This window comes from Dorea sp. AF24-7LB (assembly GCF_003478575.1).
Lineage (GTDB): Bacteria > Bacillota > Clostridia > Lachnospirales > Lachnospiraceae > Dorea_D > Dorea_D hominis.
In genome coordinates, this window is sequence record NZ_QUFR01000005.1 from 1 (window position 1) to 57,671 (window position 57,671).

Consider the following 57,671-nt stretch of genomic DNA (forward strand, 5'->3'; position numbering starts at 1 on the left):
CAACCTCCTGCTGCATTATCCTCAGCGCAATGGCGGACGGAATCAGCGAACTATTATAAGATGCCAGGAGCACAAGTCTGAAACCACGGTGTGCTTGCATGTGAGAGGTTTTATGACTTAGTGCTCCGCCCCGAATATGGGCATAAAAGTGGATTGTAAGCTTCACGATATGCGAATGTAGGGCAGAATTGTGGGAGTACAAAGTACGAAACAATTTGTATGGCATTTTTAGAACTAAACAGCATAAGGAACTATCATACATCGGAAAGACAGTTCTGAGATAGCTTAAAAGAAGCCGGGAGATAGAGAGCAAGACTCATCTTCCGGCTTCTTTTAGAATTGTGAAAAAAGTGTCATGAAAAGCTTGAAAAATGGCGTATTTAAGGCAAAAAAGTGCCATCTTATATGTCCGAGAACTATTGACAAAAGCACAAAAAATGCTATACTAAATACAAATGTAATATAAAATTACAAATGTAACCAAGGAGAGATATATGAGAGAAGATGTATATATAAAGATTGCATATTGGTATTACACCCTGGGAATGACACAAGATGAGATTGCAAAACGTCTTTCCTTCACAAGACAGAAAGTGAATCAGATCATCAATTCGCTGATGGATCTTGGAATTGTAAATATCAGTATCCAAGGCTACGAAAGAGATAATATTGAGCTGGAGTGTAAGCTGGAAGAAGCCTATACTTTAAAACAGGTGATTGTAGCCAGTGATTATGGCGAGAGAGATACAGCAATATATAAAGTAGCAAACGTAGCGGCCCAGTATATGGAGGATAAGATTCAGCAGGGAGACACAGTAGGAGTTTCCTGGGGACACACACTGGCAGAGGTTGTAGATCAGATGGTTTATCACAAGAGAAGCGAATGCCGGGTTGTACAGCTTATGGGAGCGCAGAACATAGAACAGAAGGTTGAAAAGTCTGACGAGATCGCACGAAATCTTGCGAACAAGCTGGACTGTGCAAGTTATATGTTATATGCGCCGGTGGTTGTAGAACATGAAGAAACAAAGAAGATGCTGATGCAAGAGAGAAGTATCAAAGCTTCTTTTGAATTAATGAAGAAGTGCAATATAGCGGTACTTGGAGTTGGTGAATTAACAGAGCAGTCTACGATGTGCACAAGAGGACATATTACAAAGGAAGATATACAGATGCTCCGTGCAGAGGGATTTATTGGAGATATTGCAATGAATCCAATCAGAGAAGACGGATCCTGGGATAATTGTCCATTGTCAGATCGTTTGCTGAGTGCCAATGTAGAATGCCTGAAGGGAATTCCAAATGTAATTCTTGTAGCATGTGGTGCCAAGAAAGTGCAGGCAATCAAAGCAGCTCTTCGTACGAATTGTATAGATACACTGATTACAGATGAAACGACGGCAAGAGAGATTCTTGAGATCGTAAAAGAAGAGGAGTGATAAAGCATGGATTATATTATGGGAATTGATGTCGGAACGTCAAATGTCAAGGCAGTCTTGTTCGATGAGAAAGGTACAGAGATACAGGTTGCAAGCCGTGTGAGCGAAACGATCAACGACGGTGGGAACAATGAAGAACAGGATATGACAATCGTATGGGAAAAAGTCAAAGCCTGCATTACAGAACTGATGGATTCAAAAGTAGTTGCAGCAGAAGATATCAAAGGTATCGGAGTTACCGGACAGGGAGAAGGATGCTGGCTGATCGACAAAGAAGGAAAGCCATTGCAGAATGCAATTCTCTGGTGTGACGGACGTGCAGTTGCAGAAGTACATAAGATCACGGAAGAATATCCTGAGATCGGTAAACTTTATCACCGGACAACCGGAACCCCGCCGCTTCTTGGCAATCAGATGATGCTTCTGCGGTGGATGAAGTCTCATCGCAAAGATGTGCTGGATAAGGGGGATAAGATATTATTCTGTAAAGACTGGATCCGTTATAATCTGACCGGCAAGATCGGAACAGAGATCACCGACAGTTTCACTTCCCTGATTGATGCACAGACCGGTAAGATTGCAGAAGATCTGATGAAAGAATTAGATATTTATGAATATCGTGATTACCTTCCGGATCCGGTGGATTCAGATGAAGTAGTCGGAACAATTCTTAACAGCGTGGCAGAAGAGACCGGACTTGCCAAAGGTACACCGGTCGTTGCCGGAGCACTGGATACATCAGCAACAGCAATCGGACTTGGCGCGATCCATGAGAAAGATGCCTGCGTCATCCTCGGCACAACATGTGCCAGTGAGATGGTTATGCGCAAGGAAGACTGCGATTTTGGAGCAGAGAATTCCAGATACGAAAAACATCCGATCAAAGAATTGTATGTAGAATTACAGCCGACACTGAACGGCACACCAAACATTGACTGGATGCTTCAGAATATTTCAAATACAAAAGATTTCACTGAGATTGATAAAATGGTAGAAAGCGTGCCGGTAGGCTGCGGCGGAGTCGTTTATCATCCGTACATCAGCGTGGCGGGAGAGAGAGCTCCGTTTTATCATCCATATGCAAGAGCAAGCTTCTTCGGAATCAGCCAGGTTACAACGAGAGAACAACTGATCCGGGCAGTATACGAAGGCTTAAGTCTTTCTATCCGCGACTGTCTGCAGAATGTAGATAAACATGCGACTTTATATCTTGCCGGTGGCGGAGCAAAGAGCCCGGTATGGGCACAGATGATTGCAGATGTAATGGGAATGAAAGTTATGATACCTGCAGGAAAAGAACTTGGTGCAAAAGGTGTTGCGCTGATCGCAGGTGTGAAACTTGGAATATACAGGTCTTATGAGGAGGCGGTAGAGAAAGCTTGTGTATTTAAACAGACATACGAACCGAATCTGAAACGTACAGAAAAATACGATCTGTTATATGAACTTTTCAGACAGGTACGAATTCACAATCAACAGATCTGGGACTACAGACACCAGATGAATAAGAAAATTCAGGCAATCAAGGAGGATTAGAGAAATGAAAATATTTTTTACCGCAGAGTACAATGAAGAAGAATTAAAGCCATTATACGAGATGGGTGATGTCGTGCTGGACGGATGGGCACTCGGACTTCCGAAGATGGAAGAGGATGAGCTTGTAAAGAAGACAAAAGATGCAGACATTATCATCACAAGCTATGATGATATTACAAGAAGAGTTATCGAAGGTGCGCCGAATCTGAAACTGATCGCATGCACAAGAGCAACGCCGGTAAATGTTGATATGGCAGCTGCAAAAGAAAGAGGAATCCCGGTTCTGTATACACCTGGAAGAAACTCAGATTCCACAGCAGAGATGACAATCGGTCTGATGCTTTCTATCGCAAGAAAGATTCCGATGGCATACAAAGCATTAAAAGAAGGAAAATATACTGGCAACCCGGATGCACATAAGACAACAAAAGAAGGACTGAAAGCAGACGTTATCTGGGATATGAAGATGGATGCACCTTACATGGTATTTAAAGGTACACAGTTAAAAGGTAAATCTCTTGGTATCCTCGGATACGGAAGTATCGGAAGACGTGTAGGACATATCGCAAGAGCATTTGGCATGCAGCTTCTGATCTACGATCCATATCAGGGAGAAGTTGACATTGAGGAAATCGGTATCCGCAAAGTCAATACAGTAGAAGAACTGATGAAAGAGTCTGATTTCATTACATGCCATATGAAAGTTACACCGGAGACAACCGGAATCATTAGTAAAGAAAGAATCGCACTGATGAAACCAACTGCATATTTCATCAACGCTTCCAGAGGAGCGATCTTGGATGAAGAAGCACTCATCGAAGCACTTCGTGAGAAGAGAATCGCGGGAGCAGCATTTGACGTATATGCAAGTGAGCCGATCGCAAGCAACCATCCATATGTAACAGAGCTGGACAACGTTGTAATTACACCGCATATTGCAGGAGCAACAAATGACGTACTTGTAAATCATACAAAACAGATTGTATCTGACGTTCGAAGATTCCTGAACGGCGAACATTTATTATATCAGTACAGATACTAAGAAGAACTTTAAGGTGCCTGCATGGGCAGGCATCTTAAAAATAAAATGAAAAAGAAGGATCTTAAAGGGTTAAGGAGGAAATGAAAATGAACAGAGACAAAGTGACAGTAGCACAGATTGAAGTATGTGAAACAGCTAAGAAAATGTACCACAGCGGACTGGTAGCAGGAACATGGGGAAATATTTCTGCTCGTGTAGATGATGAATATATGGTAATCACACCTTCAGGAATGGATTATGATCGCTTATGTCCGGAAGATATGGTTCTTGTAAATATGAATACTCTGGAATATGAAGGAAGATTAAAACCATCTGTAGAAACACCGATCCACGCAGCTATTTTCAAAGACAGACCGGAAATGAACGGTATCGTACATACACACTCTAATTACGCACTGGTAATGGCTACAGCAAGAAAACCAATTCCTCCGATCTGCGATGACCAGGTACAGATTCTTGGTGGAGATGTTCGTGTTGCAGACTACACAATGCCAGGATCACAGGAGATGGCTAAGACAGTTGTAGAAGCTTTAAAAGATCGTACAGGAGCTCTTATCGCTAACCATGGAGAGATTACAATCGGAAGAAATCTTTCCGAAGCATTAACAGGATCACAGGTTCTGGAAAAAGCAGCTATGGTATATATCAATGTACAGTCTATCGGTGGACCGGTACAGATCTCCGATGAAGATATTGCATTCTTCCATGATTTCTTCCTTCACAAATACGGACAGAAATAAGCCGTTTACAGGCATGATAACCGGGGGCTTTAAAGCTCCCGGCGCTATTTAAGCAGAGATGGATGTAAAAAAGGAGATATGCCAATGAAAACATTAATTACAGCAAGATTTGACAAAAACTACACAGATATGTTGGAAACAATCACTACAGATTATGAGTTCGCAGGATATGGTGTAACCGGAATTAAGATGCCGGTACCGGAGATGAAAGAGAAAATTAAAGACGTGGAACTTCTGATCTCCGAATTTGAAGATATTACAAAAGAAGTTATTGATGCAGCAGAAAAATTAAAGATTATCGTATGCTGCCGTAACGAAGCATTTGCAAGTATTGATATCGAAGCTGCTACAGCAAAAGGAATTCCGGTATTAAGAGCCGGTGGAAGAAATGCGATTGCTGTTGCTGAGCACACGATCGCACTGCTGATGTGTGTATCCAAGAACATGAGTTTAACAGATCATCTGTTAAAATATACAGACCAGCTTACAAATGTACAGTATCACGACAACGGTGGAAAGCGTGCTGAGACAATGTCTGAGTGGTCCATGGATCCGGATGCACCTTTCGCATTATATGGCGGCGGACCGGAGATGTATGGCAAGACATTTGGACAGATCGGTTTTGGTATGATCGGTCGAGAAGTTGCAAAGAGAGCACATGCACTTGGCATGAACCTGATCATTTATGATCCGTATGTATCACAGGAGCAGATGGATTATCTGGATGCCAAGAAAGTAGATTTGGATACTGTTATGAAAGAAGCTGATTTCATCAGTGTAAACTGCAATGTTGTTCCGGAGACAGTCGGACTGATCAGCAGAGAGAAGATCGCACTTATGAAACCTACAGCCTATTTTGTAAATACAGCACGTGCGAAAGTTCTGGATTATGACGCATTATACGATGCATTAAAAGATAAAAAGATTGCCGGAGCAGGTCTGGATGTATATCCGGTTGAACCTATTCCGGCAGGAGATAAGATCCTATCTCTGAGAAATGTTGTTCTGACACCGCATCTTGCAGGATCAGCAAGAGATATTGTTGGACATCAGACAGAAATCGTGCTTACGGATGTTAAGAAAATTCTGGCACATGAGCAGCCGAAATTCATCTGCAATCCGGAGGTATTGAAGTAGAGGGGAGGCGTTCAAGGTGAAATATTCCATTGGAATTGATATAGGAACGACTACGGTAAAATGTATTCTCTTTGGCGAGGGTGTACAGGTCGTAGCAGAAGCTGGAAGAGAGTACAAGACACTGCTTCCGAAGGCATCATGGGCACAACAGAATCCGGAAGACTGGTGGAAGGGCGTCGCAGAGTCCATAAGGTCTATTCTCACCGAGAGCAGGGTTGCCCCAGAAGATATTAAAGTAATCTCTGTCAGCAGTCAGGCGCCGGCAGTTCTTCCTATGACAAAAGAAGGCGAGCCGCTGCACGATGCGTTGATCTGGATGGATCGGAGAAGCACCAAAGAATTAGAAATATTAGAAGAGAAGATCGGTACGAAGAAGGTGTATGAGATCACCGGCAACCGTCTGGACACGTATTTTACGCTGACAGAGCTTATGTGGTTTTTACGTAACCATCCGGATATGATGAAGAAATGTCATAAGATTCTTCAGGTGAATGGTTATATCAATTATAAACTGACAGAAGTATTTTCCATTGATGCGACACATGCATCATTGACACAGCTTTACGATGTGCATAACAACTGCTGGAGCGAAGAATTATTTGAAGCGATTGGCGGAGATACGAAGATTATGCCGGACATTTATGACTGTATGGATGTCATTGGACATGTATCAAAGAAAGCAGCAGAAGAGACCGGACTTTCTACGAAGACGGTTGTTTTAGGTGGTGCAGTAGATGCATCGGCAGCAGCCCTGGAAGTAGGCGTTTACGGAGATGGAAGCATTGCAGAGATGACAGGAACAAGTTCGGTTGTCATGTTTGGATTTGACGGACTTGTGACATGTAATGAGCTTTCTTATCTTCGTGGTGTGAAAGAGAACACAACTATTTTATTCGGTGCTATGAATACAGCCGGCGGTTCACTGAAGTGGTTTCGTGATGCGCTGTACGGCGGCGAGACACCGCAAAATGACGCTTATCCGAGAATAAATAAAGAAATCGAAGCCGGTGCAAAAAATCCGACAGGACTTATTTTCCTCCCTTATATGGCAGGAGAGCGTGCACCAATCTGGGATCCGAATGCAAGAGGAACTTTTATGGGGCTGAATATGAATACAACCCGTGCGGAAATGTTACGTGCGGTTATGGAAGGCACCAGTTTTGCACTGCAGGATAATCTGGATCAGGCGATCAAGACAGGAATCCCAATTCGCGATTTCATCTGCTGCGGCGGTTGCAGCAAGAGTGATATCTGGCTGAAGATCAAGGCATCTGTCATCGGCCAGGAGATCAAGATACCGTCAGTAAATCTTGGAGCACCGGGTGGACTCGGCTACATGAATGCAGCATTTATGGGCGAGTACAAGACACCGGAAGACGCATCAAGGGCGGCATTACAGATTAAGAAAATTGTAGAGCCGGTGGAAGAATGGATACCGATATATAAAGAGTTATATCAGATCTATCTGGATTCTTATCAAAGTTTGAAATCGCAGTTTGCGGCACTTGCACAGATCAAATAAAAAATGTAAAATAATAAGCGACACAGTTCTGAAAAATGTGCAGGAAACAATGATAATAAGAAGGATGGAGACTGAGGATAGAATTATGGGGAAACAAGATGCAAGATTAATCATTTTTGATATGGATGGAGTAATCTTAGACAGCGAGCCACTGCATGAGAATGCAAGGCAGATGATGTTTAAAAAATATGGGATCGTTCCGGATGAGAAGATGCCGGAAGCTGTGGGTAAATCATCCAGCGGATTCTGGCGGAAAGTAATTGAGATCTATCATATTGAGGGAGAACCTTACGCACTGGAAAAAGAGCAGTATCACCTCGTGGCAAAGCAGATTGAAGAAAATAATGTGAAACCATCAGAAGGGCTGGAAGAGTTGATCATGAGTGCGAAGGCAAAAGGAATGGGAATTGCACTTGCTTCCTCGTCTACCCGTATTCTGGTAGATGATTCGCTCAGACTTCTGGGGATTGCGGAGCAGTTTGATGTGACAGTCTCCGGGGATGAGATACCGAAGAAGAAGCCGGCACCGGATGTATATCTGAAAGTGCTTGAGCTTACCGGAGTACAGGCAGAGGATGCCGTAGCGGTAGAAGATTCCCGTGCAGGTATTGAAGCTGCCAGGGCAGCAGGTATTTTCTGCTACGGATATGACAATCCGACTTCAGGAGTACAGGATATCTCAAAGGCAGATCAGCAGATCAAGAGTATACGGGAGATAAAAGTTTAATAAAAAGAAGATGATACAAAAAATCGTCTGACAAATTTGACTTTTGTTATGGAAAAGCATATAATGTAATCAAAATTAAATCGGTAGTGTTTCACTGCCGATTTAAAATGTCTATAAATAAATAGAAAGGCTGGGACAGACAATGGATCAGGGAAAAGTAACAAGAGTATTAAAATCAATGGAGGAGCATGATGTACCACAGATGATCGTATCCGATCCGGTTGCGATTTTTTATCTGACAGGTAAATGGATCTTCCCAGGAGAGAGACTTTTAGCACTGTATCTGAATGTGAATGGAAATCATAAGTTTGTAATCAACAAACTGTTTCCACAGGAAGGAGATCTCGGAGTAGATATCATTTATTATGATGATATTGAGGACGGAGTAGAGATTTTAAGTAAATATGTAGAGAAAGACAAGACCATGGGTATCGACAAAACATGGCCATCTAAATTCTTAATCCGCCTGCAGGAACTTGGCGGAGGAAGCAAATTCGTCAACGGTTCTCCGATCATCGACTACATCCGTATGATCAAAGATGAGAAAGAACAGGATTTAATGAGAAAATCTTCTAAGATCAACGATGTTGCTATGGAGAAGATCATTCCTTGGGTAGCAAAAGGACTGACAGAGAAAGAACTGAACGCTAAGATGCGTGAGATCTACAAAGAATTAGGATGTGAAGATGTATCCTTCGATCCGATCACAGCTTATGGACACGGAGCAGCTGATCCACATCACGTAACAGATGATTCCAAAGGAAAACGTGGAGACTGCGTAATCCTTGATATCGGTGGATTCAAAGATAACTATGCATCTGATATGACAAGAACAGTCTTCATCGGAGAAGTTTCTGATCGTGCAAAAGAGATTTATGATATCGTAGTAGAAGCTAACAGACGTGGTATCGAAGCTGCAAAACCGGGCGCAAGAATGTGCGACGTTGACCTTGCTGCAAGAAATTACATCGAGGAGAAAGGTTTCGGAGAGTATTTCACACACAGAACAGGTCATTCTATCGGACTGGAAGACCACGAGTTCGGTGATGTATCTTCTGTAAATACAGATATCATCCAGGTTGGACAGTGCTTCTCAGTTGAACCGGGAATCTATCTTCCGGATGAGAACATCGGTGTCCGTATCGAAGACCTTGTAATCATCACAGAAGACGGATGCGAAGTTCTGAATGACTTCACAAAAGATCTGATCATTGTTCCGGAAGAGTAAGAAGAACTCTTAGGACAAGTTATTGAGAACGGTATAATTTATACATAAGAAAGAGCATCGTTCCATAGCTGATTTGTGTCGGTTATGGGGCGGTGCTTTTTGGTTGTAAAGTAGTCTTTATAATTCAGCAAGCACTTTCTTCAGTACTTCCTGCACGGAATCTGTCATGTGGTTCGCATAAGCTTCAACGCCCGGCGCGCATCCGGAAAGCGCATAACTGTCGCCTGCCATCTGAAGCATTTCGATATCGTTAAACTGATCGCCGAAAGCAATTCCTTCAGACATATCAAATCCAAGATAATGTACCAGCTTTTCAAGAGCAGTTCCTTTATTAATATCCGGTGCGACAAAATCAATCCACTCATTTCCGGAAGTGACGATTTTAATCTCATCACCAAATTCTTTGCGGAAGAAAGGCTCAATTGCGGAAGTTCCTTTGCCGGAGAAATCACACATGGCAAGCTTTAAAAACGGTTCTTTTATGTCAGCTAAATTATCCACAACCGCCATATCGTACTGGACAACGTCAGTCATATGTTTTATGTAAAATGGATCTTTGGAATCGGTATAACAGCAGCTTTCGCAGGAAAGCTGGCAGTTGCATGCCGGATATCCTTTGGCATATTTGGTGATGCGAAGGACAAGATCACGGTCAAGAGAGCCTTTGGTGACGGCTTTGTGCTGATCCATGACGAGGGCACCATTTTCCGAAACATAAGAAATCATATCCTGCACAGGACCAAACATACGGTACATATTGATATACTGTCTGCCGCTGGCGGCAATGAAATGAATTCCGGCTTCGGTGAGCCGGCGGATAAGTTCTAAAGTTTCATTATCCGGTTTCTGCGCCCCATTTTGAAGTAATGTTCCATCCAGATCGCTGGCGATGTATTTTATCATAAAGTGTATTCTCCTTTTCGTATCTTGCTAATTAAATCCGTAACTATTATAATATAAAAAGAAATTAAATGAAAGAAGAGGATAGATACTATGAAAATTGGAATTGGTAACGATCATGCAGCATTAGAGATGAAGAATCAGGTAATGGAGTATCTGGAAGAGAAAGGATATGAAGTTATCAATTATGGGACCAACACACCGGAGAGCTGTAACTATCCGGAATTTGGTGAGAAAGTCGGACGTGCAGTTGTATCCGGCGAAGTAGACTGCGGAATTCTGATCTGCGGAACAGGAGTTGGAATCTCGCTGGCTGCCAACAAAGTAAAAGGCGTAAGAGCAGTTGTATGCTCAGAACCGTATTCTGCAAAACTGTCCAAACAGCACAACAATACAAATATTTTAGCGTTTGGTGCACGTGTTGTGGGCATTGAGCTTGCGAAGATGATCATTGATGAATGGCTTGGCGCTGAGTTTGAAGGTGGAAGACACCAGACTCGTGTCGATATGATCATGGCGATTGAGAATAAAGATAACTAAGAAATGGTCTGTTAAAGATGCCTGTAAGGGCATCTTTTAACTTTAAATCTATAATGACGTGACAATCATAATAGAGGCAACAGCCAGAAGAGAGCTGCAGCGGCAGATATTTAGATATAAATAATGACAGAAGAGGTGACAGCAGGATGCGGAAGATTATAAACAATGCGGAACACGTTGTAGACGAGATGATGGAAGGCTATATCAGCGCTTACAGTAGATATTATGTTAAACATCCGGATGTGAACGGTGTGATTTTAAAACAGAGAAGAAAAGACAAAGTGGCACTGGTGATCGGCGGAGGAAGCGGACATGAACCGATGTTTTCCGGCTTTGTCGGAAAAGGACTTGCAGATGCAGCGGCGTGCGGCAATATATTTGCATCCCCCGATCCGAACACGATTTACCAGACAGCGAAGGCAGTCGAGCAGGGAAAAGGTGTTCTTTTTGTGTATGGCTGCTATGCGGGAGATAATCTGAATTTTGATATGGGCGAAGAGTTCTTAAATGACGATGGAATCCAGACAGCACATGTGCGCGTGTGGGATGATGTAGCATCCGCGCCGCAGGAGCGTATCGAGGACCGACGCGGAATCGCAGGAGATGTATTTGTTGTGAAAATCGCAGGTGCGGCATGTGATGCAGGACTGGAATTAGAAGAAGTTGTCAGAGTTACGGAGAAGGCAAGAGATAATACAAGAACGATTGGTGTTGCAACTGCACCTGCACAGCTTCCGGGAGTGGAACAGCCGATATTTACGTTGGGCGAAGGCGAGATTGAATACGGCATGGGACTGCACGGCGAGCGCGGTGTACTGCGCACTACGTGGGAAGATGCAGATGTTCTTACCGAGAAGATGTATAAGCAGATTCTGGACGATTCGGATTTGAAAACGGGCGATGAAGTGTGTGTACTTGTAAACGGTCTCGGTTCTACAACGATCACAGAACTTGCAATTGTTTTCCGCAAAGTGAAAAAGCTTCTGGATGCAGATGGAATCAAAGTTTACGATACAGATCTGAACAATTATTGTACCAGTCAGGAAATGGGTGGATTTTCCATTACTTTATTTAAACTGGATGAAGAACTGAAGAAATACTACGATATGCCATGTTACTGTCCGTATTACGCGAAGGGAGAGCTTACGGGAAATACCGGTGAAGCAGCTGGCGGCCAGACGGAAGATGTACAGATTAAGTCAGAACCGGAATTTGATGTAAATGACGTGGAAGCGGCAGAGATTGTAAGAAGCAAAGCCGGAATTCTGGAAGAACTGAATGCGGCTGATACAAGAAATATGCTTTTATATATTGCTGATAAGATCATTGCAAAGAAACCATATCTGACAGAAGTAGACAGTGCCATTGGTGATGGAGACCATGGAATCGGTATGGCGGGCGGCATGCAGAAAGTTAAGAAAAAACTCTCCCATATGGAGAATGAAGAGAATGTCTATGCACTCTTCGAGGCGGCGGGAAAGGCAATGCTCCTGTCAATGGGCGGCGCATCCGGTGTTATTTTCGGAAGCCTGTATCTTGCCGGTGCCAAAGGCATGGAAGCGAAGAAGGCTATCGGTGCAGAAGAACTGGCGCATATGGAAAAGAAAAGCCTTGCAGCAATCCAGGAGAGAGGCAAAGCGAAAGTCGGTGATAAGACGATGGTGGATGCACTTGCTCCGGCAGTAGAGGCAATGGAAGCAAATAGTGAAAAGAGCCTGGCCGAGATGCTGCGCGCAGCGGAGGCAGCCGCAAAAGCAGGTGTCGAGAACACGAAGAAATATCAGGCAGCATTTGGACGCGCCAAATCACTGATGGAACGTGCCATCGGATACCAGGATGCAGGAGCAACGTCTGTGTGGCTGATCATTCAGGGAATGCGTGAATTTGTAGAGGATATCTGTGAAGAGAAGTAAAAAGCAGTGTGGATAAATTACAAAATTCAAAGTCTGTATTGTGGATAAAAACTAATAGGGAAATAACAGCAGAAGCCCCGTTTCACACATACCGGTGAAACGGGGCTTCTTTTGGAATTGATAAATAATATAAGTAAGCAAACAGCAAAAGGACTTATGCCTGTGCTGCTTCGTAAGTAGCTTTTGCATCACGGATCAGCTTGTCAAACTTGTCTGCCTGCCATGCAGCACGTCCGGTAAATAATCCGTCAATAGATGGCTGAACAATGAGTTCATTGGCATTGCCGGGATTGACACTTCCACCGTACAGAACCGGAATGTCCTTAGAAGCATCACCGAAGATCTCCTGCAGACACTCTTTGATAACTTTGTGCATCTCTTCCGCGTAATCTGCGGAAGCAGGTGTTCCATTTACACCGATGGACCATACCGGCTCATAAGCAACCCAGATATTCGGAACCTGTGAAACCGGAACATCGTGGAAGCCGACCTTTAACTGTGTGCGGAGCACTTCTGCGCTGATACCGAAATTCTTCTCTTCAGCAGTCTCACCAATGCAGAGCAGAGTTGTGAAGTCATGATTCAGAGCGGCTTTTACTTTCTTATTCTCTTCAACGTCTGTCTCTCCGAATACATGACGTCTCTCGGAATGTCCGATCATTACAAGATCCAGCCCGAGTTCTTTTAACATAACCGGTGAAATCTCTCCGGTAAACTGACCTTCGTCTTCCCAACACATATTCTGTGCACCGATTTTTATATAATTGCGGTCTACTTTATTCACTGCACTTTCCAGTGTTGTATAGGAAGGAATGATGAACAGTTCAATCTCGTCACGGCTGATGTCCTTTGTATGTTCAACCAGTGACTGGAGATATTCTACAGTCTCCTTGATAGGCTTGTACATTTTCAGGTTACTTCCAAAGTATAACTTTTTCTTCATGTCATCCTCCTCGATTCTATATGAAAAATTGTTGGTTTCATTATACATCCGAAACGAAAAAAATGCAACAAAATCCATGACAAAAAAATAACAAAACGAAAAAACGAAAAAAAACGAAAGAATAGGCGCAAATAATAGTAAATATTCACAAAAACTGTAATGCGAATGTGTTTGAATCTACTGAAATGATAAAAAGCTATTGAAAAACGAAAGCAAAAGTAATAAAATAAAATCAACAAATGAAAACAAAACAAAAATACAAAACATAAAACGAAAGTATTCGAAAACGAAAGGAAGAGAAAAATGAGCGAGAAATTCAGACCAGTTACAGCAATTACAATGGGAGATCCGGCAGGTATCGGACCAGAGATTGTAGTAGGAACTATGCTTTCAGAAGAGATTCATGAATGCTGTAAACCATTTGTGATTGGAAGTCAGGCAATCATGGAAAGAGCTGCAAAGGTTCTTGGAAAAGAATTAAAATACAACAAGATCACAGATCCTTCCGAAGCAAAATATGAATTTGGAACAATCGATATTCTGGAAACAGGAGATTACGATACAGACTCTATCGAGTGGGGAAAAGAGCAGAAGCTTGCAGGACAGATGGCAATCGACTGGGTTATGAAATCTATCGAACTTGGAATGGCTAAGAAAGTAGATGCAGTTTCTACATCTCCGATCCACAAAGGAGCTATCAAATTAGTCGGAGTAAAAGAGCCTGGACATACAGAGATTTATCAGCATCAGACAAATTCTCCATATGCGCTGACAATGTTCTCCTGCCATAAATTAAGAGTATTCTTTGTAAGCCGTCACATGTCATTAGTAGACGCTTGCCACTATGCAACAAAAGACGTAATCTTAGAGAACGTTATCAACATTGATAAAGAGCTTCGTAAAGTCGGAATCGAGAATCCACTGATTGCAGTTGCAGGATTAAATCCACACAACGGAGACAACGGATTATTCGGAACAGAAGAGCTTACAGATATCGGACCGGCCGTTGAAGCTGCAAAAGCAAAAGGAATCAATGCAATCGGACCTTGCCCGGCTGACTCTGTATTTAACATTGGTAAATCCGGTAAATTCGATGCAATCCTTTCTCTGTATCACGATCAGGGACACATTGCTTGTAAGACACTTGATTTCGAAAAATCTGTAACACTGACATTCGGACTTCCGTTTATCAGAAGTTCTGTAGATCACGGAACAGCATTTGATATCGCGGGAAAAGGAATCGCAGGATGTGTAAGTCTGATCGAATCTACGAAGGTTGTAGCTGAGTATGCTGCAAAACAGCACGAAAGAGAGGGTAAATAAATGCCATTAATCGGAGCAGTGGCAGATGATCTGACAGGAGCAACAACAACAGGTGTGCTCCTTGCAAGATCCAAAGCCAGAACAGCGGTATTTTTTAACGAAGAAGCAGCAGAGAAGACAGAAGGAATTGATGAACTGGATGCAATCCTGATCAGCAGTAACAGCCGTCCGCTTCCTGCAAATGAAGCTTATGATAAAGTAAAATCAGCAACGATCGCTCTGAAGAAAATGGGCGTTGAATATTTTTCAAAACGTATTGATACTACACTTCGCGGTGGTGTTGGTGTAGAAATCGATGCAATGCTGGATCAGATGAAAGAAGGTACAGTTGCAGTAGTAGTACCTGCTATGCCACAGTCCAGAAGAATCTTGGTTGGTGGATATTCCGTTATCGATGGTGTGGCTCTGATCAATACGCCGGTTGCACAGGATGTGCGTACTCCGGTAAAAGAAAATTATATTCCAAGATTACTGGAAGGCCAGACAAGAAGAAAAGTCGGTCTGGTTACATTAGATAAAGTTCTTGCAGGAGAAGAAGTCATTGAAGAAGCTCTTGTAGAACAGAAAAAAGCAGGATGTGAAGTGATTGTCGTAGACGGAATCACACTGGAAGATGTAGAAAACATTGCAAAGGCATGTATCAGCTTAAGATGGGATGTTGTTGCAGTAGATCCGGGACCGTTTACTTCAAAACTTGCATTTTATAGAGAACTGATCAGTGCCGAGGAACCGAATATTCCTCCGCAGGCTGATGAGGCAGGAAAGACAGTTCTGATCGCAGCAGGAAGCGCAACTCCGGTTACAAAGAAACAGATGGAAATCTTGTGTCAGGATCCTCGTCATGTGAGAGTTAGTGTAGAACCGCTTCCACTTATTGAGGGCGGTGATGTTGCCCTGGATGAAGTATTCAAAGCTGTAAACAAAGCGGCAGAACTTCTGGAATCTGACAATCAGCCAAGAGCGATCCTTTTTGAGACAGCTCTTCATGGAGAACTTCTGAATCTGGATGAAGAAGACAACAAGAGACACTACGCAGGTGGCATGAGCGCGAACAGAATCAATGCAGGTCTGGGTATGATTATTTCCCAGCTTCTGGAAAAAGTCGGAAAAGAGAAAGTCGCAGGACTTTACACAACCGGCGGGGACACTATGGTAAATGTATGCTACCAGCTTGGAGTAGAGTGTATCGAAGTTATGGACTATGTCATCCCACAGACAGATGTCGGACGCCTCGTAGGCAGTAAGTACAGCGGACTTCCGGTTGTCGGTAAAGGGGGACTTACCGGAAATGACAATACCGCATGTGATATTGTAAGCAGACTGTTCAGAGAATCTGCACGATAAGAGATAAGGAGAGAGAAAATGAGCAACGAAAAGACAAACGTTCAAAGTGAACGCAAAGATTACCCAATTCTTGAAAAAATGAAAAACCTTCCGGGTGGACTTGTAATCATCCCGCTGGTTATCGCAGTTGTAATTGCAACATTTATTCCACAGTTCTTCCAGATCGGTGGATATGTAACAGCATTGTTTTATGAAGGAAATGCCTGCATGATGGGATTTTTCCTGATTGTATGTGGATCTATGATTGACGTAAAACAGGTTGGTCTGCCTTTATATAAAGGTGTTGTTATGACTGGTGTTAAATTTTTACTTGGAGTTATCGTAGGAGTTGTAGTTGGTAAGCTTTGCGGACCACAGGGATTCTTAGGAATCGCACCATTCGTATTTATTGCAGCGATTACAAACTCTAACAGTTCTCTGTATATTTCATTATCTTCTCAGTTTGGTAATGCAACAGATACAGGAGCTGTATCCATCCTGGCATTAAATGACGGCCCGTTCTTCACATTGATCGCACTTGGAGCAACAGGACTTGCCAATATCCCGATCAACTCTCTGATCGCAGTTATCATTCCTCTGTTGATTGGATTTGTATGGGGTAACTTAGATAAAGGCTTCCGTAATGCTTGTAAAGCAGCACAGCCGATCGTAACTTTCTTTATGACAATCTCTATCGGAGCTAAGACAGATGTAAAGACAATCTTAAAAGCAGGAGCATCAGGAATTGTACTTGGACTGATTTCAGCAGCAACTGCAGTACTGTTCTTCTTCATTATCAACTTACTGCTTCCGAAGAAAGAGAGAAATGCTATGGGTGCTGCAATCGGTACAACAGCTCTGAACTCAGCTATGACACCGGCAGCTGTTGCAGAGGCAGATCCGACTCTGGCAGATTCTGTAAGTCTGGCAACAGCACAGTGTGCAACAGCATCTATTATTACACTGTTCCTGTGTCCGTTCATCACTGCTGCATTTGATAAATATATGCAGAAGAGACAGAAAGGTATCTACAGTCCGGAAGGATGGGCATACGAGAAAATGGCTCACTAAGAATTATTTACTGAAAAAAAGTCCTTTTGTATGGTATAATATAAAAGGGCTTTTTTGCTTTATACGCATTAAAAGAAAATATTTGCAGGAGGTTTTTGGTATCATGAATAAAATTACCGTTCGCATGACAAAAGAATATCTTTATGATTTCCTTTTGTTTCATGCTTATTCAAAATTCAGCGGATTTCTGATCAACATTCTTGGACTGGCAGTTGCCTTTATGGGAGTCATTATGTATACGACGAATCATACAGGAGTGACAGGTCTTGTTTTTTACCTGATCGCAGCAGCGATTTTCCTTGGAGGTACACCGTTGCAGCTTAAGATGCGTGCAGCAAAGCAAGTGGAAGTGAACCAGGAATATTGCAATCCTGTGGATTATACATTTTCAGATGAAGGTATTGTTGCAGAAAATGATGGAAATACAAAGAATTATAAATGGGATGAGATCGAGCGTGCAGTGGTAACACCGAAGACGATAGGTATTTATTATGGAAAAGATAATGCAATGATCATTCCAAAAGTTGATTTTGGTGATCAGTTTGTACCGATTTTTACGATCATTGCAACGCAGCTTGGGCAGAGCAAAGTGCGTATGCACTAATGGCAATGCAGTCGTTGTTGTTATAGATTCTGCCGGAGAAAACTGCCAGTGGCAGAGTCTTAAGATGATATGAAATATAAGAGGAAAAGTATAAGAAGAGAGCAAATGTTCTCGGTAATAAATTACAAGGTGATAGAAATGGAAGAACGCAGACAGGCAATATTACGAAAACTGGAAGAAAAGGGAAGTGTCAGAGTAGCAGAACTCAGTAAAGAACTGGGATGTTCAGAAGTGACGATCCGAAACGATATTAAAAATATGGATCAGGAAGGGCTTCTGAAACGTACCCATGGCGGGGCATTGCAAATTGACAGCAAGACGGTAAGAAAATATTCGGCAGAGAGTATTTACCGCAATGTAGAGCGTAAAAAACAGATCGCAGCCTGTGCCTACGCATTTATTGAGGACAGAGATACGATTATTATAGATGATGCATCAAGCAGTTTTTACCTGGCTGCTTATATCAAAGAACATCCGGAGAAGAGACTTGCCGTTGTAACAAATTCCCTGCTTGCGGGCAATGAGCTGGCTGGGGTAGATCATGTAGAACTTTATATGATTGGTGGACATGTAGGCGGACATCTGTCCGCAACAATGGGAGAAGCAGCACTTCAGAATATGGAACAGTTCCATGTAGATAAAGCATTTATTGGTGTGCACAGTATTAATTTTGATGTGGGACTGACGTCGATTGCGACACCGCAGATGCAGGTGAAACGTACGATACTGAAAGTTGCGGAACAGGTTTATGTACTTGCTGACAGCAGTAAATTCGGAGGCGGATACGTCTCTGTGATCTGCCCGATCCAGGATGTATATAAGATTATCACGGACAGTGATGTGAGCAGAGAGAACATTAAAAAAGCGCAGGAATCCGATATCTCTCTTGTGATTGCATAGAGGATATGTACAGGATTATATGGAGAAGAATGTAAGACCGGAAGGTGAAAAGTATGGCACGCGAAGAGAAGGCATATGCCAGAGTTATAGAAAAAGTAAAGAAAATGATTTTGTCCGGTGAATTAAAACCGGGTGAAAAGCTGCCACCGGAAAGGGAATTTGCAGAGAAACTGGAAGTCAGCCGTAATTCTGTGCGGGAAGCGATAAGGATTATGGATATGATGGGAATCGTCAGCTCACAGCAAGGCTCCGGCAATTATGTTACCTGTGAATTTCAGAAGAGCATCACCGAGACGATGGCGATGATGTTTGCCATGGATCAGGTCAATGATAAACAGATCTCACAGGTACGATACTCTCTGGAAGTGCTTGCATTTACACTGGCTCTGGATCGTGTGAGGGAGGAGGATCTTGCAAAGATGGAAGAGTGCGTAGAGAAGCTGGATAAGAACGGTGACAGCAAAAACAATGCAACGCTTGATAAGATCATTCACTACACGCTTGCAAGAGCGTCCGGGAATCAGCTTCTGATTGATATTCTGGAAGCGTGCTCCGGTGTGTTTGATATCTTTATTGAAGATATGCGATATGGGATTTTGAAAAACGAAAATCGAAAAACAGAATTAAACGAGTGTCACAGACATCTTGTGGATGCACTCAGAGAAGGTGACAGAGAGAAAGGACTTCAGGCACTTAAGTGGCATTTCGAGATGATCGATGAAGTACTTGGTTAAGAAAAGCTCTGTAGATATTTGAAAGAGTTCTTTTAAGTAGACATGGTAAATAACCCAAATCTACTTAAGGGGACTCTTTTTATGTTATAACGATATGAAAATTTCGTCATACAAAAAAGCCGGAGGATCTGGCAAATTTACAGAAACTGGCAGATCTTCTTGGCGGACAGCTTGCCTGTACAAGACCGGTGGCAGAGGCAGGATGGCTTCCGGCAAAATGCCAGATCGGCTTAAGCGGACGTACAGTACGCCCGAAGCTCATTATCACATGTGGCGTATCAGGAAGCAATCAAAGGATCTACCACCTATATGGATGAAGTGGATATGGTTGTTCCGAGAAATCGTGTCAATGAGATGGTAACTTATTTGCATGATCTGCAGAAAACAGTCGATATCCGGATTAAGAGCTTCGGCCATGCAGGAGATGGAAACCTGCATGCATATATTTTGAAAGATGAGCTGAGTGACGAAGAATGGGAAAAGCGAATGAAAAACGCAATGGAACTGATTTATCGAAAGGCGCATGAGTTAAGAGGACAGGTGTCCGGGGAGCATGGTATCGGATTTGCGAAAAAGCCATATCTTATGGAGTCGCTTCCGGAAGAAAATATTCGCCTGATGAACGGAATCAAGCAGGTATTTGATCCAAAGAATATTCTGAATCCGCACAAGGTTGCGCAGATATAAAAATTTAGACCGTAGTTTAGACTAAAGTACTGGTTTGCGTGAACTAATTGTGATATGATAAAGAAAACGAAATTATACATTAGGAGGTATTTCGAAATGAACGAAAGAATTGACCGCGTATTGAAAAAAATGGAAGATAAAGGACTGTCTCAGTTATTAGTATCTGATCCGCTGAGTATCCGTTTCCTGACAGGAATCATGGTTAATCCGGGAGAGAGATTATACGCACTGCTTCTGAGAGCAAACGGAAAACATACTTTATTCTTAAACTACCTGTATTATGTATCAAACACAGGATTTGAAGAAGTATGGTTCAGTGATATGGACGACCAGATCGGTGTTCTGATGGAACACATCGATACAGAGAGCACACTTGGAATCGACAAGACATGGCCGGCTCGTTTCTTGATTCCGCTTCAGGAGCGCTGCCCGAAGATGAAAACAATCTGGGGATCTGATTGTGTAGATGATGTTCGTGCCTGCAAGAACGCAGAAGAGATCCAGATCATGAAAGAAGCTTCCATCATCAATGATAAAGTTATGGAGAGAGCTGCTGAGTATATCAAAGAAGGCATGACAGAGAAACAGGTTGCTGATTTCATTGATGCTGAGTATTTAAAAGAGGGGGCAAGCGGAGTAAGCTTTGATACAATCGTATGCTTCGGACCAAATGCGGCTGACCAGCATCACACACCAAGTGAGACACGTACATTAAAAGCCGGTGAATGTGTATTGATTGATATGGGATGTATCTGGAAAGGATACTGCTCAGATATGACAAGAACATTCTACTGCAAGAGTGTAGATGACGAGCAGGCTGCTATTCATGATCTTGTTCGTACAACAGTTGAGAAAGCAGAAGCAGTAATCAAACCGGGTATGCGTTTCTGCGATATTGATGCACAGGCAAGAGATCTGATCGATGAGGCCGGATACAGCGAGTACTGGAGAATCCGTCTTGGACACTTCATCGGACAGGAAGATCACGAGTACGGTGATGTAAGCCCGATCAACAAGAATGTTGCTGAGCCGGGAATGATCTTCTCTATCGAGCCGGGAATCTACATCGAAGGCAAATACGGTGTCCGTGTAGAAGACCTTGTTCTTGTAACGGAAGACGGACATGAACTTCTGAACGCAGTAGATAAGAAATATCGTATTGTTGGATAATCAGGTTTCTGTCTGAATTGTTTTAAATATGTAAGGTTCATCACGTTTATGGGATGATTGATTTAGAAAATGCTGGGACTGTTCAAGTTTCAGCATTTTCTTTACAGAAGCGCTGATGGGAGCAGATCTGATACTGATTCCGACGGTGAATACGAAAGCAGAGCCATCCGAGATACTTCTGGTGCTTTTCTTGATTAAGCTAAATATGGGATCAAAAAATGAATAACATTCGTACACATAAGCTGCCTTTTCGCATATTCTAAATAAGAAAAAATATGCAGGAGGCAGCTTATGCCATATTCAATTATGCTGGATGCGGGACACGGAGGAACCGATCCGGGTGCTGTTTATAATGGAAGAAGAGAAAAAGATGATACTCTGCGGCTTGTACTTGCAATCGGACAGATTTTGCAGAACCGCGGAGTAGATGTAGAATATACACGGACGACAGATATTTATGAGACACCGTTTCAGAAAGCAATGGAGGCAAATGAAGCAGGTGTCGATTATTTTGTTTCTATTCATCGCAACTCTTTTGAACAGGATAATATTGTATCCGGTGTAGAAAGCCTGGTTTACGATCTTTCCGGAATCAAATACAGGATGGCGGAAAATATCAATGCGAATCTCGAAACGGTAGGCTTTGTAAATCTGGGTGTGAAAGCAAGACCAAATCTTGTTGTTCTGAAACGGACAAAAATGCCGGCAGTTCTCGTTGAAGTCGGATTCCTTAATTCAAATACAGACAATCAGTTATTTGACGAGAATTTTGATGATATCGCACTTGCAATTGCAGATGGGATACTGGAAACGCTGGAAGAAGTGGCGAGAGAAAGTGCTGTGAACCAGACGGAAACCGGGCAGGAAATGTTGTCATCTGAGAGCGGTGAAAGCAGACAGAACGGAGCATATTTTGAGAATAGTGAAAATAAACAAAACGAGACATATTTTGAAGATAGAAATAAAGCGTATGTGGAATATTCTGAAGATAATGTTTCAGATAAAATCGCTGGTGCTGCAGAAAATCCAGGAGTTTTACAGGATATGAGACAGGATCAAAGCGTAGAGTTATCCGGGAATACTGCAACATTGAACAATAATATAGAAACAACCAGAAACATTACAACGAACAACAGTGCAGAACCATCCGGAAATACAATTTCGGGCAACGTCATCTCAGACAACAGATTATCTGAGAAAGCCCGCCTGCCACGGCCGGGTGCTTACCGTGTACAGGTCGGTCTGTACCGCAATTGGGTGTATGCACAGCGCCTGTTAGATGAACTTCTGGCGGCAGGCTATCCGGCATATCTGGATGAATCCGGTCCGTATATCCGCGTGCAGGTTGGTCCATTCATGACGCTTATGGAAGCTGTCCGTATGGAGAGAAAACTCCGCAGAGACGGGTACGATACACTTGTCATCCGGGGAAAATAAAATACCGATGCTCATAAAATTTCAGGCAGAGTTTTACAAGAGTTTAACATAAGATACTCCTTAGATTTTACGCTCTATACTTATAATGATACCAGAACCAGAGAACGAAAGCCACATGAGCGTCGCTCATAAGTGGCTGTAAGTTCCAAGGATTCACAAAGATATAAGCATAATAGAGGTTTTGTTCCGGATGAGGAGGGAAAAGTTATGAACTTTATATGGGAAACGGTAAATAAATATGTCCCTGAAAATATGGCAGACGGTGTGTTCCTGACAACGTTGATCGTAGGCTGGTGCGTGCTGGTATTTGGTGTTGGAATGTTATTTTGCGTAGTGGCAGCAGGTTCTGCATCTGCAGGATGCATTGTAAATGTAATGTGCATGGCACTTTATGCGGCAATCATCTTTGGATTGTTCGGAGGAATTTTCTATCTGTTCCGCCATCACAGACCGGGAGCCGGAAGCGCAAGATAGATTTTCTACGGAAGTTATAAAAAGAAGTTGAAAAGATGCTTTGATAGTGCTAAACTCCTATAAAAGCATCTTTTTCTTTTGCGCTTTTGAAGCGTGTCTATTTATATCTAAAGTATCTGTAAGGAATTCATGCTTTTAAATTTCACGAAAAACAGCAGGAGTCCTGAAGGTACTAAAAAGACCGCACAAATTTCTTGTGAAGGACTCACAAAAAAGAAGGGAGAAATTCATGAGAAAAAACAGAGAGTACAAAAGTGATGTGTTTTCCATGTTAATGGAAAGCAAGGAAAATGCACTGGAAATTTACAATGCATTAAACGATTCAGGGTACACCAACCCGGAAGACGTGGAGATTGTTCAATTGGAGAGGGGCGTATCGCTCTCCATTCGGAATGATGCTTCATTCATTATTGACATGAATATCAATTTCTACGAGCATCAGTCTACATACAATCCGAATATGCCGCTTCGGAGTTTGATTTATTTTGTAAATGCATTGGAAGACTGGCTGAAAGATAATGACAAGGATCTGTTCAGCAGGAAACAAATACAGATACCGACACCGCATTTTGTTATATTTTATAATGGGATGCAAAAGAGACCGGAATACGAAGAAATGAGATTGTCGAACGCTTTTTATCACAAAGTCGACGAACCGCAGATAGAGCTCATCTGCAAGGTTTATAATATCAATCCAGAGAATAATCAGATTTTGAAAAAGAAATCAACAGTACTGGAAGGATATACTTACTTTGTAGAGAAAGTAAGAGAGAATCAAAGGCAGGGAATGAATCTGGAAGAGGCAGTGGACAGCGCGATAAAAGACTGCATAGATAATCATATATTGGAAGATTTTTTTAGGAGAAGAAAGGACGACGTAAAGAAAATGACACATCTGGATTATACATGGGAAAAACGGGAAAGGTTAATACGCATGGAAGAATATGCAGATGGCGAAGCGGCTGGAATACAGAAAGGTAAGATAGATTCTCTGCTGGAAATCTTACAGGAACTCGGCGATATCCCGGAAGCACTTCAGAACAGAATCAGATCTGAAAAAGATCTACAGGCTTTAACAAGCTGGCTGAAAGCAGCGGCGAGAGCAGATTCCGTGGAAGAGTTTCAGAAGAAAGCAGGACTGCTATAATTACTATATTTTGACGCGCCACCGGCTTTTATGTTATTATTGATACGATTGATACACATATCAGGAAATAATATAAAAGCGGAGGCATATATGGCAGGTCGTTTAGAATTTAAAGAAAAATTAGGTGATATATTAAAAGAAGCAATCGCACAGGGCGGTGAGATGCAGAAAGAGGAAGTCGAGAAATTTTTTGCAGAAGATGGACTTTCCGAAGAACAGATTGATCTTGTGTGTGATTATCTGTTGTCTCAGAAAGTATCGGTTTATGGTTATCAGAAGAAGTCGGGCGTAGTGAGAATGTCGGAAGAGCCGACAAAACTCAGTACAGAAGAACAGGCATATCTCGTGGAATACCGCAGAAGTATCGAAGAGATACAGAAGAAAGTAGCAAAAGAACCGATGGAAGAGAAGATGGCGTATTATCTTCCAAAGATTGTAGATGAAGCATTGAAAATGCATCGTGGCAATGTATTTCTCGGAGATATGATACAGGAAGGAAGCTTAAGCCTGGTGCTTGCACTTTCCCAGACAGAGGAAGAAGAGAAGATTATGGAAAAAGTACGGGCAGGAATCGATGTACTTCTGGAGTCACAGGATGAGACAACGAGAAGAGATCACCGCATGGTAGAGAAAGTCTCAGATCTGGATCAGGCGATCCGTGATATGACCGAGGAGAATGGAAGAAAAGTTGCAGTGGATGAAGTTGCAGATAAGCTTGGAATTACAGAAGCAGAGATCGCAGATATTCTGAAATTAGCAGGAGAAGAGGTGGAATAATCCACCTCTTAATTTTGCCCTAATCTTCTTCGTCCTCTTCTTCCAGCTGTGGTTCCGGCAAGTAAGCATGGACAGTTTCGATACGGTTTTTGTCTAGTTTTTCGACAATAAGACGGATACCATCTTCCGTTGTGATTGAATCTCCGACTTCCGGAAGACGATCCAGATGTTCGATGATAAATCCACCGATGGAATCATAATCTTCTGAAGTAAGATCAAGATCCAGACGGTCATTTAAGTCATCCAGATTCGTGGAACCTTCAATCAGGTACTCCCGTTCGCCGACTTCCTGTACGAAATCTTCTTCATTTTCATCATATTCATCGTGGATTTCACCGACGATTTCCTCCAGAATGTCTTCAAGCGTAATCAGACCGGAAGTTTCGCCATACTCATCCAGAACAATGGCGATATTGAAAGAGGATTCTCGCATCTCAACGAGAAGTTCGGAAATATTCTTATACTCATAAGTGAAATATGCTTCTCTTAAAATATCACGGATATGAAATTCTTTCGTATTATCATATAAAAGAAGATCCTTCATATTGATTGTACCGATCACATTGTCGGTTGTATCTTCAAAAATCGGAAGTCTTGTAAATTTATCTTCTCGGAAAATCTCAATCAGTTCTTCGTAAGTCGATTCTACATCCGCAAATGTTACATGTACACGCGGTACCATAACATCTTTTGCCTTCGCATCTCCTAAATCAACCACGTTGTAGATCATTTCTTTCTCATCGGATTCAATAACTCCTTCCTCATGGCTGACATTTACAATGGTACGAAGTTCATTTTCAGTCATTGTACGATTCTTCGCATTTGGATCGATATGAAAAATAAGAAGAATCAAAGAGGACAGTCCATTGATGATGAAAATAACCGGTGTCATGACTTTCATGAGAAAGCTGATGACAGGTGAATAAAGCAGAGAAATCTTCTCCGCGTAAACAGTCGCAGTTGTCTTTGGCGTGATTTCTCCGAACAGAAGAATCAGCACTGTAATGATCGCACTTGCGACAGCGACCATAGATCCACCCAGCTTGTAGGCAATAGTTGTTGCCAAAGAAGCGGCAGCCGTATTCACGATATTATTTCCAATGAGGATTGTACTTAGCAATTTGCTGGAATTTTCCGTGATACGAAGTACAGTCTTCGCGCGCTTATTGCCTTCTTCTTCCAATGTGCGCATGCGAATCTGACTTGCAGTTGTAAGAGCCGTTTCTGCGGAAGAAAAGAACCCCGACAGAAGCAGCAGAATTATCAGAATTATAAATTGTATGGCGTCATCCGAACCCAATTTAAATATCACTCCTTTTGGTTTGTATATGGCACTAATATAGCGCATTTCATGGTATTTTGCAAGAGTTCGTTGAATTTGCAGTTTATTTATTGTATGATGTACAAGGAATAAAAGACAAACTCTATTCTATAAGGAGGAATCATAGATGAATCAGAATATATATGATAAATTGAAACAGATTCTTTCGTCTGCACAGGTGAAAGCAGATGAACCGATGAAGAATCATATTACGTTCCGGGTAGGTGGCCCGGCAGACGTATACGTGTTACCGAAGACAAAGGAAGAACTTTTACAGGTTATTACATGCTGTAAAGCGGAGAATGTTCCTTATTATATAATTGGAAATGGAAGTAATCTTCTGGTCGGAGACAAAGGCTACAGAGGCGTTGTAATCCAGATTTTCAAAGAGATGAATGAGATTACCTGCGAGGGAAATGTAATCTGCGCACAGGCGGGAGCACTGCTTTCACAGGTTGCAGCGAAAGCGTTGGAGCAAAGTCTTACGGGATTTGAATTTGCGGCAGGAATTCCGGGAACGCTCGGCGGCGCCTGTGTGATGAACGCTGGAGCATACGGTGGTGAGATGAAAGATGTTCTGAAGGAAGTGACAGTTTTGACGGATGAGGGAGAATTCCTTACGATTCCGAAGGAAGAGCTGGAACTGGGATACCGTACAAGCGTAATCGCAAAAAAAGGCTACATTGTCATAGAGGCAGTTCTTGAACTTAAGAGTGGAAATGCAGATGAGATCAGGGCTTACATGGATGAGCTGAAGGAAAAGCGCATTACAAAACAGCCGCTGGAATATCCGAGTGCCGGAAGTACATTTAAGCGACCGGAAGGATATTTCGCCGGAAAACTGATCCAGGATGCAGATCTCCGTGGCTTTCAGGTAGGAGGCGCACAGGTTTCCGAAAAACATTGCGGATTTGTTATTAATAAGGATCATGCGACAGCAGCAGATATCGTAGAACTGATGCAGCAGGTGTCAGACAGAGTGGAGGAAAAGTTCGGCGTGAAATTAGAGCCGGAAGTAAAAAGATTAGGAGAGTTCTAGTATGAGATTTGTGATTGTAACGGGTATGTCGGGAGCAGGAAAAAGTACAGCGCTTAAGATGCTGGAAGATATGGGTTATTTTTGCGCAGATAATCTGCCGGTGCCATTGATTCCCAAATTTGCGGAGCTTTTAAGTGTGCCGGGTACAGAGATGAATAAGGCGGCGCTTGGCGTGGATATCCGTAGCGGTCAGAGTTTCAAAGAACTGGAGCGTGTACTTAGTGAGCTGGATGAAGCAGGACTTACTTATGAGATTCTGTTCCTGGAATCCAGTGACGATGTGCTGATCAAACGATATAAAGAGACAAGACGTTTTCATCCATTGTCCGGCAGCAGCCAGAGAGTGGACAAAGGAATTGCCGAGGAACGTGAAAAATTAAGCTTTCTTAAGAAGAAGGCAAATTATCTGTTGGATACGAGCCATATGCTGACGCGCGAATTAAAAGGCGAACTGAATAAAATTTTCGTAGAAAATAAGGAATACAAGAACTTATACATAACAGTTCTGTCTTTTGGATTTAAATACGGAATCCCAAGTGATGCAGATCTTGTATTTGATGTCCGTTTTCTGCCGAACCCATATTATATAGAAGAATTACGTTCAAAGAGCGGTAATGACAAAGAAGTCAGAGATTATGTTATGGAAAATGAGAAATCCTGGGAATTTTTGGAGAAACTGACAGACATGATTGAATTTCTGATTCCGAATTACGTGGCAGAAGGAAAGACGCAGCTTGTGATCGGAATCGGTTGTACCGGTGGAAAACACAGATCCGTAACTCTGGCGAATGCATTATATGAAACACTTCAGGAAAATGAAGAAAACTATGGCGTTAGAATCGAACACAGAGACATTGAAAAGGATGCTAAAACGAAAGCAAGATAGGAGCAGGAAATGTCATTTTCCGGGAAAATAAAAGAAGAACTGGCAGAACATTCGACGGATGCAAGACATTGCAATCTTGCAGAACTTTCTGCAATTGTGCAAATGTGTGGGCATTTTTCGGAAGATTTTAAGGGCAGAATCACTTTGCAGGTGGACACGGAAAATTATCCAGTTGCAAGAAAATGCTTTACATTAATGAGAAAAACATTTAATATAAAGACTGATATCGTAATTCGAAGACATGCAGGAAAGGACAACTGGAGTTATCATCTCTTCTGGAGGGGAGAAGAACTCCTTGCGGTAAAGAATGCGGATGTTCAGGCAGTCTGTTGTAAAAGAGCCTATATTCGGGGCGCATTTCTTGCGGCGGGATCAATGAGTGATCCTACGAAGTCATACCATCTGGAGATTGTATGTGCGCAGGAAGAACGGGCAGAGTATCTGAAGACTCTGATGAACAGCTTCGGAACCGATGCGAAGATTGTACAGCGGAAGCGGATGCATGTTGTATATCTGAAGGAAGGTTCCCAGATTGTGGATATGCTGAATGTTATGGAGGCGCATGTTGCATTACTGGAGCTGGAGAATGTCCGGATCCTGAAAGAGATGCGTAATGCCGTCAACAGGAAAGTGAATTGCGAAACTGCTAATATTAACAAAACCGTTTCTGCCGCAGTAAGGCAGATGGAGGATATTGCATATATCCGGGATACGATTGGTTTTGATGAATTGCCGGATGGGTTGAAAGACGTCGCCCTTACACGTCTGGCATATCCGGATGCAGCACTGAAGGAGCTGGGAAGTCTGTTACGTGAACCTGTAGGAAAATCAGGTGTGAATCACAGACTGAGGAAATTAAGTGAGATAGCGAATAAGTTAAGGGAAAATAAGGAGGAGCAACACTATGATTAAGAAGCCTGTTACGATTCAAAACAGCATGGATATGGAAACAAGACCGATTGCACACCTTGTGCAGGAAGCGAGCCAGTATAAGAGTCAGGTATATATCGAGATGGATGATAAGAAGATTAACGCAAAGAGTATTATGGGAATGATGAGCCTGAATCTTTCAGAAGGAACGGCGATTACTGTTGCAGCAGACGGAGAGGATGAATCCGAGGCAGTAGCAGGTGTGGAAGCATTCCTCGTTGCTAACAAATAATCATACATAATGATAATATAAGACATAAGAAAAGAGTTCCGGTTAAGGAACTCTTTTTCAGACGAGTGAAAGGAGAGCGGAGTATGAAAAGACTACTGTTTGTATATAATCCGCATGCCGGCAAAGGCATGCTCGCACCAAAGGTGTCAGACGTTGTAGATATTTTTGTGAAAGCAGGTTATGAAGTGGTGATCTATCCGACGCAGGCATATCATGACGCATATAAGAAAATATCCGAATATGATGCCAGTACATATGATTTGGTTGTGTGCAGCGGAGGTGACGGAACATTGGATGAAGTTGTGACCGGAATGATGAAACGTGAAGACCGTGATCCGATCGGATATATTCCGGCTGGAACAACGAATGACTTTGCGAACAGCCTGCATATTCCGAAAGATGTTCTGAAAGCTGCGGACAATGCAGTGAATGGTTCCGAATTCTGCTGTGATGTCGGTAAATTCAATGACGGTATTTTCGTCTATATTGCCGCGTTTGGTTTATTTACGGATGTATCTTATGAGACAAAGCAGGAATTAAAGAACGTGCTCGGACATCTTGCATACCTTCTGGAAGGAACGAAGCGTCTGTTTAACATTCCGTCTTACCGGATCAAAGTAGAACATGACGGAGAGGTGATCGAGGACGAATTTGTATTCGGAATGGTAACAAATTCCAGATCTGTAGGCGGTTTCCGCAATATGATAGGAAAGGAAGTCGCATTTGACGACGGTCTGTTTGAAGTTACATTGATTAAGACACCGAAGAACCCAATTGCTTTACAGGAGATCATCGCATCACTTCTGATCGAACAGGTGGACACAAAGCATATGTACACATTCAAGACAGGCAAGATCACATTCGAGTCGATTGAAGAGATCCCATGGACATTGGATGGGGAGTATGGCGGAAGCCATGATGAAGTTGTCATTGAGAATTTGCAGAAACAGTTACATCTAATGGTTCCGGAAGATGAAATGAAGAAATTGTCTGTGAATCACAAGAAAGAAAACTAGCGAAAGCAGCCGAAAAATGCAGGGCTGTAGAAAAAATTGCAAAAAAACATAAAAAATGAAAAAAAGTACTTGCTTATTTATAGAATGTTTGCTATACTAGGCAAGTACGAAAGAGCAAGGCTCCCTGGTCAAGCGGTCAAGACGCTAGCCTCTCACGCTGGAATCAGGGGTTCGATTCCCCTGGGAGTCACTCAGTATGAAACCGGAGTTCATTATGAATTCCGGTTTTGTTTTATATATCTACAATATCAAGTCAGGCAGTTCAGCCTGCATAATTCCTGAAGTTATGACATTGCAATAGTACATTTTTACTTTCATACAGATTTTTGATACAGGGTGTCAGGCTTTTGATCTGGCATCATATAATGTAGTAAAAGGAGATATAATTTTATGATGATATTTTCAAAAATATATTTGTGCAGATGGTTTATGCTGTATCTGCTTGCCACCTGTCTGGTGTGGATTGCCGGACAGGACGCGCGTACACACAGAATTTCAAATCGGTCCGTGCTGGCATTTGGAGCGCTGGCGGCAGCGTACCGGATGCTCTGCCCTGAACTTTCATGGCAGGCGGTGTGCGTTGGAGTGTTTGCTGTCAGTGTACCGTTACTTCTGCTGGCAGCATGGAAGCCGGGTGCTGTTGGTGGCGGAGATGTAAAATTAATGGCAGCAGGTGGGAGTTTATTTGGTGCAAATGGAATCTGGCAAGCGTTTTTTACTGGCATTTTGCTGACAGGAATCTGGACAATCGTGATGCTTTTGTGCAAAAAGGTGAAACGGAAGTCGAGTATCCCGCTTGGCCCGTTTCTGAGTGCGGGAATGCTGATTTCTTTGTCCTTGTTTTTTTGAAAGTAATGGTCTATAATAAAAAAATGAAATGTGAATTGAAGAATTGGAGGAATATGATATGTTAGTATCAGCAAAAGAGATGCTTGAAAAAGCAGTTGAAGGTCACTATGCAGTAGGTCAGTTCAACATCAACAATCTGGAGTGGACAAAAGCAGTACTGAATGCGGCTGAAGAGATGAAATCTCCGGTAATCCTTGGAGTATCTGAAGGAGCAGGAAAGTACATGACTGGATTCAAGACAGTTGCTGCTATGGTAGAAGCTATGATGGGTGAGCTTGGAACAACAGTTCCGGTTGCTTTACATCTGGATCACGGTACTTACGAAGGAAGTTATAAGTGTATCGAGGCTGGATTCTCTTCTATCATGTTTGACGGATCTAAATATCCAATCGAAGAGAACGTTGCAAAGACAAAAGAACTGATTGAAGTCTGCAACAAGAAAGGAATCTCCCTGGAAGCAGAAGTTGGTTCTATCGGCGGAGAAGAAGACGGAGTTATCGGACAGGGTGAGTGTGCTGATCCGAACGAATGTAAGCAGATCGCAGATCTTGGTGTTACAATGCTTGCAGCAGGTATCGGTAACATTCACGGAAAATATCCTGCAAACTGGGCTGGATTAAGTTTTGAGACTCTGGATGCAATCCAGAAGCTGACAGGAAAACTGCCACTGGTACTTCATGGTGGAACAGGAATTCCGGATGACATGATCAAAAAGGCAATTGATCTCGGAGTAGCTAAGATCAATGTTAATACAGAGTGCCAGCTTTCATTTGCTGATGCAACACGCAAATATATCGAGGCGGGTAAAGATCAGGAAGGAAAAGGCTATGATCCTCGTAAGCTTTTAAAACCAGGATACGAAGCAATCATCGAAACTGTCAAGGAGAAGATGGAATTATTCGGATCTGTTGGAAAAGCAGAATAATTTCAATTTATACTTGCCTTTTTCAGACAATTGAGTTATACTAACAGGCGTAGCGAGAACAAAGGCGTTCCAATGAAAGTTGGAGTGCCTTTTTCTTACATATTCAACAATATTTGAATACAGACAACAAGACACGATTAAGAAAGGAAACGAAAAGACATGAGTGAAGCATTGAAAGTAGCTGAGATTTTTGGGGAAGATGTATTTAACGATACTGTCATGCAAGAGCGTTTGCCAAAGAAGGTCTATAAGGATCTGAAGAAGATTATCGAAGAGGGAAAAGAATTAGACCTTGCAACAGCAGATGTAATTGCTCACGAGATGAAAGAGTGGGCGATTGAGAAAGGAGCTACACATTATACACACTGGTTCCAGCCCCTTACAGGAGCTACCGCTGAGAAACATGATTCTTTTATTTCTGCACCACTGCCGAACGGAAAAGTGCTGATGAGCTTTTCCGGAAAAGAACTGATCAAAGGAGAGCCGGATGCATCTTCATTCCCATCCGGAGGACTTAGAGCAACATTCGAGGCAAGAGGATATACAGCATGGGACTGTACTTCACCGGCATTTGTAAGACATGATGCAGCAGGCGCTACACTTTGTATTCCGACAGCATTCTGCTCTTACAAAGGAGAAGCACTTGACCAGAAGACACCGCTTCTGCGTTCTATGCAGGCAATCAATGAACAGTCACTGAGACTGCTTCGTTTATTTGGCAATACAACAGCTAAGAAAGTAACTCCTTCTGTTGGAGCAGAGCAGGAGTATTTCCTTGTAGATGCTGAAAAGTTTGAGCAGAGAAAAGACCTTATTTATGCAGGACGTACTTTATTTGGAGCGATGCCTCCAAAAGGACAGGAGATGGACGATCACTATTTCGGAACCATCCGTCAGAGAATTGCCGGATTTATGAAGGACGTCAATATTGAACTGTGGAAAGTTGGAGTTGCATCCAAGACACAGCACAACGAAGTTGCACCGGCACAGCATGAGCTTGCACCGATTTACGGTGAAGCAAATGTAGCTGTTGACCACAACCACCTGGTAATGCAGACATTGAAGAGAATTGCATGCCAGCATGGAATGAAATGCCTGCTTCATGAGAAACCATTTGCAGGTGTCAACGGATCCGGTAAACATAACAACTGGTCACTGACTACAGATGATGGTAAGAACCTGTTAGAGCCAGGCAAGACACCTCATGAGAACGTACAGTTCTTACTGGTGCTGACATGTATCTTGAAAGCAGTAGACAAACACGCAGCACTGCTTCGTGAATCTGCAGCAGATGTAGGAAATGATCACAGACTGGGAGCAAACGAGGCACCTCCGGCTATCATCTCTATTTTCCTTGGAGATCAGCTTGAAGATGTAATCCGCCAGCTCGTAGATACCGGAGAAGCTACACACAGTCTGAAAGGCGGAAGACTGGAGACAGGTGTAAGTACACTTCCGGATCTTGCAAAAGATGCAACAGACCGTAACCGTACATCGCCGTTTGCATTTACAGGTAACAAATTTGAGTTCCGTATGGTAGGATCAAGAGATTCTATTTCCGGATCAAACGTTGTACTTAACACAATCGTGGCAGAGGCATTTTCAGAGGCTTGTGATGTCCTGGAGAAAGCAGATGACTTCGATATGGCAGTACATGATCTGATCAAGAAATATGCAACAGAGCACCAGAGAATCATTTTCAATGGTAACGGATATGCAGATGCATGGGTAGAAGAAGCTGAGAGAAGAGGACTTCCGAACATCAAATCTATGGTAGAAGCTGTACCGGCACTGGTAACAGAAGATACAGTATCTATGTTTGAAAAGTTTAAAGTATTCACAAAGGCAGAGCTTGAGTCACGTGTAGAGATCAAGTATGAGAACTACTCAAAGGCTATCAACATTGAAGCGCGTACAATGATCGACATGGCAAGCAAACAGATCATCCCGGCTGTTATCAAATATACAAAATCTCTGGCAGATACAGTACTTGCAGTGAAAGAAGCAGGAGTAGACGCTTCCGTACAGGCTGGACTGCTGAAAGAGACAAGTGATCTCCTGGCTGCGACAAAGAGCGCACTGGATGCACTCAGTACTGTAACTGATAAGGCAGCAGCTATGGATGAAGGTGAAGAGCAGGCAAGATTCTATCACTTCGATGTAGTACCTGCAATGGAAACTCTGCGTACACCGGTTGACAAACTGGAAATGATCGTAGACAAAGAAGCATGGCCGATGCCATCATATGGAGATCTGATCTTTGAAGTGTAATCGGTTTTGCAATAGATAAAAGATACGATAAATATGAACTCCTGATTTTTATAAATTCATTAGAAAATTTTAAGAACCTTGCACTTGGAATGGCAACTTGTATGTGCTATCCTAAGTGCAAGGTTTTTTATTAGGCACATTTTGCTGATTAAGGAGATAATAGAATGACGAAACAGGAATTTCTGGAAAAATTAAGAGCCGCACTTGGCAATGACTTAAGTGGTGCAGTTGTAAGTGAGAATGTGAATTATTATAAGCAGTATATTACAGATGAAGTAGCGAAAGGAAAATCCGAAAAAGAAGTGATAGATGAATTGGGAGATCCATGGGCGATCGCCCGTACGATCATAGATGCACAGGAGAACCAGGAGTACACAGAAGGTGAATACAGAAGTGAGACCACTGCAAATGGCGAATATGATTCCGGCAAACAGAATAGATATGGCAATGTCCATGTATTTGGATTGGACAGCTGGTGGAAGAAACTTCTTCTGATACTGGGGTTTGTTGGAATTATCGTCTTGATCGTGGCGGTGATCGGAGGGATCATCAGCATTCTTGCGCCGATCGTTATTCCGCTTATTGTGTTGATGTGGATTCTCCGGGTAATCGGACAGAGACGAAGATAAGAACTGAAAGCAGAAGAAAAATTTGATTAATCCCTGTGATAAAAAGAAAAATATAAAGTAAAAGACCGATGGGGGAGCCATCGGTCTTTTGAGGGGAGTATAAATAATTAATAAGGGGTTGTAGAAAGTAACCTTTCTACAAGCTTAAGTATAATATAGCAAGAGTCAAAAAGCAAGAAAAACCTTAAAAAAATCTTAATATATTTGTAAGCCTGTTTTTGTGAAAAAGATACATAAAACAGATGCAGATGGACACAATAATCCTGTAACTTAAAAAAGAATTAGGAGGAATTTAAAATGGCAAAAAACTCATCAAACATGAATGCATCTGATAAGAATGCTTATGGCAAAAACATCGCAGACAAGAACTCGTCTAACAAAAACGGATATAATAAGAATGCATCCAAAAAGAATGCATATGGGCAGTCCGACAAGAATGAATCCAATAGAAATTCTTCTGACAGCAACTGCCACGGCTACAAAGAGAGACAGTAATCAGAAAATGGCGTAACAATCCACACTTATAAGACAGTGAAATATGGCGGAAAGAGTGTCAAACTCTATTCGGCATGGTCAAAAGCAGCAAAAGCAAAAATCAAATAATGTGTGATGCAGTTTGCGCTTTATGATGGTAGTCATTTATAATGAGGTAAACAAAAAGGCTTCCCTGAAGATACAGGTATTTTCAGGGAAGCCTTTTTTATATAAAAATCTTCCGGCAGATATGCAAAGTCATATTCTTTGTTATAAAAACCTTGCACGCTTTTTTTATGTAGAATATACTAAGAAAGAGTACAAACAGAAAAGTACGGAAGAAACAGGAGAAATATATGAATAAAATAGAATTGATTGCACCATGCCATTTTGGGTTGGAGGCAGTTTTAAAAAGAGAGATCATAGACCTTGGCTATGATATCGCAGAAGTAGAAGATGGAAGAGTGACATTTTACGGAGATGAAGACGCAATCTGCCGTGCCAATATTTTCCTGCGGACAGCAGAGAGAATCCTTGTAAAAGCAGGAAGTTTCAAAGCGGTAACATTTGAAGAATTATTTGACAAGACAAAGAACCTGCCGTGGGAGCGTTATATTCCGAAGAATGGAAAATTCTGGGTTGCCAAGGCAGCGTCTGTTAAGAGTAAATTATTCAGCACGTCAGACATCCAGTCTATTATGAAGAAAGCAATGGTCAGACGGCTGCAGGAATATTATGGAATCGAGTGGTTTCCGGAAGACGGAGCTTCTTATCCGGTACGTGTATTTTTGATGAAAGATATCGTGACAGTAGGAATCGATACATCCGGTGTGTCCCTGCACAAGAGAGGATACCGTGAAGTTTCCGGCAAAGCGCCGATCACGGAGACACTGGCAGCAGCACTCATCAAGCTGACACCATGGAAGAAAGACCGTGTATTCGTAGATCCATTCTGCGGAAGTGGAACATTTCCGATAGAAGCTGCAATGATGGCTGCAAATATCGCGCCGGGAATGAATCGTTCCTTCACGGCAGAAGAGTGGACGAACCTGATCCCGAAGAAGATGTGGTATGACGTGATCAACGAGGCAAATGATCTGATTAAGGACGATATCGACGTGGACATTCAGGGATATGATATCGATGGATCGGTCATTAAGATCGCAAGAAGAAATGCAAGAGAAGCCGGAGTGGATCATCTGATCCATTTTCAGGAGAGAGATGTAAGAAACTTAAGCCATCCGAAGAAATACGGATTTATCGTGACGAACCCGCCTTACGGAGAACGTCTGGAAGATAAGAAAGACCTGCCGGAACTGTATCGTGCATTTGGCGAAAGCTTTGCAGGACTTGACAGCTGGTCGGCTTACATGATTACTTCTTATGAAGATGCACAGCGTTATTTCGGACGGAAAGCGGATAAGAACCGGAAGATTTACAATGGAATGTTGAAGACATATTTCTATCAGTTTATGGGACCGAAGCCGCCGAGAAAACCGAGAGAGGAGCAGTAGATGAAGAAAATAATATTTGCAACAGGAAATGAGCATAAGATGGTGGAAGTCCGTATGATCCTTGACGGTCTGGGACTGGAGATTCTCTCACAGAAAGAAGCAGAGATTCAGGCAGATGTTGTAGAGGATGGAACCACATTTGAAGAAAATGCACTGATCAAAGCATCCGAGATTGCGAAAATCGCACATGAGATGCCGGAATACAAAGAAGCAGTTGTGATGGCAGATGATTCCGGCCTGGAAATCGATTATCTGAACAAAGAGCCGGGAATCTATTCTGCGCGGTACATGGGAGAGGATACTTCCTATGATATTAAAAATCAGGCGCTTTTAGACCGTCTGGATGGTGTGCCGGACGAAAAACGTACAGCGCGGTTTGTCTGTGCGATCGCAGCTGTACTTCCGGATGGAAGCCATGAAGTTGTGCGCGGCACGATGGAGGGCATTATTGGTCATGAGATTGCCGGAGAAAACGGATTTGGATATGATCCGATTTTCTATCTGCCGGAATGTGGATGTACCAGCGCAGAACTTGCGCCGGAAGAGAAGAACAGACGAAGCCACAGAGGAGAAGGACTTCGGAAAATGCGTGAGATTCTGGAGAATAAGAAGAAATGAAAATACTGATCGTAAGTGATACACATAAGGCTCACGTATCTCTGGAACAGGTTTTGGAGCGGGAGAAGCCGATTGATATGCTTATCCATCTTGGAGATGTGGAAGGCGGGGCTGATTATATAGAAGCACTGGCGAACTGTCCGGTACATATCGTTGCAGGAAATAATGACTATTTCAGTGATCTTCCGCAGGAAGAAGAATTCGTTGTGGAAGGAAATCACATTTTCATTACACATGGACACTATTATTATGTATCTATGGGAGAGAGTGATTTGCTGAAAGAAGCTAAAGGCAGAGACGCTGACATTGTGATGTATGGACATACACATAAGCCATCGCTGCATGAAGAAGACGGCGTGACGATATTGAATCCGGGAAGTATCTCTTACCCGCGCCAGAGCGGGCGTCAGAAGACCTATATGATCATGGAGATTGATGCATCGGGCGTGCCGGAGATTGAGCTGAAATATGTATAAGAAAAGATATGTAAAAAAATTGCAAAAAAATGAAAAAAGTTATTGACAATATTCGAACCTTGCTATATAATAGCTATTGTGTCACGGAGATACAACAAGATGACACGAAGTAAACAATATCGGGGTGTGGCTCAGCTTGGCTAGAGCGCCTGGTTTGGGACCAGGAGGTCGCAGGTTCGAATCCTGTCACCCCGATAATCTTGCGGGTGTAGTTCAATGGTAGAACACCAGCCTTCCAAGCTGGATACGTGGGTTCGATTCCCATCACCCGCTTTCCGAGTGTCAACAGACATTTGGGAAAGTGATAGTTCTGAGGAGCTTATCCTTAAGAGTCTGTAGCTCAGCTGGATAGAGCAACGGCCTTCTAAGCCGTAGGTCGAGGGTTCGAATCCCCCCAGGCTCGTTAGAACCACAACAATTTAATAATGTGGTACTTAGTTGGACAGCTATAGTTCGATAAGTAATATATGGTGGGTATGGTGCAGTTGGTTAGCGCGCCAGATTGTGGTTCTGGATATCATGGGTTCGAGTCCCATTACCCACCTTTCTTTTTTTCTGTAAAGAGAGAATGTATTATTGGGCTATCGCCAAGCGGTAAGGCACAGGACTTTGACTCCTGCATTCGTTGGTTCGAATCCAACTAGCCCAGTTATATGGGCGTGTAGCTCAGGTGGTAGAGCACTTGACTTTTAATCAAGTTGTCCGGGGTTCGAATCCCCGCACGCTCACTGAATTATAGATGCAAATCCTTTGGGGTTTGCGTTTTTTTGTTTATGTAGAAAGAAGGAAAAAAAGTGGGAAAACACATGTTTTCTAATAAAGCATTGTGGAAACTGATGGCACCGTTGGCATTTGATCAGTTGCTAAATTCCATGATGGGAACAGTTGGAACAATGGTAGTCAGCAATCTGGGTTCGGCGGCAATCTCGGCAGTCAGTCTGGTAGACGCCATCAACGTACTGATCGTTCAGGCGTTTTATGCACTGGCAGCAGGAGGAACAGTTGTATGTTCCCAATATCTTGGATGCAAAAAAGAAAAAGAAGCAAATGAAGCGGCAAGACAGCTTCTGTTTATCACATTTGTATTGTCTGTGGTGATTGCAGCAATCTGTCTGGCAGCAAATGGACCGCTCCTGCGGCTGATCTTTGGAGAAGTAGAACCACAGGTTATGAAATATTCCAGACAATATTTTATTATTTCAGCGATATCCTATCCGTTTATTGCGTTGTATGATGATGGTTCGTCCATATTCCGTGCACAGGAAAACAGTAAAACGCCGATGATGATTTCACTGTGTGCAAATATTCTGAATTTCATATTAAATATACTGTTTGTATGGGGATTTCATATGGAAGTTATCGGTTCGGCAACAGCGACCATGTTGTCGCGTGCATTTTCGATGATTGCAGTGCTGTGTCTTCTGCGCCGTCCGGAACTTATTATCCGCCTGAGGGGGTATCTTAGTATTCGCCCTATCTGGTCACAGATCCGCCGGATTCTGTATCTTGGTATTCCGTCGGGAATCGAAAACAGTATGTTCCAGTTTGGTAAACTGGCAATCCAGTCTACGGTGTCTATGATGGGGACGGCCGCAATTGCTGCGCAGGGAATGACAAATATCCTGGAAAATCTGAATGGTATTCTGGCAATTGGAATAGGCGTCGGACTGATGACGGTAGTCGGAGAATGTATGGGAGCCGGAAGAAAAGATGAGGCAGCCTACTATATTAAGAAGATGACAGCCGTGTCAGAAGTTGTCGTGATTGCAAGCTGTCTGCTGATCTTTGCGCTCGTACATCCAATTACGATTTTCGGTGGAATGGAAGCAAAGAGTGCAAAAATGTGTATCTTCATGGTTGGCTGTATCACCATTGCAAAACCAATTGTGTGGTCGTTGGCATTTATACCGGCATACGGTTTCCGTGCAGCCGGGGATGTGAAATTTACGATGGTTACATCGGCGCTCATCATGTGGTTTTGTCGTGTCACACTTGCGATGTTTCTTGCGAGAGTGCTCGGTTTCGGACCGATTGCAGTATGGATCGGAATGTTCACTGACTGGTCAGTCCGTGCGATTATTTACAGTATCCGCTTTAAAAGTGGAAAATGGATGGAGCATCAGGTTATTTAAGGAAAATTTTCGAAATGTCCCGGCAATAACAGGAAACAGATGATTATAAAAAACCAGTTGACAAATATGCAGAAAATATAGTATATTATTTAGGCAGTTTGCATGCGGATGTGGCGGAATTGGCAGACGCGCCAGACTTAGGATCTGGTGTCCCCGACGTGCAGGTTCAAGTCCTGTCATCCGCATTTGCTACATGATATAATATCAATTACGAAGAAGATCATCACGAAAGTGGTGGTCTTTTTTTAAAGACTGTTGCAGGACAGAAAGAAGCAGCAACAAAACTCCTTGATCAAACACTTTTCAAGGAAGAAATTGCTGAAAAAGTCGGAAAGTATAATAACATGACCGTTGATGTCAATGGTTGTACACACGGCGTACACTCATTTCAATTGATTAACTGATAAGAAATTAAGGATAAATAAAAGTAAATATGTAAAAGGGGACATTTCCCCCGGAACATAAGAGAAGCAGCTCCGCGTTATGTATCTCAGTTGAGATTTCATAGCATGGAGCTGCTTTTGCTTTATTAAATATATTCAATAACTATAGCATCTGTAGAAAACTGACTAACTATCGTATCACATATTTTCTTACAAGGCAGCTTACAACACCCAGCGCGCAGAGTGGCAGAAGAGCGGAAGCAAGTCCGCCGTAGAGTTGCAGTGCTCCTTTTAAACCCTGAAGCGGAGCCGGAGAAGCCGGGATCAGATTTCCAAAATACAGAGACAGATATGCACCTGCATAGATGAAAATAAAAGAAAACCAGCCTTTACCTTTATCGTAACGGTGTCCGCGTTTCCCATAAGTACTGCTTCCGAAAAGCACGATTAAAAATGTGACTGCTTCCACGAGAAGCAGGAATAAGGCAACACCAAGATAAGCACCCAGAATATAATTCTTCTGTGCGACTGCCGCAGCAATATTTCCGTAAGCCGGAGCGTTTTTCCAGAATGTCAGTCCCAGCATGCAGAAAATAATAGCAATGAGTACCAGAGTTCCGGCACGGAGCAGGAGATTCAACGTCTTTCGTGTTGCTTTAGCAGCGATCTTTCCACCGGTTGCTGCGCCTTTCTTCAAAGGAGACAGAAAATTTGGCAGATGAAAACCGCCCTTTTTGCGCCCGCCTTTATCAGAAGAACGTTTTTTGTCAGAATCATTGCCGGATACCTTGCCGCCGCGCTTCCGTTTCATATATTCTTCCGGCGTCTCATCGAATGAAGTAGTATAATTTTCTTCCACATAATCGATATGCTTTGTTGTATCCAGATCGGAAAGACTGGAAAGTACGTCTTTGTAATTATCATCTGTATCGATGTTAATATCAGGAAGCTCCCCTTCGTAGATAACTTCAAAATCATTGTCGAAGATATCTTTTCCCTTATTTGCAGTATTCATACTCATAAAAAATCCCTCCTAAAACGATTTACATTTTAGTATCTATATCGGATGGATACAATAGATATCACAAAAATTTCAGGAAGACATAAGGTTTTCTTTAGAATTGGAATTGTGTATAATAGAAAACAATCGAACTAAGGTAAATGATGTAAAATAACTATCATGAGTAATAATTGGAGATACAGGAGAGCATTGTCATGAAAATAAATGGAAATAAAATAGAAGGACTTGTATTTGATATGGACGGTCTGCTGCTTGATTCGGAACGGATTGTGCAGAGATCGTGGGAGCTGTCCGGCAAAGAACTCGGAATAGAAGGAATGGGGCAGCAGATCTACCATACACTGGGAATGAATGCAAAAAGCCGCAGACAGTATTTTAAAAATGCGATCAGCGCAGATTTTCCTTATGAAGAATTTCAGAAACTGACATCCAAATATTTTTATCAGATTACAGATACAGAGGGACTTCCGGTGAAAAAAGGAGCAGCAGAGTTACTGGAATATGCAAAGACGCATGACTACAAGACCGCAGTGGCAACTTCGTCAAGCAGGAAGTATGCAGAGCGCGTGCTGACGGATGCGGGACTTTATCAGTGGTTTGACGGCGGTGTATTTGGCGATATGGTGACAAAAGGAAAACCAGATCCGGAAATCTATCTCCGTGCCTGTGAGAGTATTGCACTGCGTCCGGAAAACGGACTGGCATTTGAAGATGCACCGGGCGGAATCCGGTCGGCGGTGGCAGCAGGATTACATACCATCATGATTCCGGATCTGCTCCGGCCGACAGAAGAGATAAAAAAGCTGATTTACCGGAAGTTTGCTGATCTTGGGGAAGTGATTCCGTTTTTAGAGGGGAGTGTATAATTTTCAATCATAAAAACTCTTTGGAATTATATTTCCCAATGAGATATCATGGGAAAATTATGCAATATGGTGTGTTTCATACATAATAAAAAGAAGACTGGATGTATGCTGAGGTGTTCTCAATATACAGCTGGTCTTCTTTTGTTATGTCCATGTTTTTTTGACAAGTTTACACGGCGTATCCGTATTAGTCTTCTTTTGCGAATACTTCTTTTCCCATACCACAGATCGGGCAGAGCCAGTCGTCCGGCAGATCTTCAAAAGCTGTTCCGGGAGCGATACCTCCGTCCGGATCCCCATTTTCCGGATCATAAACATAGCCGCAAGGTTGACATACATATTTTTCCATCTTTTCTCCTCCGTTAGAAACCTTTCGTGTCCTTGTCCGGGATATTTTCCCAAACATCATCTTATAGTTAATCATATCGGACAAAAATGCTATATCTCTTTAGACCAGCGTCCAGATGCTCCGCAAGGGAGGACAAGGCCGGTGCTGCTGACCGGAAGACCGATTTCCTGGGATTCTACATGTCCGTGCCATGGTGCAAGTTCTGTCGCGATCATATAAGTCAGAACAGCAGGTGCCAGACCGGTTGTGTAGGAATTTACAAGGAAGAACAACGGATCGGCAGAGAGTATCTTCGTACATAATTTGATAAGCGGATGAATGGCATCCTCGATTTTCCAGATTTCTCCTTTCGGACCTCTTCCATAAGAAGGTGGATCCATGATGATCGCATCATAGTGATTGCCACGGCGGATCTCTCGTTCTACAAATTTCACACAGTCATCGACAAGCCAGCGAATCGGTTTATCGGATAAACCGGAAGATGCTGCATTTTCCTTCGCCCATGTAACCATTCCCTTGGATGCATCTACGTGTGTAACACTTGCTCCGGCTGCGGCAGCCGCAAGAGTAGCGCCTCCGGTATAGGCGAAAAGGTTCAGAACTTTTACCGGTCGTCCGGCGTTTTTGATTTTATCGGAGAACCAGTCCCAGTTGGTTGCCTGTTCCGGGAAAAGTCCGGTATGTTTGAAGCTGAATGGTTTCAAATTAAATGTCAGCTCTTTATAATGAATCTGCCACTGTTTTGGCAAATCGAAAAATTCCCATTCGCCACCGCCTTTTTTACTGCGGTGATAATGTCCGTTCGGATGTTTCCAGCCACTGTTTGTCTTTTTGGTATCCCAGATTACCTGCGGATCCGGGCGCACAAGAAGAAAATCACCCCAGCGTTCCAGTTTTTCTCCTTTGCTGCAATCTATTACTTCATAATCTTTCCATTGATCTGCAATCCACATAATTAAAAACCTTTCTCATGATTTGTTAGCATAGTCATTCATGAAAGATTATAGCATGGCGGAAAAGAAAAAGAAAGCCTATAGGCATCTTCTATAATAATGAATATATATTAAAAAACTCTATTTGAAGCACGGGACAGGAGTTTATATAATAGAAAGAGAAGGACAGTTGGAAAAACAGACAACTATGGGAGGAAATGATTATGCTGATCGATACACACATGCATGAGATGACATATTCCAAAGACAGTTTTCTGAAACTGGATGAGATGGTGCGCATCGCCAGGGCAAAAGGACTGGACGGAATCTGCATTACAGATCATGACAGCATGGGGCTTAAGGAATATGCAGCAGAATATTCCAGACGTGAGAATTTCCCGATCTTTACAGGAATTGAATTTTTCTCCCTGCAGGGCGATATAGTGGCATTTGGAATTGAAGAGTATCCGAAAGAACGGATACCTGCACAGGATTTTATTGATCTTGTCAAAGCGCAGGGCGGCGTGTGTTTTGCAGCACATCCATTTCGCAATAATAACAGAGGACTGGAAGATAATTTACGCACCGTGCACGGACTGGATGGGTTGGAAGTCTTGAATGGAAGTACGTCGCTTGAAGCATGTTATAAGGCTGCTGAATATGCAGAAGAACTTGGACTTTTCACACTTGGTTCCAGTGACTGTCATGTACCGGAGAAAGTTGGTGTATGCGCCACTTATTTTCCGGAGAAAGTACATACAATGGAAGAATTTCTGGAAGTGTTTAAAAAAGGAACGATGTGTCCGGCTTTTTATAAGGATGGACAATATCATATAATTACAAATAAGAAATCTATTTACCTTTCCGCACATCAATGATAGAATATATCTATATAAGATAAAAAAGGGAAGGCATGAAAGGAGAATCATTATGATTACAGTTAATGCTATGGGAGATAATTGCCCGATCCCGGTTATAAAGACCAAAAAGGCAATGCAGGCGCTCACAGGCCCGGAGACGATCGAAGTTTTAGTTGACAATGAGATCGCCGTTCAGAACGTAACAAAGATGGCTGAAAGCTCAGGCGGTGCAGTAAAGTCTGAGAAGATCGCTGACAAAGAATACAAAGTTACGATCCAGATGAACGGAGCACCTGAGACAGTAAGCGAAGGAGAGGAGACTTGTATGCCGGACGCAAGAGATAACACAGTTGTAGTAATTAATTCAGACCGCATGGGATCTGGTAACGATGAACTTGGAAAAGTATTAATAAAAGGTTTCATCTTTGCAATAACACAGCTTGATACTTTGCCTAAAACTATGTTATTCTATAATGGTGGAGCGACTCTGACCACAGAAGGTTCTGATTCATTGGAAGATTTGAAGTCACTGGAAGCACAGGGGGTTCAGATTCTGACATGTGGAACATGCCTTGATTATTATGGATTGAAAGAAAAACTGGTGGTAGGGACTGTAACAAATATGTACAGTATTGTTGAGACAATGGCAGGTGCTGGTAAGATCATCAGACCTTAATCATTTGTCCAGACAGATTTTGTAACAGAGGTAATAGAGCCGGACACTTGTGAGTCGCACAGGAAGTCCGGCTTATTTGCATATATTTAACAGGCTATATAATAGATGTATAGCGGAAACAGCCTCGCAGGAGGCGGAAGTTACATTCAATACCAAGGAGAGGAGAAAACAAGTATGAAATCAGATGTAAAACTGACAAGCTTGACGAAGACGGCAGGGTGAGCAGCTAAGATTGGTCCTGAGACCCTTGCCCAGGTTCTGGGTAAGTTGCCGAAGTTCGAGGACAAGAACCTGATCGTAGGTATTGAGACGTCGGACGATGCCGCTATATATAAAGTGACAGATGATATTGCTATGATACAGACGGTGGATTTCTTTACACCGATCGTAGATGAGCCGTATATGTTCGGACAGATTGCAGCAGCCAATTCACTGAGTGATGTGTGGGCGATGGGAGGAGAACCGGCAGTAGCTTTGAATATTGTTGGATTCCCGAACTGCCTGGATCCAGCTATTTTAGGGGATATCCTTGCCGGAGGAGCAGACAAAGTGAAGGAAGCAGGAGCTGTTCTGGTAGGAGGACATTCGGTGCAGGATGATGAACCGAAATATGGTCTCTGTGTATCAGGCTTTGTGCATCCGGATAAGATCTTTAAGAATTACGGATGCAGACCGGGAGATATCCTGGTTTTAACGAAACAAATAGGAAGCGGAATCGTTAATACTGCGATCAAAGCAGATATGGCATCACCGGAAGCAATCAGAGAAGCGCAGACGGTTATGGCATCGCTGAATAAGAGAGGAAAACAGGCGGTTGAGAAATATGACGTCAGCGCCTGCACAGACATCACAGGATTTGGACTTCTCGGTCACTGTGTCGAGATGGCATCAGCCAGTGATGTGACATTTGAAATCAATGTTAAAGACATTGCATACCTTACCGATGCGATCGATTTCGCGAAGATGGGACTGGTCCCGGCCGGAGCATACAAGAACCGAGGATATTCTATCGGGAAAGTAGACGCAGGTTCTATTCCGGAGTATTATCTGGACCTGCTATATGACCCACAGACATCCGGCGGATTGTTAATCAGTGTGGCACCGGATAATTTGAATGAGATGCTGGCAGATTTTAAGAATGCAAGCATGGATACCACGATTTCGGTGATCGGAAAGGTTGCACCTAAGAGCGACAAGTTGATCCGACTGTTTTAAGTCAAAGAAAAAGTGGAAGGAAGAAAAATATGGACAAGAATATGTTGTATCGCAGTATCCCGAAAGTGGATGTGCTGCTTGCTGATGAGAAAGTCCAGATGTTGATAGAGACTTATAGCCGGGAGACGGTTATGGAATCCATTCATCTGGAGATGAATCGTCTGCGTGCTTATATTGCAAAATGTGAAGACGAAGAGGAAGCAAAGAGACAGATTGAAGCGTTGACGGAGAAGATCGAGCGGACAGTGTCTGCAATGCATACGCCGAACATGCGCATGGTAATGAATGGTACGGGGACCATTCTCCACACCAATCTGGGAAGAGCACCGATAAGCCCGGAACATATGAAGAGGGTAGCGGCTATTGCAACAGGATATTCAAATCTGGAGTATAATCTCGAAGCCGGAAGACGTGGCGAACGTTATTCGCACTTCGAGGAATTGTTGTGCAAAATTACAGGGGCAGAGGCTGCGATGGCAGTCAATAACAACGCTGCTTCTGTTATGCTTATTTTGAGCTCGCTTGCTAAAGGAGGGGAAGTGATTGTTTCCCGTGGCGAGCTTGTAGAGATTGGCGGTAAGTTCCGCATCCCGGATGTTATGGAGCAGAGCGGGGCTTCACTTGTGGAAGTAGGAACAACCAACAAGACACACTATGATGATTATGAAGATGCGATCACAGAAGAGACAAAGGCACTTCTGAAGGTACACACAAGCAATTACCGTATTGTTGGATTCACAGATACAGTAGGGATTGATGAACTGATCCCGCTTGCGAAGGAACATGATCTTCCGGTAGTGGAAGACTTGGGAAGTGGTGTGCTCATTGACCTGGAAAGATACGGTCTTACACACGAGCCGACTGTACAGGAATCCATTGCAAAAGGTGCGGATGTTGTCTGCTTCAGTGGCGATAAATTATTGGGAGGACCACAGGCAGGTATCATTATCGGTAAGAAGAAATACATCGATATGATGAAGAAGAACCAGCTTACCCGTGCTCTCCGTATTGATAAATTTACAGCGGCAACGCTGGAACGTGTATTACAGGAATATCTGTCTGAAGAAAAGGCAGTTCAGAACATTCCTGTTCTTCGCATGATTACAAAATCATTAGACGAAGTGACTAAAGATGCTAAGAAATTATGCCGTATTTTAAAAGCGGCAAAGCTTTCTGCCGAGATCAGTGTGGTTCCACTTGAATCACAGATTGGCGGAGGTTCTCTCCCTCTGGAGCGTATCGCAAGTATGGGCGTTGCGATCAATCCTGAGAAGATCAGCATTACAGAGCTTGAAGAAAGACTGCGCCATATGCCGGTGCCGTTGATTCCGAGAACAGCAAATGACACTGTGCTGATCGACGTAAGAACGATGGATGAACAGAATTTCAAATTACTCGCTAAGCAGTTACAGGAACTGCAGGTGTTTGAAGAGAAGAGTCTGATAGAAGTACGTTAGGAGAGAATGGCTATGAAAAATATCATCATTGGAACGGCCGGGCATATAGACCATGGTAAGACGACACTCATTAAAGCACTGACCGGAAGAAATACAGACCGATGGGAAGAAGAACAGCGCCGTGGAATTACAATTGACCTTGGATTTACGTATTTTGACCTTCCGGGTGGAGATCGTGCAGGAATCATCGATGTTCCGGGACATGAGAAATTTATTAACAACATGGTTGCCGGTGTAGTAGGAATGGATCTTGTGCTGCTTGTCATTGCAGCGGACGAAGGAATCATGCCGCAGACAAGAGAGCATATGGATATTCTGAATTTATTGGGAATTGAAAAAAGTATTATTGTATTGAATAAATGTGATCTTGTAGATGAAGAGTGGCTGGAACTTGTAGAAGAAGATGTAAAAGACGAGCTGGCAGGCACATTTCTGGAAGGAGCACCGGTGGTGGAAGTATCTGCCGCAACCGGACAGGGACTGGACAAACTGATCGATGAGATCGTGCATCTGACAAGCGATGACATTGTCCAGAAGGATATTCACACGATCCCGCGTCTTCCAATTGACCGTGCATTTACACTGTCAGGATTTGGAACGATTATCACCGGAACACTTGTATCCGGAACGATTTCCAAAGAAGACACATTGGAGATGTATCCGATCGGCAAAGAATGTAAAATCCGAAGCATTCAGGTGCATGGAGAGGATAAGAAAGAATGTTACGCAGGACAGCGGGTTGCAATCAATCTTTCCAACGTTAAGAAAAAGGAGATCAAGAGAGGATGCGTGCTTGCGCCGGTCAACAGTATGAAGAATACAGATCTTCTTGATGTAAAACTGAATGTGCTGGACTCATCGTTACGCGTGCTGACCAATCATTCGCGGCTTCATTTCTTCACAGGAACAAGCGAGATTTTATGTCGTGCAGTTCTTCTTGACAAGGAAGAAATCGGACCGGGTGAGAGTGGTTATGTACAGCTTCGCCTGGAAGAAGAGATTGCAGTCAGAAGAGGAGACAAATTTGTTGTCCGCTTCTATTCACCGATGGAGACGATCGGTGGAGGCGTGATCCTGGAGCCGAATCCGAAGATTAAGCGCAGATTCCAGGACGATGTCATTGAAGAACTGGAAAGAAAGGAATCTGGTTCCTCCGCAGATGTTATCGCATTGCATGCGAAAGCACACGGCGATACACTGATTTCCTGTGCAGAGCTTGCGAAGCTTACTGCACTGTCACCGGAAGAAGTTGCAGAAGATGTAAAAGAGTTGGAAGAAGAGGGAACGATTTACACATTCCCGATGAGAAAAGATACTTATGTCTGGCATGCGGATTCTGAGCGTGAAGCAGCGAAGAAGCTGACGGATGCACTGGAGAAATACGAAGAAGAGCATCCATACCGTTATGGAATGAAAAAAGCAGAAGTACAGATGACTTTCTTCAAAAAAGTGAAGCCAAATGTATTTGATAAAATTATTGAAAAAGAAGAAAACAACGGACACATCAAACGTGTAGATGAATTTTTATGTACACCTGATTATGAAGTCACCAAAGATGATACTTATGAGAAAGTATCCGGAACCTATCTTGACAGCTTCCGCAAAGCAAAATATGATTTCCTGAAATATACGGAGATTGATCTTGGAAAAGTCAGTCGGGAGATCGGAGACGATATATTAAATATTTTGCTGGAAGAAGGAAAGATTGTCAAAGTTACAGATGACATGTATACGCTTACTGAATATATGGACAAAGCGAAGGAAATCATCTTAGCAAAACTGTCGGAAGATCCGATCATTACAATTGCACAGGTAAGAGACATTTTTGATACGAGCAGAAAAAGTGCAAAACCGATTCTGGAGTATATGGACAGTATCAAAGTAACGAAAAAAACCGGTGCAGAGAGTGAAAGGGTGGCATACTAATGAATCTGAAACAGTTAGAAGCGTTTGTAAAAGTAGCAGAAGGTGGTAGTTTTTCGAAAGCGGCAAAAGATCTGTTCCTGACACAGCCGACGATCAGTGCACATATTTCATCGCTGGAGAAAGAATTAAACGCAAGATTATTCGTAAGAAATACAAAAGAAGTAAGTCTGTCTGATGACGGCACAGAATTATACAAATATGCAAAGCAGATGATCGATCTGCAGAAGAAGATAGAAGAGAGTTTTGGAACGGAAAAAGGTGAGAAAAAACATGGAATTACAATTGCAGCTTCCACAATTCCGGCACAGCATCTTCTCCCAAAAGCACTTATGAGTTTTAATGCGCGTTATCCGGATGAACAAATTAAAATTGTTGAGACAGATAGCAGCAAAGTGGTACAGCAGATTATTGATCATATGGCAGATGTCGGATTTACCGGAACGGTTCTGGAAAAGAAACATTGCAAATATATTCCGTTCTATAAGGACGAATTGGTAATTATTACACCGAATACAGAAAGATATCAGAAACTGCAGAAGATGGATCCGGAAGATATTTCCTGGATGAAAGAGGAACATGTGATCATGCGTGAGGAAGGATCCGGAACACGTAAAGAAGCAGAGAATCAGTTAAAAGATGCCGGAATCAAGATGACAGACCTGGACATCATTGCAAGTATTGAGAATCAGGAGACAATTAAGAAGTCTGTCAGACAGGGAATGGGAATTTCTGTATTATCAAAGCTGGCAACAAAAGATGAAGTGGCAGCAGGGTTTCTCCTTGCATTTCCTATTCCGGAGAGTGATGACGGCAGAGATATCAATCTTGTATATAATAAGAATTATCAGCTATCAAGAAGTGCAGAGCGTTTTGTGAAAATTGTAAAAGAAGTTTATGGGCTTGAAAGCCATGAACTTAAGAAAGAACAGGGCGAGAAAGCGGTATAATGACGAGACTAATAGATGGGATCTATAAAGTGACACGAACATATAATATATCTATTAGACGGGAGAATTAAAAACAAGTATACTAAGAGCAGACGGTTATCCGCCTGTATGAGAGGATAAGGATTATGATTTATTTGGATAATGCAGCTACAACAATGCATAAGCCACAGGAAGTGATTGATGCAGTTGTGCAGGCAATGAGTTCAATGGGCAATGCCGGAAGAGGGGCGAATGAAGCGTCCTTAAGTGCGGCAAGAGTGATTTATGATACGAGAGATCAGTTATGCCGTTTCTTTGGTGCAGAGAATCCGAAGCAGATTGCATTTACAGCAAATTCAACGGAGAGTCTTAACATTGCGATCAAAGGATTGCTGAATCCGGGAGATCATGTGATTACAACGATGTTGGAGCATAATTCAGTATTACGTCCTCTGTATGAGATGCAGGAAAAAGGAGTGAAACTTACGATTGTGAAAAGCAATCCGAAAGGGACTCTTGATATCCGTGATATAGAAGATGCGATCACACCTGAGACGAAGATGATTATTTGTACAAATGGATCGAATCTGACAGGAAATTATATCCCATTACAACCGATTGGCGATATGGCGAAAGAACATGGTGTGTTGTTTGTTGTTGATGCGTCACAGACTGCAGGAATATTTCCGATAGATGTGCAGAAGATGCATATCGATGTTCTTTGCTTTACGGGACATAAAGGTCTGCTGGGACCACAGGGAACAGGTGGAATTTATGTGAGAGAAGGACTGGAAGTCAGACCGCTGAAGGTTGGCGGAAGTGGTGTGCAGACATACAATAAAAAACATCCGGTGCAGATGCCGACTGCGCTTGAAGCGGGGACACTCAATGGACATGGAATTGCAGGCCTTCATGCAGCCATGGACTATCTGGAGAGAACAGGCGTGGATGCAATACGCGCCCGTGAACAAGAACTGATGTGGCGTTTTTATAATGGCGTAAAAGATGTGCCGGGTGTAACAATATACGGCGACTTCGATACGAAGGAGCGTTGCGCGATCGTGACACTGAATATCGGTGATTACGATTCCGCAGAAGTCAGTGATGAACTTCTTACTGAATATGGTATTTCGACAAGACCAGGTGGGCATTGTGCACCGCTTATGCATGAAGCACTTGGAACGGTTGAACAGGGAGCTGTAAGATTCAGCTTTTCCCATTATAATACAGACGAGGAAGTGGATACTGCAATTCGTGCGATCCATGAACTGGCAGAAGACGAGTAAGAGGAGTAGTGAGACTGACATGAGAAAAAAAGAAATGAAACTTATAATTACATTCCATACAACAGCAGATGCTATGGCTATGGAAAAGGCTTGTAAAGAGCAGAATGTTCCGGGAAGGATTATTCCGGTGCCGCGTGCGATATCAGCGGGATGCGGACTTTCCTGGTGCGCGAACCTGGATGAACGTGACCAGATCAAAGCGATGATGGAGAAGAACGGGATTCAGGAAGAAAATATGCATGAGTGTCTTGTATAAGTATACTACAACATAACTAACAACAGGAAAAGAGCAGATGGAAAACCATCTGCTCTTTTCCTGTTGTTATAAAATTTTAAACTCCTTCGACAAAGGTATCCAAGACATGTGGTAACAGCTTGTCACTATAGTCTGTCAGATCAAATTTGCCTTTAAATAATGCCCAGTCGTAAAGAATGGCACGTTCATACATAGCATAGATATTTACTAATTCTTCAGTTGTGCTGGTGTTCTTGAACTCCCCATTATCTAAAGCTGTCTGAATAATCTCTGTGATCCATGTGAAATAAAAACGCTTGTGATCAGACAGAGATTTTTTGTCTTTGGTGATCAACTGAGAAGAATACAGGTAAGCAAGAAGCTTGATATCCACACTTGTCTTGATCATATAAAATAATTCATGATTCAGGAAAAGCAATTTGTCATAAGCAGACAATGCAGGATCGATCACACCATATAATTCTTCGTATTTCTGGTCAAAGAGATAAGATAAACTGTTTAACAAAGCTTCCTTCCCTTTGAAATAATGATAAAAAGTACCTTTGGAAGTCTTGGATGCTGCTATGATATCCTCGACAGTGGTATCTTCATAACCATTTTTGAAAAATAAATTCCATGCAGCTTTAACAATGCGGCTCTTTGTGGATTGTCTTTTCCTTGGCATACGATGTTTCCTTTCCTCGTTGTTATATGAGCGGTAAATTCCGTGAAATGTGATTTATCGCTGGTTAGCAGTGGAGATGTAGCCGTGCTGTCATGATACATTTTCCATACTGCTATAATAAAACAAGAGAGAACCAAGAAACAGGTTCTCTCCCGTAAATATAATCTGATGAATAATTATCCGATAAGGAAACCGTATTTTAACGGATCGTCTCCATCGATAATATATGTAGCAACACCTGTCAGGTAAGCTGTACCTGTAACCATTGGAATAACTGCATCGTAATCACCGATCTTAGTTTCTTCTTTGATTACACCTTTGAAACGTGTTCCCATGAAGCTTTCGTAAATGAATTCTTCTCCAACGCCAAGCTCACCCCATTTATGAAGTGTAGCAAGTTTAGCACTTGTACCTGTTCCGCAAGGTGAACGGTCAGCCTGAGCATCACCGAATACTACAACGTTTCTCATAGTAGCCTGATCCGGATTTGGTGTTGGTCCGTAGAACTCAACAAGGTCAACTTCTGTGATGTCAAGTGTTGGGTGCTGAATCTTAACTTCAGCATTGATCTTATCACGCATCTTCATTCCGAGAGCTGTGTATGCCGGAACTGTCTTGGCGTTGATCTCTCCGATGTCAAGCTTAGTTGTATCAACTAATGCGAAGAAACTTCCACCGAATGAAATAGTATAAGGAATGTCTACTCCGTCAATATTAACTGTTAAGTTGTCTTTGTAAACGAATGCAGGTACATTTGTAAGTGTAACACCTGTAACTTTTCCGTTTTCTACCATAGCTGTTGTACGAATGATTCCTGCAGGAGCTTCCAGAACAACTTCGTTTTCACCTTCATGGGATTCAACAAGTCCTGCTTCGATTGCAACAGTAACGGAACCGATTGTACAATGTCCGCACATGTTCAGATATCCGCCTGTATCCATGAAGATAACTCCCAGATCTGCTTCGTCGCTGACTGGTTTGCATAAGAAACCACCAAACATATCGTGGTGTCCTCTAGGCTCCAGCATCAGAGCTGTACGAACGTGATCGTAATTCTCCTCCATCCATTTTTTCTTTTCAATCATGGTGTTGCCTTCCGGCTCTGGAAATCCCCCGATTACCATACGGCAAAATTCTCCGGCTGTATGTGCGTCAACAACCTGAAGTGCTGCCTCGTAGTTTGCAAAATTCACATTTGCTTTTAACTCCATAATTAGTCCCTCCTTAATATGAGATATTGAATAATTATTATTTATAGAAAACCTCTATAAATTTTATAAAAACACATAGAAACCCCGAGTTTGCAATGTGCCTTTTTTAAAATAGACTCAAAAAAATGAGAGCAAATTCAGTGATAAACACGAATAATCATACAAAAGTACGACATAAAATTAACAAATAGACCGTATTCTAGTACCGCGTTTAATCTCTTGTTTCTATTATCTACGAAAACCCTTGAAAAGTCAATGCTTTTTTGATATTATAAATTTAAATAAAAAGTGTTGAAAAATAACGAATATTGTGCTATTCTTAACAAGCGAATGAAAAGCGCATAATATGGGGGTAGATGGGTGACTGGTGTGCCTCCTAGTCTTCAAAACTAGTGTGGGGCGTTAAGAGCGTCCTGGGTGGGTTCGATTCCCACATGCCTCCGCCAGAAGAAGTGCAGCTATGTTGCGTTAAAAAAATAACTTATAGAAAGCATCTATGAATAAAGGAATGTGGCGAGCTGAACAACGGATAAAAAAAGAATAATAATGATTATACGATTTATATTCTCACAGCAGAAAGCTGGAGAGTATGCATTATCTACATATTATATTAAAAGTTTAAAAGTCAGAAGAACAGAATGTAACAGCGAAGTTAAGTCAGAATAAGTAAACGAACCATGGTATCGGTTTCGTTTTTTACTTATATATAAAAGAAAAGGAGAGAATAGTGTCATGGGAAAAGTACAGATTTTATTACGTCAGCATGTTGGCGCACCGTGTGCACCGTGCGTTGAAGTTGGGGCGGATGTAAAAAAAGGTACACTGATTGCTACACCGACTGGACTTGGAGCTAACATCTATGCCAGTGTATACGGAAAAGTAACAGAGATTACAGATGACAGAATCATCATTGAAGCTGCAGACGAGCAGCCGGATGAATTCGTGCCGATCGATGTGCCGGAAGATGCAAGTAAACTGGATATGGTAAAAGCAGCCGGAGTAGTTGGAATGGGAGGAGCTGGATTCCCGACAGGAGTTAAGCTTAACATTAACTTGGCAGAGACTCCGATGGGAGAGATTAATCCGGAGATCAACCCGGAACTGCCAAAGGATTTCAGCATCGACTGTGGATATATCCTGATCAATGCTGCTGAGTGTGAACCGGGACTGGAGCACAATACACAGCAGATTGAGACACAGACAGATAAAGTAATCCGCGGTATCAAATACTGCATGGAAATCACACATGCTGAGAAGACGATTATCGCAATTAAGAAAAAACATCACAAAGCAATCAAAGCTCTGCAGAAAGCTCTTGAGAAGGAGTCTGCTATTACAATGCATCTGCTTCCGGATATTTATCCAATGGGAGAAGAACGTGCGGTAGTAAGAGAGTGTCTGGGTGTGAACCTTGATACAACTCAGCTTCCATCAGCTGCAAGAGCAGTAGTTGTAAATGTTGAGACTGCCTGTCGAGTTGCAGAAGCAATCGATGAGAAGAGACCATGTATCAGCAAGAACTTAACGGTTCGTGGAAAACTGAACGGTGGTAATGCAGCACACGTATATATGGATGTGCCGGTCGGTGTAAGCGTTGGCGAACTGATCGAGAAGGCAGGTGGAATTGATGGCAAATACGGTGAGATCATCATGGGAGGAGCCTTCACAGGTAAATCTACAGAATTAGATGCACCGATTACCAAGACAACAGGAGCAATTCTTGTAACTGTTGAATTTCCAGATCTTCACGGAGCTAATGTAGGTATATTAGTATGTGCCTGCGGTGGTAGTGAAGAACGTATGAGAGAGATCGCTAAGAAGATGAACGGAAACGTTGTTTCTATGTGCAGATGTAAACAGGCGATCGAGAATAAACCGGGTGCACCACTGAAGTGCTTAAGACCTGGTAACTGCCCTGGACAGGTTAAGAACAACCTGCAGTTCAAGAAAGACAAATGTGAATATATCATCATCGGTAACTGCTCTGACTGCTCTAACACAGTTATGGCATCCGGACCGAAGATGGGCTTGAAAGTATTCCATCAGACAGACCATGTTATGAGAACAGTTGGACATCCACTGTACAGAACTCTGAGAGTTTCTAAACAGGTAAGTCAGGATATTGACTTTTAATCACATTCTATTTTAGGTAATACCGTCACGTACAGGCAAGGGCCTTAGACCCCCGATTCTTCGGCCTGGGGAAAAAGAGACTAATCTCTCTGCCGGGCGTGGCTGTATATATACATTACTATGTGCGATAAAGCACAGGTAGATTTTTTCAACCAATACAAGGAGGGAAACAATATGTCAATCACAGCTGAAACAGCTAAAGAACATGCTCATGATCCTGCGGTATTATGCTGTAGAGCAGAAGCTGGCATCACAATTGAACCAGCTAATCTGGAAGATCCGGCTATCTTTGATGATTTGGTAGATTCAGGATTATTAAATCTGGATGGATGCCTGACAATCGAAGAGGTATTAGGAGCAAAACTTACAAAAACTTGTGATTCTCTTTGCCCGTTAACAAATGATGTCCTGGATGGTGTGAAAGCACCTACAACAGAGGCACCGGCAGCAGAGGCAGAGGAAGTTGCAGAGGCACCGGCAGAGGAAGCAGCACCAGTTGCAGCACCGGTTGCAGGTGGAACATTAAAGATTCATATCGGAGAAGGAAAAGATATCAATCTTGAGATCCCGGTTGGAGCTCTTGGAGCATCAGGAGCAGCGGTAGCAGAAGTTCCAGCAGGAGCAGCTACAGCAGACACAGCAGCTGCAGCAGACGCTGACGTAGAAAAAGTTGCTGGTGAATTAACAAGAAAACATTTCAAGATCACAGAAGTTAAGAGAGGACCGGAGACAAAGATCGAAGGAACAACTCTTTACATCCGTGAAGGAATTGAAGCAGACGTTATTGCTGATCAGGAATTAGTTAAAGATTTCCATCTGGAAATTATCACTCCTGATAAATATCACACATATTCAGAAACTATCATGGATGTTCAGCCAATCGC

55 protein-coding genes, 9 tRNA genes and 2 pseudogenes (1 of these 66 running past the window's edge) are annotated in these 57,671 nt (G+C 42.6%); 58 read left to right on the forward strand and 8 right to left on the reverse strand.

From position 1 onward, the window contains the following. The first annotated feature begins 494 nt into the window (after positions 1-494). From DWY31_RS06405 to DWY31_RS06440, 8 genes are all read left to right on the forward strand, one after another. Complete coding sequence (locus DWY31_RS06405; RefSeq protein ID WP_021860142.1) at positions 495-1,439, forward strand: sugar-binding transcriptional regulator; 945 nt, start codon at positions 495-497, stop codon at positions 1,437-1,439. A 6-nt stretch (positions 1,440-1,445) separates the two neighbouring features. Further along, positions 1,446-2,975: an FGGY-family carbohydrate kinase gene (locus DWY31_RS06410; protein WP_118519843.1), complete on the forward strand. Its 1,530-nt coding sequence runs from the start codon at positions 1,446-1,448 to the stop codon at positions 2,973-2,975. Between the two features lie 4 nt (positions 2,976-2,979). Continuing rightward, entirely contained in the window at positions 2,980-4,017 is a 1,038-nt protein-coding gene (locus DWY31_RS06415; RefSeq protein WP_021860144.1) for a 2-hydroxyacid dehydrogenase, read from the forward strand. Between the two features lie 86 nt (positions 4,018-4,103). Further along, entirely contained in the window at positions 4,104-4,757 is a 654-nt protein-coding gene (locus DWY31_RS06420) for a class II aldolase/adducin family protein (protein ID WP_021860145.1), read from the forward strand. An 84-nt stretch (positions 4,758-4,841) separates the two neighbouring features. Beyond that, positions 4,842-5,894, forward strand: a complete 1,053-nt coding sequence (locus DWY31_RS06425; RefSeq protein ID WP_021860146.1) for a 2-hydroxyacid dehydrogenase — start codon at positions 4,842-4,844, stop codon at positions 5,892-5,894. Between the two features lie 16 nt (positions 5,895-5,910). Next, positions 5,911-7,416: a xylulokinase gene (locus DWY31_RS06430; protein WP_118288341.1), complete on the forward strand. Its 1,506-nt coding sequence runs from the start codon at positions 5,911-5,913 to the stop codon at positions 7,414-7,416. Positions 7,417-7,501: 85 nt separating this feature from the next. Next, positions 7,502-8,143, forward strand: a complete 642-nt coding sequence (locus tag DWY31_RS06435; protein ID WP_118519844.1) for an HAD family hydrolase — start codon at positions 7,502-7,504, stop codon at positions 8,141-8,143. A gap of 142 nt (positions 8,144-8,285) precedes the next feature. Next, positions 8,286-9,371: a M24 family metallopeptidase gene (locus DWY31_RS06440; protein ID WP_021860149.1), complete on the forward strand. Its 1,086-nt coding sequence runs from the start codon at positions 8,286-8,288 to the stop codon at positions 9,369-9,371. Between the two features lie 117 nt (positions 9,372-9,488). Here DWY31_RS06440 and DWY31_RS06445 read toward each other — a convergent pair whose 3' ends face one another. Then, positions 9,489-10,274, reverse strand: a complete 786-nt coding sequence (locus DWY31_RS06445) for a Cof-type HAD-IIB family hydrolase (protein WP_118519845.1) — start codon at positions 10,272-10,274, stop codon at positions 9,489-9,491. A 90-nt stretch (positions 10,275-10,364) separates the two neighbouring features. Between DWY31_RS06445 and rpiB the strand changes: the two genes are divergently transcribed. After that, positions 10,365-10,811: a ribose 5-phosphate isomerase B gene (gene rpiB, locus DWY31_RS06450; protein WP_021860151.1), complete on the forward strand. Its 447-nt coding sequence runs from the start codon at positions 10,365-10,367 to the stop codon at positions 10,809-10,811. Between the two features lie 146 nt (positions 10,812-10,957). Beyond that, on the forward strand, positions 10,958-12,724 hold the full coding sequence (gene dhaL / locus DWY31_RS06455; protein WP_118519846.1) for a dihydroxyacetone kinase subunit DhaL: 1,767 nt from the start codon (positions 10,958-10,960) through the stop codon (positions 12,722-12,724). 154 nt (positions 12,725-12,878) lie between these two features. Here dhaL and tpiA read toward each other — a convergent pair whose 3' ends face one another. Continuing rightward, entirely contained in the window at positions 12,879-13,667 is a 789-nt protein-coding gene (gene tpiA, locus DWY31_RS06460; RefSeq protein ID WP_118519847.1) for a triose-phosphate isomerase, read from the reverse strand. A 303-nt stretch (positions 13,668-13,970) separates the two neighbouring features. On the opposite strand from tpiA, the gene pdxA reads away from it, so the two are divergent. From pdxA to DWY31_RS06530, 14 genes and pseudogenes are all read left to right on the forward strand, one after another. Beyond that, the gene (gene pdxA / locus DWY31_RS06465; RefSeq protein ID WP_021860154.1) at positions 13,971-14,990 is read left to right on the forward strand and encodes a 4-hydroxythreonine-4-phosphate dehydrogenase PdxA; all 1,020 of its coding nucleotides are present in this window, start codon (positions 13,971-13,973) and stop codon (positions 14,988-14,990) included. Next, positions 14,991-16,334 carry a four-carbon acid sugar kinase family protein gene (locus DWY31_RS06470; protein ID WP_118519848.1) on the forward strand — a complete coding sequence of 448 codons (1,344 nt, stop codon included), beginning with the start codon at positions 14,991-14,993 and terminating at the stop codon, positions 16,332-16,334. A gap of 18 nt (positions 16,335-16,352) precedes the next feature. Then, complete coding sequence (locus tag DWY31_RS06475; protein ID WP_117537764.1) at positions 16,353-17,384, forward strand: 2-keto-3-deoxygluconate permease; 1,032 nt, start codon at positions 16,353-16,355, stop codon at positions 17,382-17,384. A gap of 103 nt (positions 17,385-17,487) precedes the next feature. Beyond that, positions 17,488-17,988: a YcxB family protein gene (locus tag DWY31_RS06480; protein WP_118519849.1), complete on the forward strand. Its 501-nt coding sequence runs from the start codon at positions 17,488-17,490 to the stop codon at positions 17,986-17,988. 105 nt (positions 17,989-18,093) lie between these two features. Then, entirely contained in the window at positions 18,094-18,888 is a 795-nt protein-coding gene (locus DWY31_RS06485) for a DeoR/GlpR family DNA-binding transcription regulator (protein ID WP_243060447.1), read from the forward strand. A 53-nt stretch (positions 18,889-18,941) separates the two neighbouring features. Further along, entirely contained in the window at positions 18,942-19,622 is a 681-nt protein-coding gene (locus DWY31_RS06490; RefSeq protein ID WP_118288348.1) for a FadR/GntR family transcriptional regulator, read from the forward strand. A gap of 104 nt (positions 19,623-19,726) precedes the next feature. Further along, positions 19,727-19,915: pseudogene (locus DWY31_RS14485) on the forward strand (FAD-binding protein); the annotation flags it as partial. 16 nt (positions 19,916-19,931) lie between these two features. Beyond that, complete coding sequence (locus DWY31_RS06500; RefSeq protein WP_118519851.1) at positions 19,932-20,309, forward strand: FAD-binding oxidoreductase; 378 nt, start codon at positions 19,932-19,934, stop codon at positions 20,307-20,309. 96 nt (positions 20,310-20,405) lie between these two features. Then, entirely contained in the window at positions 20,406-21,479 is a 1,074-nt protein-coding gene (locus tag DWY31_RS06505) for a M24 family metallopeptidase (protein ID WP_118519852.1), read from the forward strand. 291 nt (positions 21,480-21,770) lie between these two features. Next, a pseudogene (locus DWY31_RS14490) lies at positions 21,771-22,298 on the forward strand (N-acetylmuramoyl-L-alanine amidase family protein); the annotation flags it as partial. Between the two features lie 225 nt (positions 22,299-22,523). Next, the gene (locus DWY31_RS14495) at positions 22,524-22,916 is read left to right on the forward strand and encodes an SPOR domain-containing protein (protein ID WP_226977400.1); all 393 of its coding nucleotides are present in this window, start codon (positions 22,524-22,526) and stop codon (positions 22,914-22,916) included. Positions 22,917-23,123: 207 nt separating this feature from the next. Beyond that, the gene (locus DWY31_RS06520; protein ID WP_118519853.1) at positions 23,124-23,390 is read left to right on the forward strand and encodes a hypothetical protein; all 267 of its coding nucleotides are present in this window, start codon (positions 23,124-23,126) and stop codon (positions 23,388-23,390) included. Positions 23,391-23,619: 229 nt separating this feature from the next. Continuing rightward, complete coding sequence (locus tag DWY31_RS06525) at positions 23,620-24,537, forward strand: hypothetical protein (protein WP_118519854.1); 918 nt, start codon at positions 23,620-23,622, stop codon at positions 24,535-24,537. Between the two features lie 90 nt (positions 24,538-24,627). Then, the gene (locus tag DWY31_RS06530; RefSeq protein ID WP_118519855.1) at positions 24,628-25,314 is read left to right on the forward strand and encodes a sigma-70 domain-containing protein; all 687 of its coding nucleotides are present in this window, start codon (positions 24,628-24,630) and stop codon (positions 25,312-25,314) included. Positions 25,315-25,333: 19 nt separating this feature from the next. On the opposite strand, the gene DWY31_RS06535 is transcribed toward DWY31_RS06530, so the two are convergent. After that, positions 25,334-26,614: an HlyC/CorC family transporter gene (locus DWY31_RS06535; RefSeq protein WP_199671937.1), complete on the reverse strand. Its 1,281-nt coding sequence runs from the start codon at positions 26,612-26,614 to the stop codon at positions 25,334-25,336. A gap of 148 nt (positions 26,615-26,762) precedes the next feature. Between DWY31_RS06535 and murB the strand changes: the two genes are divergently transcribed. The 22 genes from murB to DWY31_RS06650 all read left to right on the forward strand — a co-directional run bounded on the left by murB (position 26,763) and on the right by DWY31_RS06650 (position 40,811). Further along, positions 26,763-27,674, forward strand: coding sequence for a UDP-N-acetylmuramate dehydrogenase (gene murB / locus DWY31_RS06540; protein ID WP_118519857.1), 912 nt, complete (start codon positions 26,763-26,765; stop codon positions 27,672-27,674). A 1-nt stretch (position 27,675) separates the two neighbouring features. Further along, positions 27,676-28,560, forward strand: a complete 885-nt coding sequence (rapZ, locus tag DWY31_RS06545; RefSeq protein ID WP_021860168.1) for an RNase adapter RapZ — start codon at positions 27,676-27,678, stop codon at positions 28,558-28,560. 9 nt (positions 28,561-28,569) lie between these two features. Then, positions 28,570-29,472 carry a DNA-binding protein WhiA gene (gene whiA / locus DWY31_RS06550; protein ID WP_118519858.1) on the forward strand — a complete coding sequence of 301 codons (903 nt, stop codon included), beginning with the start codon at positions 28,570-28,572 and terminating at the stop codon, positions 29,470-29,472. Continuing rightward, complete coding sequence (locus tag DWY31_RS06555; RefSeq protein ID WP_118519859.1) at positions 29,465-29,722, forward strand: HPr family phosphocarrier protein; 258 nt, start codon at positions 29,465-29,467, stop codon at positions 29,720-29,722. Before whiA ends, DWY31_RS06555 begins: the two co-directional genes overlap by 8 nt. Before the next feature lie 83 nt (positions 29,723-29,805). Next, a complete protein-coding gene (locus DWY31_RS06560) occupies positions 29,806-30,738 on the forward strand; it encodes a diacylglycerol/lipid kinase family protein (protein WP_021860171.1) in 933 nt (310 codons plus the stop codon). A gap of 118 nt (positions 30,739-30,856) precedes the next feature. Continuing rightward, positions 30,857-30,928, forward strand: a tRNA-Glu gene (locus tag DWY31_RS06565). Between the two features lie 200 nt (positions 30,929-31,128). After that, the gene (locus DWY31_RS06570; protein ID WP_118519860.1) at positions 31,129-31,587 is read left to right on the forward strand and encodes a prepilin peptidase; all 459 of its coding nucleotides are present in this window, start codon (positions 31,129-31,131) and stop codon (positions 31,585-31,587) included. A 58-nt stretch (positions 31,588-31,645) separates the two neighbouring features. Beyond that, a complete protein-coding gene (gene fba / locus DWY31_RS06575; protein ID WP_021860173.1) occupies positions 31,646-32,512 on the forward strand; it encodes a class II fructose-1,6-bisphosphate aldolase in 867 nt (288 codons plus the stop codon). Positions 32,513-32,671: 159 nt separating this feature from the next. Further along, positions 32,672-34,783 (forward strand): glutamine synthetase III family protein, encoded by a 2,112-nt coding sequence (locus tag DWY31_RS06580; RefSeq protein ID WP_118519861.1) that lies wholly within the window; start codon positions 32,672-32,674, stop codon positions 34,781-34,783. A gap of 164 nt (positions 34,784-34,947) precedes the next feature. Beyond that, complete coding sequence (locus tag DWY31_RS06585) at positions 34,948-35,412, forward strand: DUF1700 domain-containing protein (RefSeq protein ID WP_118519862.1); 465 nt, start codon at positions 34,948-34,950, stop codon at positions 35,410-35,412. Between the two features lie 297 nt (positions 35,413-35,709). Further along, positions 35,710-35,907 (forward strand): hypothetical protein, encoded by a 198-nt coding sequence (locus tag DWY31_RS06590; RefSeq protein ID WP_021860176.1) that lies wholly within the window; start codon positions 35,710-35,712, stop codon positions 35,905-35,907. A 335-nt stretch (positions 35,908-36,242) separates the two neighbouring features. Continuing rightward, entirely contained in the window at positions 36,243-37,400 is a 1,158-nt protein-coding gene (locus DWY31_RS06600; protein ID WP_118519863.1) for a THUMP domain-containing class I SAM-dependent RNA methyltransferase, read from the forward strand. Beyond that, positions 37,401-38,018: an RdgB/HAM1 family non-canonical purine NTP pyrophosphatase gene (gene rdgB / locus DWY31_RS06605; RefSeq protein WP_021860179.1), complete on the forward strand. Its 618-nt coding sequence runs from the start codon at positions 37,401-37,403 to the stop codon at positions 38,016-38,018. Continuing rightward, positions 38,015-38,494, forward strand: a complete 480-nt coding sequence (locus DWY31_RS06610) for a metallophosphoesterase family protein (protein WP_118519864.1) — start codon at positions 38,015-38,017, stop codon at positions 38,492-38,494. Before rdgB ends, DWY31_RS06610 begins: the two co-directional genes overlap by 4 nt. A gap of 120 nt (positions 38,495-38,614) precedes the next feature. After that, positions 38,615-38,689, forward strand: a tRNA-Pro gene (locus tag DWY31_RS06615). Positions 38,690-38,696: 7 nt separating this feature from the next. After that, a tRNA-Gly gene (locus DWY31_RS06620) sits at positions 38,697-38,767 on the forward strand. Positions 38,768-38,823: 56 nt separating this feature from the next. Beyond that, a tRNA-Arg gene (locus DWY31_RS06625) sits at positions 38,824-38,897 on the forward strand. Positions 38,898-38,964: 67 nt separating this feature from the next. Next, a tRNA-His gene (locus DWY31_RS06630) sits at positions 38,965-39,038 on the forward strand. Positions 39,039-39,071: 33 nt separating this feature from the next. Next, positions 39,072-39,143, forward strand: a tRNA-Gln gene (locus DWY31_RS06635). 6 nt (positions 39,144-39,149) lie between these two features. Continuing rightward, positions 39,150-39,222 (forward strand) — tRNA-Lys (locus DWY31_RS06640). A gap of 78 nt (positions 39,223-39,300) precedes the next feature. After that, positions 39,301-40,626, forward strand: coding sequence for an MATE family efflux transporter (locus DWY31_RS06645; protein WP_118519934.1), 1,326 nt, complete (start codon positions 39,301-39,303; stop codon positions 40,624-40,626). Between the two features lie 104 nt (positions 40,627-40,730). Then, positions 40,731-40,811: transfer RNA gene (locus tag DWY31_RS06650), tRNA-Leu, on the forward strand. 388 nt (positions 40,812-41,199) lie between these two features. Here DWY31_RS06650 and DWY31_RS06655 read toward each other — a convergent pair. Beyond that, on the reverse strand, positions 41,200-42,030 hold the full coding sequence (locus DWY31_RS06655) for a hypothetical protein (protein ID WP_118519865.1): 831 nt from the start codon (positions 42,028-42,030) through the stop codon (positions 41,200-41,202). Positions 42,031-42,224: 194 nt separating this feature from the next. Here DWY31_RS06655 and DWY31_RS06660 point away from each other — a divergent pair, with 194 nt between their 5' ends. Continuing rightward, complete coding sequence (locus tag DWY31_RS06660; protein ID WP_118519866.1) at positions 42,225-42,896, forward strand: HAD family hydrolase; 672 nt, start codon at positions 42,225-42,227, stop codon at positions 42,894-42,896. 187 nt (positions 42,897-43,083) lie between these two features. On the opposite strand, the gene rd is transcribed toward DWY31_RS06660, so the two are convergent. Together rd and DWY31_RS06670 are read right to left on the reverse strand one after the other, a co-directional pair. Beyond that, positions 43,084-43,245: a rubredoxin gene (gene rd, locus DWY31_RS06665; protein WP_117537772.1), complete on the reverse strand. Its 162-nt coding sequence runs from the start codon at positions 43,243-43,245 to the stop codon at positions 43,084-43,086. A gap of 89 nt (positions 43,246-43,334) precedes the next feature. Continuing rightward, positions 43,335-44,198: a class I SAM-dependent methyltransferase gene (locus tag DWY31_RS06670; RefSeq protein WP_021859794.1), complete on the reverse strand. Its 864-nt coding sequence runs from the start codon at positions 44,196-44,198 to the stop codon at positions 43,335-43,337. A 203-nt stretch (positions 44,199-44,401) separates the two neighbouring features. Here DWY31_RS06670 and DWY31_RS06675 point away from each other — a divergent pair, with 203 nt between their 5' ends. The 8 genes from DWY31_RS06675 to DWY31_RS06710 all read left to right on the forward strand — a co-directional run bounded on the left by DWY31_RS06675 (position 44,402) and on the right by DWY31_RS06710 (position 52,779). Continuing rightward, the gene (locus DWY31_RS06675; protein ID WP_117537773.1) at positions 44,402-45,055 is read left to right on the forward strand and encodes a PHP domain-containing protein; all 654 of its coding nucleotides are present in this window, start codon (positions 44,402-44,404) and stop codon (positions 45,053-45,055) included. 52 nt (positions 45,056-45,107) lie between these two features. Continuing rightward, positions 45,108-45,713, forward strand: a complete 606-nt coding sequence (gene yedF, locus DWY31_RS06680) for a sulfurtransferase-like selenium metabolism protein YedF (protein WP_021859792.1) — start codon at positions 45,108-45,110, stop codon at positions 45,711-45,713. 174 nt (positions 45,714-45,887) lie between these two features. Then, entirely contained in the window at positions 45,888-46,928 is a 1,041-nt protein-coding gene (selD, locus tag DWY31_RS06685) for a selenide, water dikinase SelD (protein WP_186855938.1), read from the forward strand. 29 nt (positions 46,929-46,957) lie between these two features. Beyond that, positions 46,958-48,385 carry an L-seryl-tRNA(Sec) selenium transferase gene (gene selA, locus DWY31_RS06690; RefSeq protein WP_118519867.1) on the forward strand — a complete coding sequence of 476 codons (1,428 nt, stop codon included), beginning with the start codon at positions 46,958-46,960 and terminating at the stop codon, positions 48,383-48,385. Between the two features lie 12 nt (positions 48,386-48,397). Next, the gene (selB, locus tag DWY31_RS06695) at positions 48,398-50,311 is read left to right on the forward strand and encodes a selenocysteine-specific translation elongation factor (RefSeq protein ID WP_118519868.1); all 1,914 of its coding nucleotides are present in this window, start codon (positions 48,398-48,400) and stop codon (positions 50,309-50,311) included. Continuing rightward, a complete protein-coding gene (locus tag DWY31_RS06700) occupies positions 50,311-51,258 on the forward strand; it encodes a selenium metabolism-associated LysR family transcriptional regulator (protein WP_118288364.1) in 948 nt (315 codons plus the stop codon). The genes selB and DWY31_RS06700 overlap by 1 nt, the downstream gene beginning before the upstream one ends. Before the next feature lie 125 nt (positions 51,259-51,383). Next, positions 51,384-52,523: an aminotransferase class V-fold PLP-dependent enzyme gene (locus tag DWY31_RS06705; protein WP_021859787.1), complete on the forward strand. Its 1,140-nt coding sequence runs from the start codon at positions 51,384-51,386 to the stop codon at positions 52,521-52,523. A gap of 19 nt (positions 52,524-52,542) precedes the next feature. Further along, positions 52,543-52,779 (forward strand): DUF3343 domain-containing protein, encoded by a 237-nt coding sequence (locus DWY31_RS06710; protein WP_021859786.1) that lies wholly within the window; start codon positions 52,543-52,545, stop codon positions 52,777-52,779. Positions 52,780-52,855: 76 nt separating this feature from the next. Here the strand turns inward: DWY31_RS06710 and DWY31_RS06715 are convergent, their stop codons facing one another. After that, positions 52,856-53,443, reverse strand: coding sequence for a TetR/AcrR family transcriptional regulator (locus DWY31_RS06715; protein WP_021859785.1), 588 nt, complete (start codon positions 53,441-53,443; stop codon positions 52,856-52,858). A gap of 176 nt (positions 53,444-53,619) precedes the next feature. After that, on the reverse strand, positions 53,620-54,654 hold the full coding sequence (locus DWY31_RS06720; RefSeq protein ID WP_117537780.1) for a proline racemase family protein: 1,035 nt from the start codon (positions 54,652-54,654) through the stop codon (positions 53,620-53,622). A gap of 348 nt (positions 54,655-55,002) precedes the next feature. Here DWY31_RS06720 and DWY31_RS13915 point away from each other — a divergent pair. From DWY31_RS13915 to prdA, 3 genes are all read left to right on the forward strand, one after another. Then, positions 55,003-55,100, forward strand: a tRNA-Sec gene (locus DWY31_RS13915). 286 nt (positions 55,101-55,386) lie between these two features. Beyond that, entirely contained in the window at positions 55,387-56,787 is a 1,401-nt protein-coding gene (locus DWY31_RS06725; RefSeq protein ID WP_021859783.1) for an NADH dehydrogenase, read from the forward strand. A 174-nt stretch (positions 56,788-56,961) separates the two neighbouring features. Then, positions 56,962-57,671, forward strand: the beginning of a protein-coding gene (gene prdA / locus DWY31_RS06730) for a D-proline reductase (dithiol) proprotein PrdA (RefSeq protein WP_118519869.1). It continues 1,141 nt past the right edge of the window; the window shows 710 of its 1,851 coding nt (coding positions 1-710); it begins with the start codon at positions 56,962-56,964; the stop codon falls past the right edge of the window.

Coding starts and splice junctions, on each gene's coding strand:
- DWY31_RS06405 (WP_021860142.1), top strand. CDS start 495: ATGAGAGAAGATGTATATATAAAGATTGCATATTGGTATTACACCCTG.
- DWY31_RS06410 (WP_118519843.1), top strand. CDS start 1,446: ATGGATTATATTATGGGAATTGATGTCGGAACGTCAAATGTCAAGGCA.
- DWY31_RS06415 (WP_021860144.1), top strand. CDS start 2,980: ATGAAAATATTTTTTACCGCAGAGTACAATGAAGAAGAATTAAAGCCA.
- DWY31_RS06420 (WP_021860145.1), top strand. CDS start 4,104: ATGAACAGAGACAAAGTGACAGTAGCACAGATTGAAGTATGTGAAACA.
- DWY31_RS06425 (WP_021860146.1), top strand. CDS start 4,842: ATGAAAACATTAATTACAGCAAGATTTGACAAAAACTACACAGATATG.
- DWY31_RS06435 (WP_118519844.1), top strand. CDS start 7,502: ATGGGGAAACAAGATGCAAGATTAATCATTTTTGATATGGATGGAGTA.
- DWY31_RS06440 (WP_021860149.1), top strand. CDS start 8,286: ATGGATCAGGGAAAAGTAACAAGAGTATTAAAATCAATGGAGGAGCAT.
- DWY31_RS06445 (WP_118519845.1), bottom strand. CDS start 10,274: ATGATAAAATACATCGCCAGCGATCTGGATGGAACATTACTTCAAAAT.
- rpiB (WP_021860151.1), top strand. CDS start 10,365: ATGAAAATTGGAATTGGTAACGATCATGCAGCATTAGAGATGAAGAAT.
- dhaL (WP_118519846.1), top strand. CDS start 10,958: ATGCGGAAGATTATAAACAATGCGGAACACGTTGTAGACGAGATGATG.
- tpiA (WP_118519847.1), bottom strand. CDS start 13,667: ATGAAGAAAAAGTTATACTTTGGAAGTAACCTGAAAATGTACAAGCCT.
- pdxA (WP_021860154.1), top strand. CDS start 13,971: ATGAGCGAGAAATTCAGACCAGTTACAGCAATTACAATGGGAGATCCG.
- DWY31_RS06470 (WP_118519848.1), top strand. CDS start 14,991: ATGCCATTAATCGGAGCAGTGGCAGATGATCTGACAGGAGCAACAACA.
- DWY31_RS06475 (WP_117537764.1), top strand. CDS start 16,353: ATGAGCAACGAAAAGACAAACGTTCAAAGTGAACGCAAAGATTACCCA.
- DWY31_RS06480 (WP_118519849.1), top strand. CDS start 17,488: ATGAATAAAATTACCGTTCGCATGACAAAAGAATATCTTTATGATTTC.
- DWY31_RS06485 (WP_243060447.1), top strand. CDS start 18,094: ATGTTCTCGGTAATAAATTACAAGGTGATAGAAATGGAAGAACGCAGA.
- DWY31_RS06490 (WP_118288348.1), top strand. CDS start 18,942: ATGGCACGCGAAGAGAAGGCATATGCCAGAGTTATAGAAAAAGTAAAG.
- DWY31_RS06500 (WP_118519851.1), top strand. CDS start 19,932: ATGGATGAAGTGGATATGGTTGTTCCGAGAAATCGTGTCAATGAGATG.
- DWY31_RS06505 (WP_118519852.1), top strand. CDS start 20,406: ATGAACGAAAGAATTGACCGCGTATTGAAAAAAATGGAAGATAAAGGA.
- DWY31_RS14495 (WP_226977400.1), top strand. CDS start 22,524: ATGAGACAGGATCAAAGCGTAGAGTTATCCGGGAATACTGCAACATTG.
- DWY31_RS06520 (WP_118519853.1), top strand. CDS start 23,124: ATGAACTTTATATGGGAAACGGTAAATAAATATGTCCCTGAAAATATG.
- DWY31_RS06525 (WP_118519854.1), top strand. CDS start 23,620: ATGAGAAAAAACAGAGAGTACAAAAGTGATGTGTTTTCCATGTTAATG.
- DWY31_RS06530 (WP_118519855.1), top strand. CDS start 24,628: ATGGCAGGTCGTTTAGAATTTAAAGAAAAATTAGGTGATATATTAAAA.
- murB (WP_118519857.1), top strand. CDS start 26,763: ATGAATCAGAATATATATGATAAATTGAAACAGATTCTTTCGTCTGCA.
- rapZ (WP_021860168.1), top strand. CDS start 27,676: ATGAGATTTGTGATTGTAACGGGTATGTCGGGAGCAGGAAAAAGTACA.
- whiA (WP_118519858.1), top strand. CDS start 28,570: ATGTCATTTTCCGGGAAAATAAAAGAAGAACTGGCAGAACATTCGACG.
- DWY31_RS06555 (WP_118519859.1), top strand. CDS start 29,465: ATGATTAAGAAGCCTGTTACGATTCAAAACAGCATGGATATGGAAACA.
- DWY31_RS06560 (WP_021860171.1), top strand. CDS start 29,806: ATGAAAAGACTACTGTTTGTATATAATCCGCATGCCGGCAAAGGCATG.
- DWY31_RS06570 (WP_118519860.1), top strand. CDS start 31,129: ATGATGATATTTTCAAAAATATATTTGTGCAGATGGTTTATGCTGTAT.
- fba (WP_021860173.1), top strand. CDS start 31,646: ATGTTAGTATCAGCAAAAGAGATGCTTGAAAAAGCAGTTGAAGGTCAC.
- DWY31_RS06580 (WP_118519861.1), top strand. CDS start 32,672: ATGAGTGAAGCATTGAAAGTAGCTGAGATTTTTGGGGAAGATGTATTT.
- DWY31_RS06585 (WP_118519862.1), top strand. CDS start 34,948: ATGACGAAACAGGAATTTCTGGAAAAATTAAGAGCCGCACTTGGCAAT.
- DWY31_RS06590 (WP_021860176.1), top strand. CDS start 35,710: ATGGCAAAAAACTCATCAAACATGAATGCATCTGATAAGAATGCTTAT.
- DWY31_RS06600 (WP_118519863.1), top strand. CDS start 36,243: ATGAATAAAATAGAATTGATTGCACCATGCCATTTTGGGTTGGAGGCA.
- rdgB (WP_021860179.1), top strand. CDS start 37,401: ATGAAGAAAATAATATTTGCAACAGGAAATGAGCATAAGATGGTGGAA.
- DWY31_RS06610 (WP_118519864.1), top strand. CDS start 38,015: ATGAAAATACTGATCGTAAGTGATACACATAAGGCTCACGTATCTCTG.
- DWY31_RS06645 (WP_118519934.1), top strand. CDS start 39,301: ATGTTTTCTAATAAAGCATTGTGGAAACTGATGGCACCGTTGGCATTT.
- DWY31_RS06655 (WP_118519865.1), bottom strand. CDS start 42,030: ATGAGTATGAATACTGCAAATAAGGGAAAAGATATCTTCGACAATGAT.
- DWY31_RS06660 (WP_118519866.1), top strand. CDS start 42,225: ATGAAAATAAATGGAAATAAAATAGAAGGACTTGTATTTGATATGGAC.
- rd (WP_117537772.1), bottom strand. CDS start 43,245: ATGGAAAAATATGTATGTCAACCTTGCGGCTATGTTTATGATCCGGAA.
- DWY31_RS06670 (WP_021859794.1), bottom strand. CDS start 44,198: ATGTGGATTGCAGATCAATGGAAAGATTATGAAGTAATAGATTGCAGC.
- DWY31_RS06675 (WP_117537773.1), top strand. CDS start 44,402: ATGCTGATCGATACACACATGCATGAGATGACATATTCCAAAGACAGT.
- yedF (WP_021859792.1), top strand. CDS start 45,108: ATGATTACAGTTAATGCTATGGGAGATAATTGCCCGATCCCGGTTATA.
- selA (WP_118519867.1), top strand. CDS start 46,958: ATGGACAAGAATATGTTGTATCGCAGTATCCCGAAAGTGGATGTGCTG.
- selB (WP_118519868.1), top strand. CDS start 48,398: ATGAAAAATATCATCATTGGAACGGCCGGGCATATAGACCATGGTAAG.
- DWY31_RS06700 (WP_118288364.1), top strand. CDS start 50,311: ATGAATCTGAAACAGTTAGAAGCGTTTGTAAAAGTAGCAGAAGGTGGT.
- DWY31_RS06705 (WP_021859787.1), top strand. CDS start 51,384: ATGATTTATTTGGATAATGCAGCTACAACAATGCATAAGCCACAGGAA.
- DWY31_RS06710 (WP_021859786.1), top strand. CDS start 52,543: ATGAGAAAAAAAGAAATGAAACTTATAATTACATTCCATACAACAGCA.
- DWY31_RS06715 (WP_021859785.1), bottom strand. CDS start 53,443: ATGCCAAGGAAAAGACAATCCACAAAGAGCCGCATTGTTAAAGCTGCA.
- DWY31_RS06720 (WP_117537780.1), bottom strand. CDS start 54,654: ATGGAGTTAAAAGCAAATGTGAATTTTGCAAACTACGAGGCAGCACTT.
- DWY31_RS06725 (WP_021859783.1), top strand. CDS start 55,387: ATGGGAAAAGTACAGATTTTATTACGTCAGCATGTTGGCGCACCGTGT.